Genomic DNA, 55,556 nt, shown 5'->3' with positions numbered 1-55,556 from the left:
TGACGGAGACGGTGTGATGGCAACCGTCCTGCGCAATGCCCGCATTCTTGCCGGCGATGAGTTCCGCGATGATCTTGCGGTGGTGATCGAAGACGGCCACATCAGCGCGCTGCTGCCCGACGCGGCGCCGCAGCTGGGTACGGCCGACGAGCAGGTGGATCTGGGCGGTGGATGGCTGCTGCCCGGCTTCATCGATGTACAGGTCAATGGCGGTGGCGGCGCGCTGTTCAACAACACGCCCGACGTCGAGTCGCTGCGCACGATTGCCCGTGCGCATCGTCGTTTCGGCACCACGGCGATGCTGCCGACCCTGATCAGTGACGATGTGGTCGTGATGCGCGAGGCGATCGGCGCGATGCGCCAGGCCATCGCGCAGGGCGTGCCGGGCGTGATCGGCATCCACCTGGAAGGCCCGTACATCGCACCGGCGCGCAAGGGCACGCACGATGCCAGCAAGTTCCGCGTGCCGGACGAGCAGGAAATCGAATTGGCGTCGTCGCTGGACAACGGCGTGACCCTGCTGACCCTGGCGCCCGAGCGCGTGCCGCTGGAGACCATCCGCGCGCTGGTCGAGCGTGGTGTGATCGTCGCCGCTGGCCACACAGCCGGTACCTATGAAGAGATCCGTGCCGGCCTTGATGCCGGCATTCGTGGCTTCACCCATCTGTACAACGCGATGTCGCCGCTGCAGGGCCGCGAGCCCGGCGCGGTCGGCGCGGCGCTGGAAGATCGCGACAGCTGGATCGGCATCATCGTCGATGGCGTGCACGTGCATCCGGCCAGCCTGCGGGTAGCGCTGGCGGCCAAGCCGCGTGGCCGCCTGCTGCTGGTGACCGATGCGATGCCGCCGGTCGGTGCCGACGATCCGAGCTACGTGCTGTATGGCGAAACCATCACTGCCATCGACGGCGTGGTGCGCAACGCGGCCGGCTCGCTGGCCGGTTCGGCGCTGGACATGGCCACTGCCGTGCGCAACACCGTGCAGTTGCTGCGCCAGCCGCTGGCCGAAGCCGCGCGCATGGCCTCGACCTATCCGGCGCAGTTCCTCAATGTCGATGATCGCCTGGGTTACATCGCCGAGGGCTACCAGGCCGACCTGGTGCTGCTGGACGACGCGCTGCAGGTGCGTGGTACGTGGATCGCCGGCCAGTACGAGGCGGCCTGACGATGAGCAGCGCGCCGCCACGCCGGTTGGGTTCGATCGACGCCCTGCGCGGCATGACCGTGGCGGCGATGCTGCTGGTCAACAACCCAGGTGACTGGAGCGCGGTGTTCGCACCGCTGCGTCATTCCGAATGGCACGGCTGCACGCCGACCGACCTGGTGTTCCCGTTCTTCCTGTTCGTGGTAGGCGTGTCGATGGCCTTCAGCGTTGCACCGCGCGCGCTGGATGCGGCCGCACGGCCAGCACTTGCACGTGGCGTGCTGGAACGCGCACTGCGCATCGCCGTTGCCGGTGTGCTGCTGCACCTGCTGGTGTGGTGGGCACTGCACACGCACCATTTCCGCATCTGGGGCGTGCTGCAGCGCATTGCGCTGTGCGCGGCCGTGGTGGGCGTGCTGGCGGTGTATGCGCGCCCGCGCGTGCAGGCGGCCGCGCTGGTGGCGCTGCTGGTGGGCTACACCGCGCTGCTGCTGGGCGTGGGTGACCTGGTGCCGTGGACCAACCCGGCCAGTCGCCTGGATACCACCTTGTTCGCGCCATGGATCTACCAATGGCAGGCCGATACCGGTCTGGGCCATGACCCGGAAGGATTGCTGAGCAGTCTCGGCGCATTGGCCAGCACCGTGCTGGGCCTGCTGGCCGGCGGTCTGCTGCGCAGTGGCCGCGCCGGTGCATTGGCCGCGCTGGGTGCGGTCACCGCCGTGCTCGGCCTGCTGCTGGCAACCGTACTGCCACTCAACAAGCAGCTGTGGACGCCCAGCTACGTGCTGTGGACCGGTGGCCTGGCCGCGCTGGCATTGTGGCTGGGCCACCTGCTGATCGACCGCAAGGGATGGCCGGCACTGGGCCGGCGCTTTGGCGTCAATGCGATCACCGCCTATCTGGGTGCCTCGGTGATGTCAGTGATCCTGCTGGCGACCGGCGCCTGGGGGTGGGTCTGGCAGCAACTGGCTGCGGCGATGCCGCAGGCGCTGGAGCTGGCCTCGATGCTGCAGGCGTTGGTGTTCGTTGCGCTGTGGTGGGGCGTAGCCTGGTGGCTGGACCGACGTCGCATTTATCTGAAGATCTGAGCGCGGCAGAGATGGTGGAGAACGGCCCATCCACGCATGGCGTGGATCTACTGTGCTGGTGGGTTGCGGGGTCATCCACGCATGGCGTGGATCTACTGGGCCAGGATTGCAGTAGATCCACGCCATGCGTGGATGCTCTTGGCAGGCTGACGAAGGTGAACTGGTTCATCGACATGCGGACCGCGTGAGCGCTTCCCGGTTTCACATCGAAAACGTGACCGCTTGCCTGCAATTTCACCTATCGAAACCATTCATGGCAGGGCAGACTGCATCAGCAGTGTCGTACAGACCATCCGCAGTTCCTGATCCCCGACCCAGGAGTGCTGTATGTCCCATGTCGTCCCGCGCGGGTTCCGCCAACGCCGTCTGACCGTTTCCCTTCTGCAGATCCTGGCGATGCCCTCGTTGCTCGCCTTGTCCGCCCCTGCCGCCTGGGCCGGGTGCGATGCGACGGCTCCCGTCGCCGGGCAGACCGTCACCTGCAGCAGCACCGCCCCCAATCCCGAGACAGCAGCCATCAGCGCCAGTGGCGCTGCAGGCATCACCGTGAATGTTGGCAATGGCGCGCAGCTGCAGCAGGCCGGAGCGGGCAGCGCCATCTCCCTGCTCGGCGCTGGCGGGCACGTGCTCACCAATCTCGGCGCCATCAGCTCGGCGAGCGGTACTGCGGTACAGCTTGGCGGTGGCAGCCGCGTCGACAACACCGGCAGCATCAGTTCCGGCAGCGGTATCGCACTGCAGTTCAGCGGTGCCGGCGACAGCGAGCTGGTCAACCGCGGCACCATCAGTGGCAGCAGTGGCGTGCAGTTCGGTGCCGGCAACGATCGTCTGCAGATGCTGGCCGGCAGCATCAGCGGCGGCGTGCAGCAGGGCGATGGCAACGATGTGCTGCTGCTCAGCGGCGGCACCATCGACAGCCTCGACCAGGGCAATGGCGATGACCAGCTGACCATCAACGCCGGCACCATCACCGGGCTGGTGACGCAGGGCAGTGGCCGCGATGATTTCGTCATGACCGGCGGCACCATCGGCGCCCTGCAGCAGGGCGACAACATCGACACCTTCCGCATGAGCGGTGGCCGCATCGTCGGCGCGTTCGAAGATGGCGACCAGGCGTGGATGACCGACGGCCGCATCGGACGCGTCAACATGAAGCTGGACAAGAACCTGTGGGACATGTCCGGCGGCACCGTCGACGGCAACGTGGTCACCGGCTTCGACACCGACACCATCATCATCTCCAACGACGCCTACATCGGCGGCAACATCAGCGTCAGTGGCGGCGCCGACAGCGTCACCATCACCGGTGGCACCGTGCGTGGCCAGGTGCTGCTGAGCACCGGCAACGACACCTTCAACTGGAACGGCGGCGGCATCGTGTACGGCGCCATCGACGCAGGCCCCGACGACGACGTGGCCACGCTGAGCAACCTCAACCAGGGCAACATCGGCGCGGTACCGCTGTTTGACGGCGGCAGTGGCAATGATCGTCTCAGCTTCAGCAACGTCAAAGGCAGCGGCGTCGGGCGCTTCCAGAACTGGGAAGCGATCAGCCTGGCCAGCAGCACCGAGCTCACCTTCGATGGCGATCTGGTGCTCGGTGACAGTGTCAGCGGTACCGGTTCGCTCATCCTGGATGACACCAGCACGATCTATGCAGGCAGCGGGGCGCATGCAGTGCGTCCCTTCAGCGGCAGCGCGTTGGTCAATGTGGTCAACGCCGGGCGCATCGATCTGACCGGCTCTGCGCCGGGCGATGTATTTACCGTGCGCGGCAATTATCGCGGCGATGGTGGCGGACTGTACCTGCGTACCGTGCTGGCGGCGGACAACGCCACCAGCGACCGACTGGTGATCGACGGCGGCACGGCCACCGGCAGCACCGGCATTGGCATCCTCAACGCGGGCGGCAGCGGAGCAGCCACGCTGGTCGACGGCATCCTGGTGGTCCAGGCGCTGAACGGTGCCACCACCGCACCCAGTGCCTTCTCGTTGTTCGCGCCGGTCTCGGCCGGTGCCTACGAGTACTTCCTGTTCAAGGGCGGCGTCAGTGCGGGTACCGGTGAAAACTGGTACCTGCGATCGACAGTTGCGGTCGGGCCGGGCCCCGCGCCGAACGGTGGTGGCGAAGTGGTTCCACCGCCACCGCCGACACCGCCCGTCGCGCCGCCGCCTCCGATTCCCCCGGCACCCCCACCGCCACCGGAGGGCGCAGTCGATCCGGACCTGACCGCAGGCGAAGCCGCACCGCCGCCACCGCCGCCGGAACCTGCGCCCGTAGCGCCGCCCAGCGATCCACCCGTGCCGGACGTGCCGGTGGCCGGTGGCAGCCTGCCCGGTACCGGTTCGCCGCCGCCCACTGCGGGGGCAAGACCTGCCGCACCGGACGAGAACGGCCTGGTGCCGCTGTACCGCCTGGAGACCGCGGCCTACGCCGTGGTATCACCGCTGCTGCGCGAGACCTCGCTGGCCAGCTTGGGGACCTTCCATGAGCGCCAGGGCGAACAGCGACTGCTGTACAACCAGGGCGCCTTCCGCACGGCATGGGGACGGCTGGTCGGGCAGAGCAGCGAGATCCACTGGAAAGGCGATGCACGGCCCGGCTTCGATGGTGACGTGATGGGTGTGCAGGCAGGCCTGGATGTGTGGGCTGCCAGCGGTGACAGCCACCGCAACCAGATCGGCGTGTTCGTCGGCCGCACTCGCGCCGATGGCAGGATCACCGGCCTGGCCGTGGGCTGGGACAACGTTCTGGTGGGCCAGAGCCGGTTGGACGACAAGCACGTGGGCCTGTACTGGACGTTGACCGACAGCAGCGGCGGCTACATCGACGCAGTGGCGATGCAGAGCCGCTACGACGGCCGCACGCGCTCCTCGCGCGGGCTGGGCATCGACCTCAAGGGCGATGGCACCACGCTCTCGCTGGAAGCGGGCAAGCCACTGCTGCAGTTCGGGTAGTCATCGTGGTGGCTGGAGCCGCAGCTGCAGGTGATCTGGCAGCGCAGTTCACTGGATGACCAGCGTGATCTGGTGTCCACCGTTTCCTTCGATAACGACAACGCCTGGACCGGCCGCGTCGGCCTGCGCCTGGCGGGCGATTACCAGTTGGCCGACAACGGCTGGCAGCCGTACTTCAAGTTGAATTACTGGCATGGCCGTTCGGGAGAGGACCGCATCCTGTTCGACAGCGACGCGATCATCAATTCGCAGCGCTCGCGCGCACTGGAAGCCGGTGTCGGCGTGGTCGGACGTTTCAACCGCGCGATCAGTGCGTATGCCGTGGCCGACTATACCCGCGAGGTTGGTGGCAGCGACAACGGCAAGCGCCGCATCATCGAAGGCAACATCGGCCTGCGCGCGGATTGGTAGCGCCCTTCGCTTTGGCCGCTTTGGTGGGTGCCGACCCTGGTCGGCACGAATCCAACCGACGCCATGAACCGCTCTGGTAGGTGTCGACCTCGGTCGACACGCCCTTCCACCAGTCAAGCAATCCCAATGCCGCCACATCACAACGGCGAACGCCCCAGCAACGCGCCCGCGTGTTCGGCCAGCAGCTGTACCGCATGCAGCAGCCCTTCCTCGGTCTGTGGCGGGCACTGCGCCTCCGCGTCGTCCAGTTCACGCGCCGCCTGCGTCGCCAGCAGCACACCCCCCAGCGCCGACAACGCCAGCAGGCAACGCGTGGTGCAGGCCAGATCGCGCGCACGCGCCGGCGTGATGCGCAGCTCCGTCCACGGCTCGCCGTCAGCGGCGTGGCAGCGCGTGACCTCGCGCAGCCGCTTGAAGAAGGCGGGCGTGGGAGCAGCTTCATCGGCTTCGGTCAGTGCGTCTTCCAACGCTTCGGCAGTGGCATTGGGCAGCTGCAGGTCGGGCAGGGCATCGCCCAGCAATGTGTGCAGGCGGGGATAGGTGGGGTAGAGCGTAGTCATGGCAGCAACCTCACAGGGCAAGGCCACCTGCGGGATGCAAGGTGGCGGGCGGTGCGGGTTGGCGTGCCGGTCAAAATCCAAGCGAAAAAGCCGACGGATCGCGAGGATCCCCACGCACCGCCCGCCATGGGCGAGCAGGTGCATTGTCGTGATTGCCGCTGAATCGGCAATCTGATCGCTTGAATGTTTGATTCGGGACGCCAATCCCGGCCAGCGCAGGTGGCGCTGGCACAGCGACCTTCGCGCTTTTGCGGTCGCGCTGACATGGGCAAAGTTGCAAATCGATACGACGCGCCCTGCCAAGCCAAACACGACAGGGTGCGCGATGGAACACACCGCTCCGGCACCGTTATGCTTCGCCTTCATCCAACGACAGGGAGATGTCGATGCGAAACAGCAAGGGACTGCCGGCACGAGCCGCCTTGATCGCCACGCTGCTGGCAGCGACCGCTGCCACTGCGGCCGACACCATCGAGATCCCCTCACCCGCCGCGCAGGCACAGCTGCTGGACATGCTCGAACGCGAGGCGCTGTACCGAAGCAGGGTCGACTGGCCAGTCACGCGCACGCGGTTGAAGGACGCGCAGGGCGATCCGGCCAAGGTCCGGACCGTCCTGGCCGAGGCCATCGGTCGCAGTTCAGGCGGTCACGGCAGCTGGATGACCCCGCAACGACAGCAGCAACGCGTGGAGCGTTTCGCCCGCGAAAACGCCACCGCTGCTGCCCGCAGCGAAAGCGACGCCACTCGCGCACGTGACCCGCGTATCGGCCAGGTGCTGATCGAGGGCTATGCGGCAGACCCCGGTGCGCCGCCGCAGCAGCTGCAGCAACAGAACATCCAGCGTGCGGTGAGTTGGCAGAACATCATCCGTGAAAAGGACAGCACGCCTCGCTGTGGCTGGATCGTCGACCTGCGCGACAACACCGGCGGCAACATGTGGCCGATGCTGCTGGGCGTTGCGCCGCTGCTGCGCACCTCGGCAATGGGCGTCGAGGACGTGGGATCATTCGAGACCGCCGACGGTCCGGTACGGTGGCAGACCACCGGCAGTGGTGTGCGCATGGGGGAGGCGACGCGTCTGGATTTCGGCCAGCCCGGCTATCTACCCAGCCTTGTTGGCGCTCCGGTGGCAGTGTTGACCGGCCCGCGCACCGCCAGTTCCGGCGAGGCGACCGTTCTGGCGTTCCGCGGCCGCGCGCAGACCCGCAGTTTCGGCCAGCCCACGGCGGGTGTATCGACTGCCAACGTGGTGCGCCGACTGGTGGACGGCAGCGCGTTGGTGCTGACCACCAGCGTCATGCGCGATCGCAACGGAAATGGCGACGGGCGGAAGATCGTGCCGGACCAGGCCACCGCTGGCGATGACGCCACGGTGGCGGCGGCCGAAGCCTGGTTGCTGGCCCAGCCCGCCTGTAAAGAGGGCTGAGCCATGCTGCTGATCGGCCAACACGAACGGGTGCTGATTGTCGGCCCCACCGAATCGCACCACTGCCTGCGCTGCCAGACCGAAACCGAATTTGCCCCCCAACTGCGCTACAAGATGGCGCGCATCGACCTGCTGTTCGGCTTCGTCTACCAGCGTCGTTACGAGCTGGCCTGCACCGGCTGCGAACACGGCTGGGTGCTGGATACCGAAAGCATGGATCAGCAGCTGGGCGGGGTGCCGATCCCGTGGCGACACCGCTTCGGCCTGCCGGTGATGCTGGTGGTGGTGGCCGGGCTGGCAGTGGCGGGGTGGATGTGGCGGCAAGGGCACGGTGGTTGAGGACGCGGCCTGCTAAAGTTGCAGCCAGCAATCACGTACCGGAACCGACCATGGACCACGAAACGCCGTTCGAACCCGCCAACGACCTGGAAGTGCGCCTGTTGCAGGCCCAGGACGGAACCCTCACGGCCTCGCAGTTCCTCGATGGCCTGCTGACCGCGCCGGTGTTCGTGCTGCTGGACAAGGCCATCGGTGAAGACGGTGCCTGGGACGAGAGCATTTCGCCGCTGGTGCTGACCAGCGAAGGCGGGGAGCCGATGTTCGCGGTGTTCACTGCGCCCGAGCGCGCGGAAATCTGGCACGAGCAGCTGCCGCAGTTCGCCCATGCCATGCCCATCGCGGTGCATGCGCTGCTGTCGGGCATCGGCGAGGGCGTTGGCCTGGTGCTGAACCCGGGCCTGGACGTGGGCATGGAGATGATTCCCGACGCGGTGGCGCAGCTGAAGGAACGTGCTGCGGCGATTACACGTGGGATGGCGCACTGATAAAAGCTGTGGTTGCCGGCCAGCGGCCGGCACTACCAGATGCTTCAGCGCGCGGCGGCAATGGCCTTCACCCGCGCCTTGGCCAGCGCTTCGCCAATGGCTGGACCCTTCAAATGGGTGGTATCCAGATCACGTGCCTGCACTGACAGCGCCGCCTGGTGCAGGCGCTTCAGCGTTTCGCCCTGCGGGTAGTCGCTGTCCTCGAAACCGAGCCGGCCGCGCTTGTCGGCCTCGCAGCACAGCGCGATGCGCGCCACCCGTTCCGGCCGGCGCAGTGCATCGCAGCGGCCCAGCAGTTCCAGCACGGTGGCATCGCGCAGTTCGTCGATGCGATGCACGTTCAGATGCTCGCGACAAACGGCCTCGGCCAACTGCTGGTGCTCGGCCGGAATCTTCAGGCGCGCGCACAGTGCTTTCAGCGGCGTGATGCCGCGCTGTTCATGCATGATGTGGCGCGGCCATTCCTCGGGCGGAGTCAGGCCCTTGCCGAGGTCGTGGGTCAGTGCGGCGAAGCCGACCAGGTCATCACCGGGCGCCAGCTTCGCGGCCATGTCGCTGACCATTTCCTGGTGGACGCCGGTATCGACTTCCGGATGGAATTCCGCGCGCTGCGGCACGCCGTACAACGCTTCCAGCTCCGGCAATATCGGGCCCAGCGCGTGCGCGTCGTGCAGGGTGCGCAGGAACGCGGACGGGCGTTCGCACACCAGTGCCTTGCGCAGTTCCTGCCATACACGTTCCGGCACCAGTGCGTCGAGCTCGCCACTGGCGGCAATCTCGCGCATCAGTTCCATGGTTTCCGGCGCGACGGTGAAACCGAGCGAGGCGAAGCGGGCCATGAAGCGCGCCGCGCGCAGCACGCGCAGCGGGTCTTCTACGAAGGCGGGACCGACATGGCGCAGCACGCGCTGCTCGATGTCGCGCGCGCCGCCATAGGGGTCGACCAGCGCGCCGCTGTCTTCATCGCAGGCGATGGCGTTGATGGTGAAGTCGCGGCGCTGCAGGTCTTCTTCCAGCGTCACCGCCGGATCGGCATCGACCACGAAGCCGCGGTAGCCACGGCCGGATTTGCGTTCGGTGCGCGCCAGCGCGTATTCCTCGCCGGTCTTCGGGTGCAGGAAGACGGGGAAGTCGCGGCCTACGGCGGTAAAGCCCTGCGCTTCCATCTGCGCAGGCGTGGCGCCGACGACGACCCAGTCACGGTCGCCGGCAGGGCGCTGCAGCAGGCGGTCGCGCACGGCGCCGCCGACAAGATAGATCTTCATGCGGGGGATGATCGCATGCTGGGCATGGATGTACCGGTAGTGCAGGCCGCTGGCCGGCTACCCTGGACAATAACGGATGCCGGCCAGCGGCCGGCACTACCGGATGTCGATCAATCCCCGCCCTGGTCCGCGTCGGCGGCGCAGGTGAAGCTCTTGCGCTTGTCCACCAGGCGGCCCATCAGGCGGTCGCTCAGCGGCAGTGCGTCGCCGTTGAGTCGCCAGTCGTAGATCACGCTGAAGGCCAGCACGCGGGCCACGTACTCGCGCGTTTCCTTGTAGCTGATGGTCTCGATCCACAGGTCCGGATCGAAGCCCGGGCGCTGGGTCTGCCAGCGTGCGGTCGGCGTTGGGCCCGCGTTGTAGGCGGCGATGGTCACGTAGGGCAGGCCGTCGTACTTGTTCATCAACTGACGCAGGTACGCGCTGCCGATGGCGATGTTGGTGTCCGGGTCATACAGGCTGTCAGCGCCGCCGTAGCCGGTCAGGCCGATGGACTTGGCCACACCAGCGCCGGTCGCCGGCAGCACCTGCATCAGGCCCATGGCGTTGGCAGGCGAACGCGCGCGCGGGCTGAACACGCTTTCCGCACGGATTTCAGCGGCCACCCAGGCAGGATCCAGCGCATTGCGCGCCGACTCGCGACGGATCGTAGCGTCGTGGTGCAGCGGGAAGCGCAGGTCGTACAGGCGCTGCTCCTGCTTCTGCTTGCCGAGCGAGAACACCGCGCGGTCGAACCAGCCGTTGTCCTGCGCCACGCGGACCGCGAGACGACGCTGGGTGTCATCGAAGCGCGACAGTGCGTTGTTCCATTCGGCCACCGCCCAACCGGCGCGGTCGATCTGGTACAGCGCCATCGCGCGCTGGATGGCCGGATCGCGCGCCACCGCGGCCTGCGCCTGCGCGCTGTCGTTGGGCTTCCACGGGCACAGCGTGTAGGGCTGCTGCAGCTTGTCCGCAGCGAGGAAGCCATGGAAGGTCGGTGCGCGCGCAGCTTCGCGGAACAGCGGCTGCGCCTGCTGTGCCTGGCCGGTCTTTTCCAGCATGCGGCCTTCGAAATAGCGCCAGCGTGAATCGTTGCGCTGGGTCGGGCCCATCTTGCGGATCGCTGCCAGCGTGGCCGGCCAATCGCCGCGCGACATCGCTTCGCGTGCGCGCCATTCGTGCAGGCGTTCGTCATAGGCCGCATCGGGTACGGCATTCAAGCGGCGGGCAGAGTCGGGCAGGTAGGACGCCACCGTCCACAGCGCGATCTGGTAACGCACCTGGCCCTGCTGTTCGGCGCTCAGGCCCAACGCCTGCGCGTACTGCGGCAGCTGCTGTTCGGTGGCATCCGGGTCGGCCTTGGCCAGCTTGGCCAGGCCATCGGTGGCGATGCGCCGGCTGCGCTCGTTGCGCGGCCAGTTCAGGGCACTGGCATTGGGTTTGTCGACGAACGCGGCGTAGATAGTGGCCTGTGCAAGGTCACCGGCCGGCAGGCCGCGGGCGGCCGTACGCATCACCGCCGGCTGCTGTGCATCGGCAGCGGCATCGATACGCTCCCAGCGCAGCACATCGCTCATGCCACCTTGCGCCTGCAGCACGGCGAACACGGCGTCGCAGGCATCAGGCAGCGACTTGCCGTTCTTGCGCCACAGATCCTGGGCTTCGCCGATCCACTGCGGGTCCACCTTGCCGGTGGCCTGGCGCGCCGTCAGCTGCGCACAACGCAGGCCGATATTTTCGGTCGGAACCCAGTTGGCCAGCAGTGTCGGCCAGTCCTGCCGGCGCGCTACAGACGGCAGCCAGGCGCTGCGGAAGCTGTTGGCCACGGCCTGGCCCTGGTAGCGCTTGAGGAAGGCCTGCGCCTGCGCCGTATCGACGGTGTCGATGTTGCGCCGCAGGTTGGCGAACTCCAGCCAGCCATACGCTGGATGGCGGCTGAGCGCGGCGGCCTGGCCGGCATCGTACTGGCCCCGTTCGGCGGCGGCGATGGCGGCCTTCAACTGGGCGTTCTGGGCATCGAGGGACTGGGCACTCGCGCAGCCGATCAGCAGCGTGGTGGCCAGCGGGAGCAGGGACAGGGCGGTCGAAGATCGTCGGGTCATAGCGACCAGCATAGCGGGCGGTGGCTGAATTCAGTTTCGCATTGCGTACACGGTGGCTGCCCTGTTGCAAACGGCCTGCTTTGGCGGTGGGTCAGGCGGGATGCTCGGGCCGGTCCAGGGCGGAATTCGGTGAGCGTGGTCGCATAAAGCCCGCTTTGAAGGCGTTTCACTCAGTTGACGCTTTTGCCAATTGAAGCGGTCGCAGTACGCGTGCCTGCTGCAGTCAAACAGGAGCAGCCGCTCCGTCCCTGCAGAGGCCCATCGCATGTCAGTCCAGCCCACGCCATTCAGTCCTGTCTCGGTTGCCGTCATCCAGTTCGATCCACAATGCGGGTCGGAAAACGTTTCGGCCAACATCGAGCGGGCGCGGCTGCTTGCTGCACAGGCCGTGGAGCGGGGCGCGCACCTGGTCGTGCTGCCGGAGCTCTGCTCCACCGGCTATTCATTCGACAGCCGGGCAGAAGCGTTTGCGATGGCTGAATCCGTGCCTGATGGAACGACGGCGCAATACTGGGAGGCCTTCGCGCGCGAGGCGGGCATCCATCTGGCCGTGGGCATTGCTGAACGCGATGGTGCCCGTCTTTACAACACCGCCGTGTTGTTCGGTCCGGGCGGCTATATCGGGCGCTATCGCAAGACCCATCTATGGTGCCGTGAGAAGCTCTACTTCTGTGCCGGCGACCTCGGCTATCCGGTGTTCGAGACGAGCGTTGGCCGGATCGGCCTGATGATCTGCTGGGATGTCTGGTTCCCGGAGGTGCCACGCCTGCTTGCGTTGCAGGGGGCCGACATCATCCTCAGCCTCAACTGCTGGGTGTGGACGCCGCCGCCATTGTTCGATGAAAGCGGGCGCTGCATGGCCAGCTACCTGACGATGACCGCCGCACACGTCAACAACGTGTTCATCGCAGCGGCCAACCGCGTCGGTACAGATCGCGGGGAACGCTTCCTGGGGTGCTCGTTGATTGTCGGTACCAACGGATGGCCGCTGGCCCCGATCGCAGCGCCTGAAGGCGAGGCAGTGGTGATGGCCGAGGTGGACCTGTCCACGGCACGCAGCGCGCCGATCTGGAATTCCCTGAACGATCTCTGCCGCGACAGGCGTACCGATCTCTTCGATCCGATGCTGGGCTATCGCCAGCATCCCATGCTGCCGCGCTGAGGCTCCCGCATGGCGCGCCCCCCCTTGCCGGCCCAGTCGCCAGCCGCCCGCAGCCACTGGGGCTGGGCACTGTTCTCAGCGACGTTTGCGCTGGCGATCATCGTGACGATGGTAGCCGGTTGGCGCACGATGTCCCCCGGCCAGCTCTGGCCAGATCACAGCCAGTTGATGGGCAGCCTCGCAACATGGGCGGGCCGCTGGCGATGGTGGGTTGGCGATGCCAGTGAAGTGACCTTCTACAAGCACGAGTTCGCCTCGCTCGGTCTGATCGGCGGTGCTGCACTGGCCCATTGGGCGCACCGGCGAGGAAAGCGATGGCAGGGATTTCCGGTCTGCTATGGCACTGGCCGCTGGCCCTGGGTCGCGGTGGCTTCGATCGGCGGACTGGTGCTTGCCAACATGGTATTTGCCAGCGCGGTGCAGGACGGGCGCTGGCAACCCACGTTTGTTGCTGCGGTATCGCTGCCGGCGGCGATGGTGCTGCTGTTCGGCGGCGGATGGAAGATTACGGGAATCGCCGCTGCATCTGGCGCATTGCTGGTCACGCCCATGGCACTGCTGCTGGTCAACCACGTCTGCGCGCCGTTGGGACTACCTGCCGTCGTTGGAAATGTCGCCGCGATGGCACTGGCAAGCGCGGTCGCCTTTGCCGCCGCACACCGGTTGGGCTAGCGGCCGGCGCCTGCAGCGCCCGCGCCAGCACCCGCCACACCTGTGGTGCGGCATGGCTGGCAATGGGGTATGCGCCGGGTGCTGGCGGATTTCAGTGAAGCGCCGTTCCTGGGTAACGAGCTGGCCAGTGCCGGGCTGATCGGCGGTGTGCTGCTGGCCGCCCTGCTGCAGCCGGCCGGGCCCTTCTATGGCACCGGCGGGTTGATGGCGCTGCTATGCGGGCAGGCGCTCGCATCGGCGGTAGGTGTCTGGGTGTGGCGGGAGCGCTGGATCCAGCGTGGCTGGTACCCCACGTATATCCCGATCGTCTCCGTGGTTCCTGCCTGCATTCTCATCCACGGTGCCAACGCTGCGGTGGTGGTGTTGTCCGCATTGCTGGCTGCACTGCTGACACCACCGATGGCCGCGGCGTTTTCGGCGCGACTACCTGCGCACGTGCATCCGTACATCGGTAATCTGCTGTCGATGCTGGCAGGCGTGCTGGTGATAGTGCCTGCCGTGGGCTGGATACTGAAGGGGGCTCCATGAAGCGGTTGGCGTTGGGCTCGCTCGGCGGTACCCTCAGCATGCGAGGAGATGCGGCGGAGGTGGGTATCGTGCCGAAGGTTTCCGCACAGATGCTGGTGGACGCAGTTCCTGGACTGGCCACGTTGGCATCCGTGCAGGCGCACACGCTCGGTCTGTCCCCTAGCGCATCGATGTCTTGGGTTGACGTGCTTGCCGCACGGGACTGGGCCGACACGATGGTGGGCGACGGCGCTGACGGCGTTGTCATCACCCAAGGCACCGACACGCTCGAGGAGTCGGCTTACCTGCTGGATCTGCTATGGCCGCATCCACAGCCGCTGGTCTTGACCGGTGCCATGCGCGGCGCAGATGCAGCCGGTGCTGATGGCCCCGGCAATGTGCTGGCCGCAGCGGTTGCGGCACTGGATCCGCGTACAAGCAGGCGCGGCGTCGTGGTCGCCATGCTGGACCGCCTGTACGCTGCGGATCAGGTACGCAAGGTGCACAGCCTCGACCTCGACGCCTTCCAATCACCGGGTCATGGCTGCATCGGCTCGGTGCAGGAAGGGAAGTGCAGGTATGCAGGTCCGGCTCCGGAACGTCCTGTTGCACTCGCCCCCACGCGGGTGCAACAGCGGGTGGCGCTGCTGGAGGCAACGCTGGGTGAAGGTCCGGAGCTGTTGCATTCAGTGCTCGAAAGCGGATGCGAGGGGGTGGTAGTAGCGGCGATGGGTGCCGGTCATGTCCCTTCGGGCTGGGTTGAACCATTGGCGCGTGCCGCAGTGCATCGTCCCATCATCATCGCGTCGCGCACCGGCGCCGGCGCGACGGCACGTCACACCTACGGCTTTGCCGGTGGGGAAATCCACCTTCAGCGCCGGGGCCTGTTGATGGCGGGATCACTGTGCCCCCGTAAATGTCGCCTGTTGTTGTGGGCGCTCATCGGCTCGGACACACTCGACTCTCTGCAGGAGCGCCTGCAAGGCTATGGCGGAGGCATGAGCAACGACAGCTGAATGCCCCGCCTTCGAGCACTGCCACGCGTGGTCGTCGGCGACGTACTGTCGAGCTGGGGCAACCGGCCCTGCTGCAGGGAGCGGCACATGGCATTCAGTAGCGCAGGAAGAAGCGGCCCGCTGGCGGACATCAACGTCACGCCACTGGTGGATGTGATGCTGGTGTTGTTGATCATCTTCATCGTGACCGCGCCGATGTTGTCGCGGCCGATCAACGTGCAGTTGCCGCAGGCCACCGATCGCGTGGTTGATCGCCCCGAGCCACCACCGCCGATCGAGTTGCGCCTGGATGCGTCCAGCCAGTTGAGCTGGGACGGGCAACCGATGGCCATCGGCGATCTGCAGTCGCGCCTGCAGGCGCAGGCCAGTGAGCATGCCGGCAACCTGCCGGAACTGCGCATCAGCACCGATCCGTCGGCCGAGTACGACGGCATGGCCAAGATTCTGGCCGCCGCCGAAGCCACCGGCATGGAACGCATCGCGTTCGTGCAGTGATGCTTCCCCTGTGCGGCCTTCCTGAGGGAGGGCCGCATTTGGGTAACAGGCGCTCAGAAGGGTGCCGATGTAGATCGCCGCCTTCGGTGAATACGTAGCTAATTGACGTTATCTGCTTTCAGAATCGTCAAATTCGCGTGAAAGAGTGTCGGGCATCACGCCGCGATTTTTACCGCTTGTTTACAAAGGAGACGCTGCCGCCATGCAGGGGGGAGCGCGGCAGTCCATGTCCCGACATTCCTTTGGAGAGAGAGCGAATGAATTACCTGCACCACCGCCCCTTGGCGGTCGCCGTCGCGCTGTGCGTGACCGCCTTGGCACCGATGGGTGCTGCTGCCCAATCGGCCACCACCAATCTGGACGCGATCGAAGTCACCGGCACCCGCATCAAGCGTGCTGAAGTGGAGGGCCAGGTGCCTGTCCAGACGCTCAATCGCGCCGACATCGAACGCACTGGTCTGACTTCGATCGGTGAAGTGCTGCAACAGCTCACCGGTTCGGGCTCGGCGCTCAATGCCAAGTTCAATTCGTCGGGCAACTTCGGTTTCCCGCCTGACGGCAGTGGCGTCGGCGCCGGTTCGGCGCAGGTGGATCTGCGCCATCTGGGTGCCAAGCGAGTGCTGGTGTTGGTCGATGGCATCCGCTGGGTCAACGAATCCTCGGCCTCGGGCGTGGGCTCGGCCACCGACCTCAACACCATTCCGCTGGCCATCGTTGAACGCATCGAAGTGCTGGAGGACGGCGCGTCGTCGCTGTATGGCTCCGATGCCATCGCCGGTGTGGTCAACATCATCACCCGCCGCGATTTCGATGGCGGCCAGGTGACGTTGAACTATGGCCAGTACGGCAAGGGCGATGGCACGCAGAAGGGCGTGGACCTGGCCTGGGGCAAGAGCGGCGACCGTTACAGCCTGTTCCTGGGTGCCAGCTGGACCAAGCAGGACCCGGTGTATGCGAAGGACCGCGAGCAGTCGCGCTTCCCGATTCCCGGCACCGGCCTGGCCTTCGGCAGCGGCGGCATTCCACAGGGCCGCTTCGCCTTCGTCGATCCCAATACCGGTGCCGAACAGGACATCGTGCCCAACACCGGCGTGAGCAGCCCGCGTTACGACGGCAGCGCCGGGTGCAACCGCACCGACGACTACCACTGCTTCACCAGCGCCGACCGCTTCAACTTCGCCGAATACAACATGGTGCTGACGCCGTCGGAGCGTAAGGGCCTGTTCGGCCAGTTCCGTTTCGACATCACCGACAACGTGCAGTGGTACGTCAAGGCACTGGGCAACCGCCGCGAGTCGACCAACCAGGCCGGCCCGGAGCCGCTGTTCTTCGGTCCCGATGGCGCCACCGGCAATCCGCTGGCCGACAACATCGTGGTCTCGGCACTGAACCCGTACAACCCGTTCGGCTTCGACCTGGTGTCGTCGGGCAACATGAGCCTGATCGGTCGCCGCCCGGTGGAAGGCGGCGCGCGCGTGTTCGAGCAGCAGGTGGACACCACGTACTTCGCCACCGGCCTGGTCGGCAACTTCCAGGCGGCCGACCGCAGCTGGTACTGGGACGTCAACGGCATGTACAGCAAGAACAAGGCCGAGCAGACCAACTACGGCAGCTACAACATCTACAACGTCAACATGGCGCTGGGTGATCCGGCGGTGTGCGCGGCCACGCCAGGCTGCGTGCCGCTGAACATCTTCGGTGGTGCAGGTTCGATCACCCCGGACATGCTGCGCTGGATCCAGCCGGTGGTGCGCGACCGCAGCCAGAACGAGTTGAGCCTGTTCACCGCCAACCTGTCCAGCGATCTGTTCACCCTGCCGGCTGGCCCGGTGTCCTTCGCCACCGGCCTCGAACACCGCAAATACAAAGGCTCGTACCAGCCTGACCCGCTGACGGTGATCGGCCACTACAACGGTGTACCGTCGCAGCCGACGTCCGGTTCCTACGACGTCAATGAAGCGTACCTGGAGCTGAGCGTGCCGATCTTCGCCGACTCGGCACTGGGCAAGAAGCTGGACCTGAGCCTGGCCGGTCGCTACTCGGATTACTCGACCTTCGGTGGCGAGTTCACGCCCAAGTACGGCCTGCGCTGGCAGGTGACCGATGACTTCGTGCTGCGTACCACCTATGCCGAGGGCTTCCGCGCACCGTCGATCGGCGAGCTGTACGGTTCGGCTGCGCGCGCCGACCTGCAGTTGTTCGATCCCTGCTCGATCGGTCTGGGCGGCACACCGCCCCGTGGCAGCGCGGCCAACTGTGCCTCGCTGGGCGTGCCGGCGGGCTTCCAGCAGGCCAACTCGCAGATCTCGGTGACTACCGGCGGCAACCGTGAGCTGGAGCCGGAGCGCTCGCGCAGCTTCAGTGCCGGCTTCGTGTGGAGCCCCTGGTTCGGCAACGATGCATCGTGGTCGGAGCGCTTCGACGTGGAAGTGACCTTCTACCGCCACAACATCGATGGCGCGATCCAGGCGATCAACGCGCAGACCCAGCTGGACCTGTGCGTGGACACCCTGGACCCGATCTACTGCGATGGCATCACCCGTGCCAGCACTGGTGCGGTCAGCAGCTTCAACAACCGCCTGACCAACCTGGGTTCGATCAAGACCGACGGCTGGGATGTGGACCTGTTCTGGACCCTGCCGCAGAGCTCGATCGGCCAGTTCAAGCTGGGCTGGAAGAACACCTTTGTGGGCCGTTACGAAGCCACCGGCGCGGCCGGCCAGCGGCAGCCGCAGAAGCCCGGCGTTGAAGTGGCTGACAGTTCGATTCCGGAATGGACCAGCAACGCCAGCATCGGTTGGACGCTGGACAACTGGAGTGCCAACTGGACGGTACGCCACATTTCCGAACTGACCGAAGACTGCGGTGACGCCGTGGCGTTCCCGGTGTGCAGCAACCAGGCCGCCGGCACCAACACACTGTCGGCCACCACCTTCCATGACGCGCAGGTGGGCTACAAGATCGACTGGATGAAGGGGCTGCAGCTGACGGCCGGCCTGAACAACGTGTTCGACAAGGATCCGCCGATCTGCCTGTCATGCTCGTTGAACGGCTATGACGCCTCGACCTACGACATTCCGCGTGGCCGTTACTGGTACCTGCGCGCGGACCTGCGTTTCTGATGTGAGGACGGCGGCGCCGGAGTGATTCCGGCGCCGCTGTTGCTGTGGCAGCGCCGGGCCATGCCCGGCGTCATCGAGGCTGCGCCTGCGTGGTTCGGTGCCTGGCGCCTGTTCCAGGGAAACTGACAACGAGTGATGTGCCGCCCTCGGCCGGTGCATAGTGGACCGCCGCGGCGATGGTTCTGTCGCAGCCCTTGAACGACCAGCGCTCCTCGATACGGCGCTGCGAGCCGCTGCCACCATCGCTGACCACTTCGGTCTGGATGCTCTGCAGTGCGGTGCAGTCGAGCAGGATGGCCGCACCGGAAGAGGCCTGCTTGAAGATGTCGGCGCGCAGCACGGGGCTGGTCAACGTCGGCCCCTGCATCTCGAGTGGCACATTGAAGCGGATGCCGTTGAGTGCCTGCTGGCAGGCTGTTTGTGGATCAGCGGCCAGCTCCGCTTCCGTCTGTTTGGCGGACTGCTCGCGAACGCGGCTGCGCTGGGTGGCGATGTCTTCGCCCAGTTGCGGGTAGAGTTTCAGTGCGGCGTCGCTGCCGCGCTGGGTGGCGGCGGCGTTGTCGTGGCGCCATTGCTGTGCAGCCGATTGCATCTGCCTGCCCAGCTCAGGCGAATGCTGCAGGCATTGCCCGGTCATGTAGTCGATTTGTTCGGACTGGAAGAAGGTCTTCAGGTCCTGCCGGTGGGGAGCGACTGCGGCGGCATCCACCGCATGAGCGGAAAAACCGCTCATGCCCGCCATTGTCATCGCCACTGAAACATAAATGCGCAGTTTCATCGTGCAGATCTCCTGTTGAACGTCAGTGTCGGCCAGGCCCAGGTGCGCGCAGCGCTGGCTCAGGGTAGTCAGTCCAGACGCTGGTCGATGGCGCTGCCGAGCTGGCGGATGTAACTGTCCAGCTTTTCCTTTTCGAGGGCCTGGCTGGTCGAGGCCGAAATGGCAATGGCGCTGCCGCCGGTCTCGGTGGCATAGACAACGACGAACAGTTCCGCGCCCCAGCTGAAGGCGCTGGTGGGTGTCTTTGCCTGCAGATAGGCGGTGGGCTTCAGGCCGGCCTGAGCGGACTTGCTCCAGGCAAGCTGGTCGTCGGTTTCGCCACCGAGGTGGTTGTTGCTCTGGAAGCCGTGGTCGCCTTTCGGCCTTTCCGTGCCGCTGTAAAGCAGCTTCCACTTCTGTTCGGCAATGGCTGCCTTCGCGGCTGCCGCGGCGCTGTCCGGGCCGGACTGGAACTCCAGTCGCGATGCCGCGCCCGTTTCAGCCGATGACACGGTCCTGGGCTTCAGGGTTTCACAGCCACTCACTGTCAGTACGGCAACGATCAGAATCCACTTCTTCATCGCTCACTCCCTGCCTGGTCGGGTTCGACTTCCCTGGGGCCGGCGCGATCCTGCAGCCGGCTGGCGGCAAGCTTAGGAGCTTCGGTGTTGCCGCGATAGTGCCCGTCCGCGCAAACGGGGAGGGGCAAGGGAAGGACCGGCCAGTGCCGGTCCTTCCCTTGCCCTCAGCGGGTCGTCAGAACGACCAGGTAAAGGTCAGCGAACCATTGCGGCCATCGCCATACGCGCCGTAGCCGTTGATCTGCGACAGGTACTTCTTGTCCAGCAGGTTGTTGAGGTTGGCCTGCACGCTGAACTCCGGCGAGATGCGGTAGCGCACGAAGGCGCTGACCAGCGCATAGCCGCTCTGCTCGATGCGGCCGTAGGCCGGTACCGGGTAGTAGATGCGGTTCTGCCAGTTGGCTCCGCCACCGACGGTCAGTTCCTGCAGCGACTGCGGGGTGTAGCTGGTGAACAGCTTCAGCGCGGTCTGTGGCAGGTTGGTGTTGATATCGGCGCCGTTGATGTCCTTGGCCACATAGCGCGAGGCACCGAAGGTGGCATTCCAGCCCGTTGCCAGCTCGCCATTCAGTTCGAACTCGAAGCCACGGCTGACCGTGCCACGTGCGGCGCGATAGGCGAACTCATTCTGGCTGCCCTGCACGGGTTCACCGGTGGCCTGGCCGACGTTGTCCTGTTCGATGCGGAACACGGCCAGCGAGGCGTTCAGGCGGTTGTCGAACCATGCGCCCTTGATGCCCACTTCGTAGCTTTTGCCATCGACCGGATCGAGGTAGCTGCCGTTGCGCTCCTTCAGCGTCTGCGGCTGGAAGATTTCGGTGTAGCTGGTATACGCCGAGTAGGTGTCGTTGATGTCGAACACCAGGCCGGCATACGGCGTGGTGACCTTGTGTGCGCGGTCGGCGCCTTCGCCTTCGCTCTTCCAGTCGGTGTAGCGGGCGCCAATGATCAGCTTCAGCGGGTCAGCCAGCGACAGGCGTGCAGCGGCATAGCCGGCCTTCTGGGTGATGGTGCCTTCGCTGGCCAGCGCCAGCGGGTTCCAGTTCGGCTCGCTGATGTTGCCGGTCCAGTTCAGGTAGCTGGTGAACGGGTTCCAGGTCTGGCCGGCGCCGCCGACCTGGTAGTCGCCGTAATTGGCGTACTCGCGCTTGTTGTAGCTCAGGCCGGCCATGAACTGGTGCTCGCGGCCGAACAGCTGGAACGGACCGTCAACGTAGCCATCAACGCCGGTGACCTTGCGCTCGGTGTTGTAGAAGCCCGCTGACGGCGAGATGCCGGCGCCGGTGGTCTTGTCGAAGTTAGACGCGCCGGTGGTCCAGTCGTTGTAGGCCGGGTAGAACAGCTTGTCGTCGGCCCGGGTCTCATCGTGGGTGGCACCGACCTTGAACTTCCAGCCGTTGCTGAAGGCGTGCTGCAGGGTGGCGAAGGCGCGCTTGCTGGTGGTGTCCCAGTAGGTCCACTTCGGGCTCGCGTTGAACGATTCGTCGTAGCCGGTGGGCGAGCCATCGGAATACAGCATCGGGAAGCCGCCCCAGGTAGCGCCGTTGGCGCGCTTCTGCTGGTAGTCGTAGCCCACGCTGAGCTGGGTGTCCGGCGTCAGGTCGGCATCGATGACCGCATAGCCCAGCGTCTTGCGCTGGTTGTAGCGATCCATCTGGCCGTCGGTGTCCAGGTAGCTGCCGATCACACGGCCGCGCACGGTGCCGCTGGCGTTGAGCGCGCTGCCCACGTCCACGGTGGTGCGGGTGCGGCCCCAGCTGCCGACGTTCACCGACACGCTGCCGGTCAACTCAGCGCTATCGGCGTGCTTGCGGATCAGGTTCACCGATGCCGAGGGGTTGCCGGCGCCACTGAGCAGGCCGGTGGCGCCGCGCACCACTTCCACGCGGTCGTACAGGGCCAGGTCCAGGCCGGAGTCGCCGTAGCTCCAGTTTTGCACCATCTGCGTGGGCAGGCCATCGAACTGGTAGCTGTCGATGTAGAAGCCGCGCGCGTAGAACTCGGTGCGCTCGCTGTCCGACTGCGTGCTGGTCACGCCGGTGGTGTTGCCCAGCACGTCGATGATGTCGTCCAGCTTCTGATCTTCGATGCGCTGGTGGCTGATGATGCTGACCGACTGCGGGATTTCGCGCGGCGCCAGGTCGAAGCGGGTACCGGCCGAGGTGCGGCGCACCGAATAGCCTTCGGCACGCTCGCCCTTCACCACGACCTTGTCGAGGGTGGTCGGGTCGGTGGCGGTTTCGGCGAAGGCGGTGGGTGCGACGGCGCAGAGCGCGACGAGCACGGCAACGGACAGCCGCTGCGGCTGCGGGGTACGGAAGGCGGGACGGATCATGCGGATTCCTGCAACGGGCACGCGCGTTCGGCCGTCATCCAGGAGTCGAGGCGCTACGGGTAGGGGAAGGGCGGGCAGGCCGTCCTGGCACCACCGTAAACGAAAGAAATGGTAATACGAACTATTCCCATTTACAAATCATGAACAAACGCGTGCGGCCTCAAGGCTCGGCTCGGTTGCCGTCAGCGGGTGCCCTGCGGTTGCAGCAGCGGCAGCGGGTCCCGCGCACCATCGGCGCCGTAGATGCCCCAATGCAGATGGGGCGGCGTGCCCTTGGCGTTCCCGCTGTCGCCGACATGGCCGAGCAGGTCGCCGGGTTGCACTACCTGTCCGCGCCCCAGGCCATCGGCCCAGTCTTCCAGGTGCGCGTAGTAATAGCGCTCGCGTCCCGGGCCGATGACCCAGACCTGGCGGCCACCGAGGCCGCTTTCGCGGATGTCGGCGATGACGCCGGGGGTGGCGCTGCGCACCGGCGTACCGCGCTTGCCGAAGATGTCGATGCCAGCATGCGTGCGGTCACGCCCGCGCGGCGCACCGAAGGTATCGGCGATCTGGCGCGGGCGAACGCCTTCCACCGGCACCGGCAGCTGCGTGGCCGGCGGCATGCGCGAGAGCGTCCACAGCATCTTAGGTGCGGCGGCCCACGGGCTGTTCCAGAAGGCCATCGCCGCGATGGCCAGGATCAGCAGGATGGCGCCACGCAGCAACCAGCGGCGCAGGCGTCTGGCATTGGAAGGGGAAGCGGTGTTCATGCGTTGGCAGTGTAGGAGCAGGACACGCTCGACTGCATCTGCGTCATGTCAGCGGCACGTCGAAACCACGCTTCAACGTGCCCAGCGCTACCGACGTGCGGAAGCGCTCGATGTTGTCATCACCACCGAACAAGCGCTCGGTGATCGCCTCGTATTCCTCCATCGATGTCGCCGAGAGCAGCAGCAGGAAATCGCCGTCGCCGGTGATCGAGTAACACTGCTGCACGGCAGGGTCGTCCTGCACGCGGCGGCGGAACGGGGCGACCTTCTCGCGCTGTTCGCTGACCACGCGCACCTCGACGATGATGGTCAGCGGCCGGCCGATCTTCGCGGCGTCGATCACCGCCACATTGGCGGCGATCACGCCGCTGTCCTGCAGGCGCTTGATCCGCCGCTGCACCGCCGGCGTGGACAGGTGCACGGCTTCGGCGATCTGCCGCTGCGGCAGGGTGTTGTCCTGCTGCAGGAGGGCGAGGATGGCGCGGTCGAAGCTGTCCAGCACGGGGGCGGTGGCCATGGTGAGCAGAAGTTGCACGGACGGGCCGTCAATTGAGCCAAGTGCTCGCCGCCGGCGCAATAGACTGGCGGCATGCAGACTTCTCGAATCGCGCCGATGTTGCCGGCGCTGGCGGTGCTCGGCTCGGTCACCGCACTGGCCATCGGTACCTCCTACGCCAAGCAGCTGTTTCCGTTGATCGGCGCGCAGGGCACCAGCGCGCTACGCGTGGGCTTCTCGGCGCTGTTGCTGCTGCTGTTCTGGCGGCCATGGCGCTGGAAGACCAGCCGCGTGGATGCGGTCACCATCCTGCGCTATGGCCTCACCCTGGGCTTGATGAACCTGTTGTTCTACATGGCCTTGCGCACGATCCCGTTCGGCATCGCGGTGGCCATCGAATTCACCGGCCCGTTGACGGTGGCGATGCTGTCGTCGCGGCGTCCGATCGATTTCCTGTGGGTGGGTTGCGCGGCGGTCGGGCTGCTGTTGCTGCTGCCGATCGGCGGCGGCCCGGCACTGGATCCGGTGGGCGTGCTGTACGCCATGGGGGCAGCAGCGTGCTGGGGCCTGTACATCGTGTTCGGCAAGCGCGCCGGCCACCTGCATGCTGGGCATTCGGTGTCGCTGGGGCTCCTTGCCGCGTCGCTGGTGGTGGTGCCAGTGGGCGTGGTGCATGCCGGCGCGGCGTTGCTGGAGCCGAAGATCCTGCTGGCCGGGCTGGTGGTGGCGCTGGTGTCCAGCGCGATCCCGATGTCACTGGAAATGATGGCGCTCAAGCGCCTGCCCAAAGAGACCTTCGGCATCCTGATCAGCATGGAACCGGCGGTGGCCGCACTGTGGGCGATGCTGCTGCTGCACGAGCACCTGCATGGTCTGCAGTGGCTGGCCATCGGCTGCACGGTGCTGGCCTCGGTGGGCAGCACGATGACCGCACGGCGGTTGAAGGTGCCGGTGGCGCAGGCGGGGTAGTGCCGGGGCATTCCCGGCGGAGAGCGTGCGGACCAACGGTCCGCACCCACAGGAGCAACGGTCCGCACCCACAGGAGCAACGGTCCGCATCCACCAGATCAGCGTGCCAACCGAGGTTGGCACCTACCAGAAGCGTCAGCGCAGGGCGTCGGCGGGGACGTCGATCGCCATTGCGAGGGCCAGATGGTCGGAGAACGCCGCCGGCACCGCTTCCACGGTGCGGGTCTGCAGGCCGCTGCTGACCAGGATGTGGTCGATGGCGCGGTCGGGGCGCCAGCTGGGGAAGGTCGGCACGATGCAGCCGGGCGGCTGCAGGCGGGTCTTCTGGTACAGCACCTGCATTTCCGGACGTTCGGCCAGGCAGTTGAAGTCGCCCATCAGCACCGCATTGGGGTGGTCGGACAACAGCTCGGCAATGAAGCCGAGCTGGGCCATCCGCGAACCGGCGCCCAGCGACAGATGCGCTACCGCAACAGCCAGGCCATCGCGACCATCGCCGAACTTGGCCAGCAGCACGCCGCGCCCGCCGATACGGCCGGGCAGGGCATGGTCCTGCACTTCCACCGGTTCCAGCTTGCTCAGCAGACCGTTGGCGCTGGAGGCGACGCCGCCCATGCGCCGGTTCGGTTGATGGCTCCAGTAATTGAAGCCGGCGCGCTGGGCCAGGTAATGGGTCTGGTTGGTGAAGCCCGAGCGCAGGCTGCCCGGGTCGGCCTCCTGCAGGCCGACGATGTCATGACCGCGCGCCAAAGTGGCAATCGCGTCAAGGCTGCTGCGCTTGCGACCCGCCGGCAGCGCATGTGACCAGCTGCGGGTCACATAGTCGCTGTAGCGGCGGGTACTCGAGCCGGCCTGGATGTTGGCCGTCAGCAAGCGCAGGGTCCGTGTTGTGGGGGAAGTCACGGCCGGGAAAACGTCTCTTTGATCAGTGAGCCTGGGCCGCACCGCGTTCGCGGGCGATCAGGTGGTCGGCAATGCGCAGCATGTCCGGGAAGCTCTTGCCCTTCACCAGGTACTTGCCGTTGACGATGATCGACGGGGTGCCGCTGATCTGGCTGCGCTGGGCGAACTGCTTGGCCGAGTTGGTCTTGGCATTGACCGCGAAGCTGCCCATGGTGGCGGCGAACTGCTTCGGATCCACGCCGTAGGCACCATAGAACTTGGCGATGTCATCGACCGAATCGGCACCGCGCTCGCCCTTCAGGGTCTTCTGCGAGTGGATGGCCGAGTACAGCGCTTCGTGGGTCTTCTCCTGCACGCCCAGGGTCTGTGCGGCGTAGAAGGCACGGGCGTAGTTGTCCCAGGTGCCGCCGAACATGGCCGGCACGTAGACGAAGTTCACATCGCTCGGCAGGCCGGCCTTCCACGGGCTGACCAGCGGCTGGAACGCCGCGCAGGCCGGGCAGACGTAACCGAAGATCTCGACCACTTCGACCTTGCCGGCGGCCGGCTGGAACGGCTGGCCGTTCGGGATCAGCTGGTAGTCGGCGCCTTCCACCGGGGCCGGGCCGGTCAGCGCGGCGGTGGTCGGGGCCGGCGCGGCGCTGGCAGCGGTCTTGTCACCTTCGGCAACCGGGGCAGCGGCTTCGCTGCCTGCGGCCGGCGCTGCCGGTTCGGTGGTGGCCGGGGTCGCCGCCGGTTCTGCCGGGGCGGAGGTGTTGGCGGTGCCATCGTCGGCCTTGCAGGCCGCCAGGAGCGGCAGCAGCGCTGCGAGGGCGAGGGCGGCGAAACGGGTCTTCATGGAAACGTCTCCAGCATCTGGAAAGGTGGGGCCGGCGACAGGCGCCGGCCAGAGGGAAATGATGACATGCGGCGGCGACAGCGCCGTGTCGATGGTGTGTGTTGGTTCAGCGGCCGCGGGCGGCGCGGGCCTGGGCGATCAGCGCCGAGGCGATGCGCAGCTGGTCGTCGAAGCTCTTGCCACGGACCAGGTACTGGCCATTGATGATGATGGCCGGGGTGCCAGGCACCTGGGTGCGCTGGGCGAAGGCACGGGCGGCATCGACCTTCTTCTGTACCGCCTCACCGCGCAGGGCCTGCGTGTAGCGCTCCGGTGTCACACCGTAGGCCTTGTAGAAGCTGGCGAGCTCATCGGCCGAGACGTTCTGCATCGGCAGCGTGCCGTCATCGTGCAGGGCCTTGAACACAGCGGCGTGACTGCGCTTGGCCACGCCCACTTCGTCGGCGGCGTAGTAGGCCAGCGCCCAGGCATCCCAGGCACCGCCGAAGGCGGCCGGGACCGGGGTGAAGCGCACGTCGGCCGGCAGCTTGGCGGCCCAGGCGGCCAGCTGCGGTTCGAAATGGGCGCAGTGCGGGCAGGTGTAGCCGAACACCTCGACCACCTCGATCTTGCCGGCCAGCGGCTGGAACGGGCCAGGCTGGGCGATGCGCTCGTAGTCTTTGCCTTCGACCAGCGGGGCGTTGGCGGGGGTGGCGGCGCAGGCCGCCAACGGCAGCAGCACCAGCAGGGACAGCAGAAGGCGGGGAATCAACCTCATCGACACGCATCTCCGTTGAAAATGACAACGCCGGCGCAGCCGCCGGCGTGAAGGAAACATACCGCAGCGACGGGCCGTCGTGGCGACCGGCGCCGACCAGTGGCGGTCAGGGGGCGGCAGCCGGTCGCGTCGAAGCGCCCTCGGCGGCGAGATCGTCGGCCTTGTTGTGCAGGCCCTGCAGGTAGCTGGAAAGGGCCTGCACCTCCTGCTCGGTCAGCTTCTGCGCCACCGTGGCCATGATCTGGAAGTGCGCCTTGTCGGTCTCGTTGGTCTGCCCGGCCTGGTACTCCTGCAGGCGCCGGGCGACATAGCTGGCGTGCTGGCCACCGATGTGCGGGTAGGCCGGGCCGGGGTTGCCGGCGCCGCTGGGGCCGTGACAGGCCATGCAGGCCGGCAGCCCGCGCTGGGCGTCGCCGCCGCGGTAAAGCTGCTGGCCGATCTGGTAGAACTTCATGCCCTTGTACGGGCCCTCGGCCACCGGCGTGTCGTCGGCGATGCCGGCGTTGGCCTTCTGGGTAGCGAAGAACGCGCCGATATCGCGCATGTCCTGCGGGGTGAGGTTCTGCACGAAGGGCACCATCGCCACGGCGGCGCCGGAACTGCGCTGGCCATTGGCGATCAGGGCCATCTGCTGGGCGACGTAGCGCTCGCTCTGGCCGGCGATGCTGGGATACATCTCCACCGTGGAATTGCCATCGGCACCATGGCAGGCGGCACACGCGGTGGCCTTGGTCTGGCCGGCCTTGGCGTCGCCCCAGGTGGTCTTGCTGAAATCCACCTCGAGCGAGGCGGTCTTGATCGGGCCGTTGTCGGGCAGCGGGGTCAGCGTGGTCTGCGCAAAGGCAGCAGCGGCAACAACGGCAGTAGCAAGGGCGGATACGGCAAGAACGCGAGCGTGGCGCATGCTGAAGCTCCGTATGGACCGGCCGGGCGGCGGCGGCCGGCATCGCCCGGATTATCAACGCCGTTTCCTTGCACGGTCAACGCAGCAGTGCAGCATTTTCCGGCTGGAAGGCCCCGGGCCGGGCGCGCGGCGCCGCAACATGCGATCCTATGCGCATGTCATTGCTCATCGAACGCGCCCAATACCACCTCTCTGCCCACAACATGGGGCAGCTGCCGCCCGATGAAGGTTCTGAAGTGGCCTTTGCAGGTCGCTCCAACGCCGGCAAGTCCAGCGCGCTCAATGCGCTGACCCGCCAGAACAGCCTGGCCCGGGTCTCCAAGACGCCTGGCCGGACCCAGCAGCTGGTGTTCTTCCAGGTTACCCCGGACGCCCATCTGGTCGATCTGCCCGGTTACGGCTACGCCAAGGTGCCGTTGGACCTGCAGGCGCACTGGCAGGCCTTCATCGACCGCTACTTCCGCACCCGCGAGGCCTTGAAGGGCCTGGTGGTGGTGATGGATATCCGCCATCCGCTGAAGGACTACGACCGGCAGATGCTGGCCTATGCCGTGCAGCGTGGCCTGCCGGCGCATGCGCTGCTGACCAAGGCCGACAAGCTCAGCCGCAGCCAGCAGATGCAGACCCTGCAGAAGGTACGCAAGGAACTGCATTCGTCGTTCGGCGATACGGTGAGTGTGCAGGTGTTCTCCGGCTCGGCCCGTACCGGCGTGGATGAAGCCCGCGGCATCATCGGCGGCTGGCTGGGGCTGGAATAGGCCCCGCCGCCCGGCTCGCAGCCGGGCGTTGTCAGGTAGTGCCGGCCGCTGGCCGGCAACCTCGCTCACTCACTCCTTCGGCAACGGCGAGAACTCCGCCGGTACCCACGCATAGGCCTGGCCTTCGCTGCGCACGTGCCCCAGCCCGGGGAAGGGCAGGTGCGCGCCGGCAACCCACCAGCCCTTGGCGGTGGCTTCCTGCAACAGGCTGCGACGGCTGGCCGTAGCCGCCTTGCGATCCGAATCCGCCTCGAATGCCGCTTCCGGGTGTGCGAACTGCACTGCATGGAAATGCAGCACATCGCCCCACACCAGCAGTGACTGGCCCTGGCTGTCGAAACGGTAGGACACGTGCCCCGGCGTGTGGCCGTGGGTATCCATCGCCACCGCGTGCCCCGGCAGGGCGTCCCCAGGCTGGAAGGTGTGCAGGCGACCGGCGGCCTGGTACGGCGCGATCGCGTTGCGTGCCAGCGCGAAGGCAAAGCGCACGCCCTGCGCTGCCGTGGCTTCGCTGGCCGGGTCGAGCCAGTAGCGGGCATCGGCCTTGGACAGCCACACCGTCGCATTCGGATAGGCCGGCTTGCCCTGTGCATCGAGGATCCCGCACAGATGATCGGGATGGGCATGGGTCAGCAGCACCTCATCGATCTCGGCCGGGTCCACGCCTGCCGCACGCAGGTTGCCCAGCACCTGGCCCTGGTCAGGGCCAAAGCACTGCGCGGTGCCGGCATCGACCAGGGTCAGGTGCTTGCCCTGGCGCACCAGGAAGGCGTTGATCGCGGTCTGCAGGCCTTTCTTGTCTTCAGGCACGTAGCGGCCTTCGAGCAGGCGGCTGACCAGCGTTGGTGGCACGCCGACCACTTCCTGCCGGCCGAGCGCGACCACGCCGTCGAACAGGGCAGTGACCTGCAGCGCACCGATGCGCTGGTGTTGCACGCCCGGCACCTGCTGGGTGGTAGCGGGCGAGGTGGCCTCGGCCAGCGCAGCCAGCGGCAGGGAGGACAGGGCCAGCAGCAGGGCGGCGCGCAGCGGCAGGGGGCGCAGGGTCATGGCGGTTCTTCTCGATGAGTGATGGGCAGGCCCGGTGCGCACAGCGTGCCGCGTTACGCGTGCGTGCGGCGCTCAAACCACTGCGCGGAATGCTCAAGGGGGTTATCGGCAGGGCTGCGCCCTGCACCCGCAGAGGCAACGGCCGAAGCAACAGCAACGGCCGAAGCAACAGCAGAAGCGGGCTTTCTGTGGGGAGGCGGGGTGGGTCCGGTTGCGGGGGACGCTGCAAGTACGTCCCTGTAAGCTCGGTCGCGCCATCCATGGCGCTCACGCCCCCGCAACCGGACCCACCCCGCCTTCGACAGGTTTCTGCGATCTGTTGGGATGGCATGACCTGCTCTTGGTGGGTGTCGACCTTGGTCGACACGTAGATCCACGCTATGCGTGGATGCTCTTCGAATTCAATTCGGAATCATCGAAATGAATCGAATGGACGGGGAGGAAATCATCCACGCATGGCGTGGATCTACTGGCCACCGGGAAACTGTCGGGGGTGGGGCGGTGTGGGTGTGCAGGACCGTTGGCGCCATGGATGGCGCCATCGAGCCCCCATGGATGGGTTTACGGCGTGTCCTGCACACCCACACCGCCCCACCATCCCACGGAATGCCCGCTGTTGCGGTTGTGGTTGCCGTTGCTTGAAGAGCCTCTGCGGGTGCAGGGCGCAGCCCTGCCGAACAACCCTAGATGTCGGTAGGAGCGAGCCCGTACTGCTCGGCGAAGCGCTTGCTGAAACTCGCTGCGGAACGATATCCCGCGCGTGCTGCCACGGTCTTCAACGGCAGATCGGTGGTGTACAGCAGCTGCATGCCATGGGCCAGGCGCGCTTCGGTCAGCAGCTGGCGCAGGCTGGTGGCTTCGGCGGCCAACCGCCGCCGCAGGGTCGCACCGCTCAGCGCGAAGTGCGCCTCAACGTCGCGCGACTGCCAGTCGCGGGCCGGCTCGGCGGCGATACGGTCGCGGATCTGCTCGCCCAGCGTCGGTGCGTGCGGCAACAGCAGGTTGCCGTGGCCCTGCCGACACCACGCCAGCACCAGCGTGGCCAGCGCCAACCGCGCTTCGCTGTAGTGGCCGTCCTGCAACGACTGCCGCCAGCTGCGCAGTACCGTGGCGTGGTCGCCCAGCGCCTGCCGGGCCAGTGCCGCGCCGGCCGTTGGCAAGGCCTCGCTCCACAGCGTGCGCGCCGCCGCCAGGACTTCCGTGCACAGCGGCACGATCGCGCTGAGGTAGCGGCCGGTCTGCGGGTCCGGTGTGTTGACCACGTCGATGCGGCAACGCTGGGTGATCAGCAGGATGTCGCCGGGCACGAAGGTCAGCGACTGGTGGGCGGTACGTACCTGCTTGCGGCCTTCCAGCAGGATGGCGAACTGTGGCTGGGGAATCTCCACCGAACTGGCACCGTGCTCGCGGCGGGCGGTGATGCAGGCATAGCCTTCAGCGCGTTGGCAGCCGGCCAGGCTGGCCATCTCCGCCAGTAGTGCCATGGCGGTGGGGGGTATGCCGGTCATATGACGTGCGCGCCCAGCAGGCGACCGACCGCGGCCGCGGCGGCCATCGCCAGTGCACCCCAGAACATCACGCGCAGGGCGCCGCGCGTGGGTGATGCGCCGCCGGCGCGTGCCGCCATCGCGCCGGTCAGGCACAGGCCGGCCAGCGTGCTGACCGTGGTGGCCGTGGCGACGTTCTGTACCGGCGTCAGCAGTGCGGTCAGCACCGGCAGCGCGGCGCCACAGGTGAAGGCGGCAGCCGACGCCAATGCGGCCTGCAACGGCCGCGCGCGCAGTTCCTCGGTGATGCCCAGTTCGTCGCGCGCGTGGGCACCCAGCGCGTCGTGGGCGGTCAGCTGTTCGGCAACCTGGCGCGCCAACGCCGGCTCCAGCCCGCGATGGCGGTAGATCGCGGTCAACTCGTCCAGTTCGCTGTGCGGGTCTTCGTGCAGCTCGCGCTTCTCCATTGCCAGATCGGCATTTTCGGTATCGGCCTGGGTCTGTACCGACACATACTCGCCGGCGGCCATCGACATCGCGCCGGCCACGGTGCCGGCCACGCCGGTGGCCAGGATCGTGCTGGCCGAGGCGCCGCTGGCGGCCACGCCGACCACCAGGCCGGCGACCGAGACAATGCCATCGTTGGCGCCCAGTACGGCGGCCCGCAGCCAGCCGACGCGATCAGCACGGTGCAGCTCGGGATGTCGTGAATGGCGGCTCATGGCCCTGAGTGTACGAGGGTCAAGAGGGTGTCGGTAGGATGCTGAAACCCGTCACCGTCGCATGACGTAACGAGCCGCCACGCTATAGTGCGCCCTTGCGATGCAAGGCTCCCAGCCCCACATCCCCTGCCACCGTCCAGCGAGCCACCCCCTTGTCGAGCCCCAGCCACGTCGCCGATACGCCCATTACCGACCGCTCGCAACTGGTGGCGGAGATCGCCTCCGGCGAGAAGCCCCGTTCGCAGTGGCGCATCGGTACCGAGCACGAGAAGTTCGGGTTCCGCCTGGATGACCTGCGTCCGCCGACCTTCGATGGCGAGCGCGGCATCGAGGCCCTGCTCAACGGCCTGGTCCGCTTCGGCTGGACGCCGGTGCAGGAGAACGGCAACACCATCGCCCTGCTGCGTGATGGCGCCTCGGTGACCCTGGAGCCGGCGGGCCAGCTGGAGCTGTCCGGTGCGGCGCTGGAAACCATTCACCAGACCTGCGTGGAAACCGGCACCCACCTCAATGAAGTGGCGCAGGTGGCCGGCGAACTGCAGCTGGGTTTCCTCGGCATGGGCTTCCAGCCGAAGTGGACGCGCGATGAAATGCCGTGGATGCCCAAGGGCCGCTACAAGATCATGCGCTCGTACATGCCCAAGGTCGGTTCGCTCGGCCTGGACATGATGACCCGCACCTGCACCGTGCAGGTGAACCTGGATTACGCCAGCGAAGCGGACATGGTGAAGAAGTTCCGTGTGTCGTTGGCGCTGCAGCCGATCGCCACCGCACTGTTCGCCGACTCGCCGTTCACCGAAGGCAAGCCGAACGGCTACCTCAGCTACCGCTCGCACATCTGGACCGATACCGATGCCGACCGTACCGGCATGCTCGACTTCGTGTTCGAGGACGGCTTCGGTTACGAGCGCTATGTCGACTACCTGCTCGATGTGCCGATGTATTTCTCCTACCGCGATGGCATCTACCACGATGCCAGCGGGCAGAGCTTCCGCGACTTCATGCAGGGCAAGCTGCCGGTGCTGCCGGGCCAGCTGCCGACGCTGCGCGACTGGTCGGACCACACCACCACCGCGTTCCCGGAAGTGCGGCTGAAGAAGTACCTGGAAATGCGCGGTGCCGATGGTGGCCCGTGGAGCCGCCTGTGTGCGCTGCCGGCATTCTGGGTGGGCCTGCTGTACGACGACACCGCACTGGGTGCGGCGTGGGATCTGGTGCGCGACTTCAGCCTCGTTGAACGCCATGCGCTGCGTGATGGGGTGCCCAAGCATGCGATGAACCTGCCGTTCCGCAATGGCACCGTGCGCGACCTGGCGCGCGAAGCGGTGAAGATTTCCGTGGAAGGCCTGAAGCGCCGTGCGGCGCGCAATGCCGATGGCCAGGATGAAAGCAAGTTCCTGGACGTGTTGCAGGAAATCGTCGAGTCCGGCCTGACCCCGGCCGAGCGCAAGCTGGCGCTGTTCCATGGCCGTTGGCACGGCGACGTGGATCCGGTGTTCCGCGAGTTCGCTTACTGACCACTTTGCGGTAGTGCCGGCCGCTGGCCGGCAGATGTACGGGGTTGCCGGCCAGCGGCCGGCACTACCAAAAAACCCCGGCATTGCCGGGGTTTTTCGTTTTCACAACCGCCTTGGATCAGGCCGCGTTCTTGATCGTCGCCATGTCGATCACGAAGCGGTAGCGCACATCGTTCTTCGCCATGCGCTCCCAGGCTTCGTTGACGTTCTTGATGTCGATCATCTCTACGTCGCTGACGATGCCGTGCTCGGCGCAGAAGTCCATCATCTCCTGGGTTTCGGCCATGCCGCCGATCGCCGAGCCGGTCAGGTTTCTGCGACCGAAGATCACGCTGCCACCGGTCAACGGCGGGTCCAGTTCGGTCAGCACACCGACCAGGCACATGGTCGCTTCGCGCTTGAGCAGGCCCATGTACGGGTTGGTGTCATGGCCGACCGGGATGGTGTTGAGCAGGAAGTCGAAGCTGCCGGCATGCGCCTTCATCTGCTCGGCATCGCGCGAGACCAGCACTTCGTCAGCGCCCAGGCGCTTGGCATCGGCGCCCTTTTCCGGGGTGGTGGTGATCATCACCACGTGCGCGCCGAGCGCCTTGGCGAACTTCACGCCCATGTGGCCGAGGCCACCCAGACCGATCACGCCGACCTTCTGGCCCGGGCCGACCTTCCAGTGACGCAGCGGCGACCAGGTGGTGATGCCGGCGCACAGCAGCGGCGCGGCTGCCTTCAGGTCCAGCGTTTCGGAGACCTTGACCACGAAACGCTGCTCGACCACCACGTGGTCGGAATAGCCGCCGTAGGTCGGTGCGCCGCTTTCACGCTCGCGGCCGTTGTAGGTCCAGGTCGCACCTTCGGCGCAGTACTGCTCCAGGTCGTGCTGGCAGGCATCGCAATGGCGGCAGGAATCGACCATGCAGCCGACACCGGCGTGGTCGCCGACCTTGAAGCGGGTGACCTCGCTGCCGACTTCGGTGACCCGGCCGATGATCTCGTGGCCCGGCACCATCGGATAGATCGAGCCACCCCAGTCGTCGCGGGCCTGGTGCAGGTCGGAATGGCAGATGCCGCTGTACAGGATCTCGATGCGCACATCGTTCGGGCCAACCGCGCGGCGCTCGAATTCGAAGGGCACCAGCGGGTCGGTATGGGTGTGGGCGGCGTAACCACGGGCGAGGGACATGGGGAATCCTTGGCAGGGTTTGTCGAAAGGCGTTTTACAATACGCTCCGTACCTCAGGGTAAGAAGCGTATATATCGGCATGATTCATCAAGGCAGACTGCACAATCATGGCCACTGACAACCTGACCCACCTGGCCGCCTTCGCTGCGGTCGCCCGCCACCGCAGTTTCCGCCGCGCCGGTGCCGAACTGGCCCTGTCGACCTCGGCGGTGAGCTATGCGATCCGCGCGCTGGAGGAACGGCTGGGGGTGGGCCTGTTCCACCGTACCACCCGCAGCGTGGCCCTGACCGAGGCCGGGCAGCGCCTGCTGGAGCGCCTGCAGCCGGCGCTGGGGCAGGTGCATGACGCGCTGGAGGAAATGAACCACTTCCGCGCGGTGCCGGCCGGCCTGCTGCGGATCAATGCGACGCGGGCGGCGGTGGCGACCCAGTTGGGGCCGCGGCTGGCGCGGTTCCTGCACGCGCATCCGGACGTACGGGTGGAGCTGACCGAGAACGATGGCCTGGTCGATATCGTTGCCGAGGGTTACGACGCGGGCGTGCGCCTGCACGAGTTCGTGCCCGAAGACATGGTGGCGGTGCCGATGGGGCCGCCGCTGCGCGGCTTGATCGTCGGCTCGCCCGAGTACCTTCGGCGCCGGCCGGCACCGCAGCATCCGCGCGACCTGGCCGCGCATGAGTGCGTGCGCTTCCGCTTCGCCAGCGGCCATCTGTACAAGTGGCAGTTCGAGCGCGAGGGCCAGACACTGGAGATCGACGTACCGGGTCGGCTGACGTTGTGCGAGCAGGGCACCGTGGTTGGCGCGGTGCTCGATGGCATCGGCCTGGCCTATGTGCTGGAAGACACCGCGCGACCGTATCTGGACGACGGCCGACTGGTGGCGGTGCTGGAAGATTGGAGCGAGCCCTTCGCCGGGTTTGCGCTGTACTACCCGAAACAGCGGCAGATGCCCGGTGCGCTGCGTGCGTTCGTGGATATGTTGCGCGAATGAATCGCGGTGGATCGCATCCACGCGTGGCGTGGATCTACTGACCATCGCCGCACGCCCGTTTTGATCCACGCGCTGCATGGATGCCGTTGCACCCAGTAGATCCACGCCATGCGTGGATGCCGTTGCACAGTAGATCCACGCCATGCGTGGATGGCGCCAGGCTACGCAGCCCGCAGCATCGGCTCCATCAGGTGCAGGCAATCACGCAGGTGTGCATCCACCGATGCGTCTTCGGCAACCACACCAATGGCGCGTTCGCGCAGGGGTTCGGCCACGGCCATGGACAGCACCAGACGCGCCATCCGTTCTGGATCACCGGCGCGCAGCAGGCCACGCTGCTGCTGCCGCCGCAGCCAGTCCGCCAGCAGCGCACGGCCGCGACCGATGCCATTGTCCAGATAGGCCCGCAGCAGCGCTTCCTTGCCCGGGAAGTCGGTCGTCAACAGGCGGAACACCCGCACCGCCTGCGCTGACAATGCCTGCGCGCACACCGCCTGCAGTATGTCGTGCAGCAGCGGCAGCACGTCATCGGCGTGGCGGGCATCACGTTGCAGCTGCGGTGCGAAGCCATCGGTCCACTCGCGCACCGCCAGGCCTACCAGCTCATCACGGTTGCCGGCATGCCGGTACACCGTCTTCTTGGCCACGCCGGCATGCACGGCGACGGCTTCGATGGTGGTCGCTTCGTAGCCCTGCGCCAGCAGCAGATCCAGCGTCGCCTGCAGCACGGCATGGCGGACGTCGGCCTCTGGCCGTGCTGGACGCCCGCGGCGACGGGGTGGTGCGATCGGATCGGGAGGCGCAGTAGCGGTCATCGCGCACATTCTAGCGCATTTCGATAATTGCGAAACGAAGTGCGTTTCCGTATTGTCCGGACTTCACCTCCCCAAGGATTCACCATGGACACCGTCGCCAACGCTCACGCCTGGCTGGACCACCACGATCTGCTCCACCCCTCACCGATGCACCTGGAAACCGGCATCCAGCGCCGCGAAGACGGCACTCTGTTGGTGGCGGTGCGCACCGATCTGCATGGCTGCAAGGGCCGCATGCTGGACTGGTGGTTCACCTTCTTCGAGACCACCCAGCACATCCGCTGGTGGCACCCGATGGACCATGTCGAGCATCGTGGCTGGGACGCGGCCTGGCAGCGCGGGCGCAGCTACCATGGCGCGAGCATCCAGGCCGTCGAGTCGCTGGCCGACATCCCGCCGGTGGCAGCGCGCCTGAAGTTCCACGATCCGCGCACGTTGCTGACGTCTGAGCGTCTGCAGGCGGCGCAGGAGGCGGGCGATGTCTCGGCGGTGATTGCCGCGCGCATCGGTTTTGGTGAGCACGTTCGGCTGGATGCGCACGGTGATCCCTGCGACGGGCAGATGCTGCACGTCGCCCGCGATACGCCGTTCGGCTGCGTGCTGCGCAGCCGCTTCGTGCTGGGCCTGGACAGTGAAGATCCGCAGCGCGATGCCAACGATGCGATTGGCCTGGGCCTGCTCAAGCACTGTTATACCGAGTTCAGTTTCCTGTCGCGGCTGCTGCCGTCGCTGTACTACGGCGAGCGCGCCAATGGTGAGGCGGTGCCGTTACCGTGGTGAACTCGCGTGCTACGCCAGTAGGGCGTCATAGCCTGCATCGCTGAACTGGATCAGGCAGAAGCCATGGCCGAAGGGATCGGCCAGCACGGCGATCCTTCCCCAGCTGTGTTCGCGCACGGCCTGTTCAAGGATGGCGCCGGCCGCGATCGCGCGGGCAAGCGCAGCGTCGATGTCGGTGACTACCCAGTCCAGATGCACGGGCGTCCAATGACGCTCGTAGTCGCGTACATCGCCGTGCTCGGTCGCTGCGCTGCCGGCATCGCTTTGCAGCAGGTATAGCGGCGTGGGACCACCGAGCAGTTCCAGCGCGCCCGGGCCGAGTCGGCGGCCGAGCCGCAGGCTGAAGGCTTCGGTGTAGAACGCTTCGGCCGCTGCAAGATCGGGGACGTCGAGGTTGACGATGAAGGACATGGTGACGGAGTTCATGGGGACTTTCGTCATGTTGTTGGACGCGGATGTGACGTCTAGGATCGAACTGTAGTTCCAGACCGGGTGCCTCGTCGTTCCGACCGGTGGCCCCGTTGCCAGGGAGGATTCCATGCGGAACCTGGAAGTGGAAGCGCGAGTACGCAAGCTGGAGCAACGGGCAGGCCGATGGCGCTGGCTGCTGGTGGCAGCACCCGTGCTGATGATGTCGATCATGCTGGCCGGTCGTGGTTCTGCCCGGCCGGAGGCCGGCATTGCTGCGGAGATCCGCACCCATCGCCTGATCGTGCTTGACCACCAGGGCCGCAAGCGCGTGGAGATCGGTGAGGACGCGCCGGACCTGGACATCAAGCGCAATGCGCGGGTGGCGGGGCTGATCATCTTCGATGGCAATGAACAGGAACGCGGAGGCATGGTGACTGCCGACGATGGCAGTGCCACGGTTGCTCTCGATGCGCCGCGCGGCGTTGGCTATCGCGTGTCGGATCGGGCCGGGATGAAGGTGGGAGCGGACGGTTCGGCGTTCATCGGTGTCCTGTCCAACGCCGGTGGCTTTGCTGCCAGGCTGGTCGCGCAGGGGGCGGAAGGACAGCTGGAGCTGAACCGGGTGGCTTCTGCTGAAGGCGGAGCCTCCAACCGTGTGATCCACGTGGAAGCCGAGAGCAGGTGACGGACCCATCACAGAGCCAACCAGGGAGTGCAACATGCATGAGCAGGATATGACCGTACGCTTGGAACGACTGGAGCACAGGCTACGGCGCAGGAATCTGCTGGCAGTCTCGATGTTCGTACTGGGCGCATCGTTGGCTCTGGTCGGGACCAGTGTAGCCACGCCCGATGCCGGCGTGGTGCCGGAGATCCGTACCTACAAGCTGACCGTGCTCGACAGTGAAGGGCGCACGCGCGTGCAGATTGCCGAGGATGTGGATGATGTCGCGCGCAACTCGCGCGCAACGGGAATGACGATCTACGATGCGAAAGGCGATGAGCGCGGTGGCATCGGCACCATGGCCAATGGCAGCGCGGTGATGGCGCTGGATGCGCCCGTTGGCGTGGGTTACAAAGTGCGCGACCGGGCGGGTATGAGGGTCGCGGCCGATGGCACGGCCGTGATCACCACGCTGTCCAATGAAGGCAGCTTTGCTGCCAGCCTGGTTGCGCAGGGCAACCAGGGACGGCTTGAACTGAGTCGCAGAGATTCAGCCAAGGGGGAGATCACCACCCGCGTACTGACCCACGACTCGGACGCGACCAAGGTGGAGAAGGCTCCATGACGCTCAAGATGGCACGGCGTGCACCGCATCCACGCGTGGCTGTGCCAGCGGGTAGTCGAGGTAGCCCTCGGTGCCGCCGCCGTAATAGGTGCTGCGATCGGGCACGGCCAGCGGCACATCGCGCTGCAGACGCTCGACCAGATCCGGGTTGGCGATGAACGGCTGGCCAAACGCGGCCAGGTCGATGATGCCGTCCTCGACCAGGCGCAGAGCACGCTCACGGGTGAGGCCACCGGCGAGGATCACGGTGCCGCCGTAGCTCTGCTTGAAGGTCTTCAGGAACGCCTCGCCGATGACGGGCTCGCCGCGCAGGTAGTTGTCGTTCAGATGCACATACGCCAACCCGCGCTTGCCAAGCTCTTCGGCCAGATAAAGATAGCTGGCTTCGTTCTCGGCATAGGCCGGCATGTCGAAGGTCTGGCTGTTCGGCGCCAGGCGCACGCCGACACGATGCGCGCCGATGCGCGAAACCATCGCATCCACGGTGTCCAGGATCAGCCGTGCGCGGTTGCGCAGTGAACCGCCGTACAGATCCTGCCGATCATTGGTGATCGGGTTGAGGAACTGCTCGAACAGGTAGCCGTTGGCGGCATGCAGTTCGATGCCATCGAAGCCGGCGGCGATGGCATTTTCCGCGCCGCGAACGAAGTCGCTGACGATACCCGGCACTTCGTCGGTGCGCAGTGCGCGCGGCGGCGTCGGATCGGCATGACCACGGCTGCCGTCGTCCAGATACACGAACGAGGTGTTCTTCGGATCGCTCGCCACCGGCCGTGTGCCGGCGCTCACCGGCTGGCCGCCGTCGGGCTGCAGCGAGCTGTGTGACATACGGCCGACGTGCCACAGCTGGGCGAAGATCGCGCCCTGTGCAGCGTGTACGGCGTCGGTGACGAGCTTCCAGCCGGCGACCTGTTCGGCGGACCAGATGCCGGGCACGTCGATATAGCCCTGGCCCTGCGCCGACACCGGCGTGCCTTCGCTGATGATCAGGCCGGCGCTGGCGCGCTGCCGGTAGTACTGCGCGGTCAGTGCGTTGGCGACGGCGCCGGGGTTGCGGGCGCGGGTCATCGGCGCCATCGCGATGCGGTTGTGCAGGGGTAGTCCAGCCAGGTCGAAGGGGCGGAACAGGGTGGCGGTCATGTCAGTCATCTCGATACGGGGAGGGCGCCAACGGCGCGACAGCACCATGATGGAGTTGACATGCAGGCGCATAAAGACGGTAAATTTCCCGTCAAGCGGGACTATCTGTCCCCAATAAGCGAGTCCGCCGATGCTTCCCGTCGAATCCCTGAATGGCCTGGCGACCTTCGTCACCACGGCGCGCTCGGCCACCTTCACCGAGGCTGCCGATGCATTGGGCATCTCGCGCTCGGCGGTCGGCAAGGCCATCGCCCGGCTGGAAGCGCGGCTGGGGGTGCGCCTGTTTCATCGCACCACCCGGCGCATCGCGCTGACCACCGATGGCGAGGCGTACTACGCCTCGTGCGCGGCGGCGCTGGATGAAATCGCGGCAGCTGAAGCGTGCCTGGGTTCGGCTGCGCATCTGCCGAGCGGCCGCCTGCGCATCGACATGCCGTCCTCGTTCGGTCGGCTGGTGGTGCTGCCGGTGCTGCTGCGCATGTGCAATGAACACCCCGACCTGCAGTTGACGATGACCTTCACCGATCACTTCGTCGATCCGCTGGAGGAAGGCATCGACCTGCTGATCCGTTTCGGCGGCCTGCACCATGCCGAGCACCTGGTTGCACGCAAGTTGGCCAGCCAGCGGCTGGTGACCTGCGCGTCACCGGCCTACCTGCAGGCCTTTGGTGTGCCGCAGACGCTGGACGAGCTGCGCGACCATCGCAGCGTGGTCGGCTTCCGTCATGGCCAGTCGGTGGCGTGGCGGATCGGCAGCGAGGGCACCAACGGCAGCTTCATTCCCAGTGCCACCCATCAGCTCAATGATGGCGATGCCGTGATCGAGGGCGCCATCGCCGGGTTGGGAATCTGCCAGATGCCGATGTCACTGGTGCGTCATCATCTGGAGTCGGGTGCGTTGCAGTCGGTGATGGATCACTGCACGCAACACCATGTGGACATCCACGCGCTGTGGCCGCAGACCCGGCATCTGCGGCCGAAGGTGCGCTATGTGGTGGAGGAGCTGACCCGGTTGGCCGCAGACGGGGCCTTCGATTGAGCTCCGGATCGGCTTCTGTATACTATCCCCCAGTATAGTTCCGAGGCCGGCCTGCCATGCCGCACTCCCCCGAAGAAAAAAAGAAGGTTCTCGCCCGCGTGCGCCGCATCCGCGGCCAGTGCGATGCGCTGGACCGTGCGCTGGAAGCCGGCGCCGACTGCGGGCCGGTGCTGCAGCAGATCGCCGCCATCCGCGGGGCGGTCAACGGCCTGATGTCCGAAGTGATGGAAGCGCACCTGCGCGAGGAGTTTGGCCAGCCCGCCGCCTCCGATGAACAACGCGCAGAACGCGTGCGCGACATGAGCGCGTTGATCCGCTCGTACCTGAAATGAACGACGGCGCGACACAGCGCCGCGCATCCTGTTTTCCGCAAGCCATTTTTGGAGAGTGCCATCATGAAATCCCGTGCCGCCGTCGCCTTTGGTCCCGGCCAGCCGCTGCAGATCGTCGAGATCGACGTCGCCCCGCCGAAGGCCGGCGAAGTGCTGGTCAAGATCACCCACACCGGTGTCTGCCACACCGATGCGTTCACCCTGTCCGGCGATGATCCGGAAGGCCTGTTCCCGGTGGTGCTGGGCCATGAAGGCGCCGGCATCGTGGTGGAAGTGGGCGAGGGCGTGACCAGCGTCAAGCCGGGCGACCACGTGATTCCGCTGTACACCGCCGAGTGCGGCGAGTGCCTGTTCTGCAAGAGCGGCAAGACCAACCTGTGCGTGTCGGTGCGTGCCACCCAGGGCAAGGGCGTGATGCCCGACGGCACCAGCCGCTTCAGCTACAACGGCGAGCCGATCTACCACTACATGGGCTGCTCGACCTTCAGCGAATACACCGTCGTTGCCGAGGTGTCGCTGGCCAAGATCAACCCGGACGCGAACCCGGAGCACGTCTGCCTGCTCGGTTGCGGCGTCACCACCGGCATCGGCGCGGTGCACAACACCGCCAAGGTGCAGGAAGGCGACAGCGTGGCGGTGTTCGGGCTGGGCGGCATCGGCCTGGCGGTGATCCAGGGCGCGCGCCAGGCCAAGGCCGGGCGCATCATCGCAGTGGACACCAATCCGTCCAAGTTCGAGCTGGCCCGCGAATTCGGTGCCACCGACTGCATCAACCCGAAGGATCATGACAAGCCGATCCAACAGGTCATCGTTGAAATGACCACCTGGGGCGTGGACCACAGCTTCGAGTGCATCGGCAACGTCAACGTGATGCGTGCGGCGCTGGAATGCGCGCACCGCGGCTGGGGCCAGAGCGTGGTGATCGGCGTAGCGGGTTCGGGCCAGGAGATCTCCACCCGTCCGTTCCAGCTGGTCACCGGCCGCAAGTGGATGGGCACCGCGTTTGGTGGCGTGAAGGGCCGCAGCCAGCTGCCGGGCATGGTCGAAGACGCGATGAAGGGCGATATCGAGCTGGCCCCGTTCGTCACCCACACCATGGACCTGGACAAGATCAACGAAGCCTTCGACCTGATGCATGAAGGCAAGTCGATCCGTTCGGTCGTCCATTACTGAGGCGCGTCATGGGCTGGCTGGATGCCCTGCGCCGGCCACGTGCGGAAGACCCGCGCGCGGCCCTGGTCGCCCCGATCGAGCAGGGGCTGCGTGCGCTGGGCTGGGTAGTGGGCGAAGTGGGGCCACCGCGTGCGGTGACCTCGGCCTTCGGCAGCGACGATGGCATGCCATTCGAGCAGTGGCTGGGGCTGGTATTCCTGCCGCGTCTGCATGAGGCCCGGGCTGACGGCCAATGGCCGCCGCGCAGCGATGTGGCCGTGGCGGCCTATCGCAATCTTGATGGCCAGCCTGGCGTCGAACCGTTGCTGCGCCTGCTGGCGCAGCTGGATGAACTGATAAACAAAGGCATCCACGCCGTGCGTGGATAAGCCGACCAAGGTCGGCATCTACCAGAAGCACGCGTGCGCTGACGCACCGCGCAGGAGAACATCATGGAACGCATCGAACACCGCGCCTGTGCCGGCGGCTGGCAGGACGTCTATCGCCATCACTCCACCACGCTGGGCTGCGACATGCAGTTCGCCGTGTACCTGCCGCCGCAGGCCGCCAGCCAGAAGCTGCCGGTACTGTATTGGCTGAGCGGACTGACCTGCACCGAGCAGAATTTCATTACCAAGGCCGGTGCGCAGCGCTATGCGGCGGAGCACGGCGTGATCATCGTCGCCCCGGATACCAGTCCGCGCGGCGATGACGTGGCCGATGCCGAGGGCTATGACCTGGGCAAGGGCGCGGGCTTCTATCTCAACGCTACCCGTGCGCCGTGGGCGAAGCACTACCGCATGCATGACTACGTGGTGCAGGAACTGCCGGCGCTGATCGAGGCAAATTTCCCGGTGAACGACGCACGCGCGATCAGCGGCCATTCGATGGGGGGGCACGGTGCACTGGTGATCGCGCTGCGCAACCCGGGACGCTACCGCAGCGTGTCGGCGTTCTCGCCGATCGTTGCGCCCAGCCAGGTGCCGTGGGGACAGAAGGCGTTCACGGCCTACCTCGGTGACAACCCGGCCGACTGGGCGCAGTGGGACGCCACCGCGCTGATCGCCAACGCCAGCGAGCGACTGCCGCTGCTGGTCGACCAGGGTGAGGGGGATGAGTTCCTGCAGACCCAGCTGCAGCCTCAGCGCCTGCAGCAGGCCTGCCAAGCGGCCGGCCATCCGCTGAGCCTGCGCCTGCAGCCGGGCTACGACCACAGCTACTACTTCATCGCCAGCTTCATCGGCGAGCACATCGCCCACCACGCGCGCGCACTGAAGGCCTGACCCTGTAGCCGAGCCCACGCTCGGCTGCTCTGGCTTGTCCGTAGCGTCGAGCCGCCACGCATGGCGTGGCGCTTATACGTCGTCGTCTTCTTCCGCCGCTTCACGGCCCTGCTGGCGGATCAGGGCTTCTTCGCGCGCATCGTTGATGGCGTGGCGCACGCTGTCGAGGTCGACGGTAGATTCATCGTGCACAAAGGTGCCGGTGAGCTCGCTGTCCGGCAGCAGGCTGCCAGCCTCGAACAGCGCCCACATTTCCTCGCCATACCAGCTGTCCAGCAGTTCAGGGGCGAAACGGCCCAAGTAGGCGGTGAGGTTGTTGACGTCCCGCAGCAGCATGCTGCGCGCGGCGTTGTTGCCGCCTGCACTGACCACCTGGGGGAAATCGATCACCACCGGGCCATCGGGACCGACCAGCACGTTGTACGGCGAGAGATCGCCATGGATCAGGCCGCAGCACAGCATGCGCACCACCTGGCGGACCAGGGTCTGGTGGAACTGGCGGGCCTGTTCGGGCTCCAGTTCCACTTCGCCCAGGCGGGCGGCGGAGAAACCGTCGGCATCGGTGACCAGCTCCATCACCAGCACACCGTGGAAGTAGCCGTATGGCTCGGGCACGCGCACGCCGGCATCACGCAGCAGGTACAGCGAGTCCACCTCGGTGTTCTTCCAGGCCGTTTCCTGCTGCTTGCGGCCGTACTTGCTGGCCTTGCCCACCGCACGCGCCTCACGGCTGCCGCGCACCTTGCGGCCTTCCTGGTACTGCACGCGCTGCTGGAAGCTGCGCTGGGCCATGTCCTTGTAGACCTTCGCGCAGCGCACCTCGTTGCCGCTGCGTACCACGTACACGGCCGCTTCCTTGCCGCTCTTGAGCGGCCGTAGCACTTCATCGATCACGCCGTCGTCGATCAGGGCGCGCAGTCCTTCGGGGGTTTTCACGGGATATCTGGGGTGGCCGGCGCGGAGGCGCTCGCCAGGATGGGGAGGGATTTTCGCATTTTACAGGTCGCGGCTGTCGGGCGGCTTCCCGGCTGGCCCGCGAGCGTCGCCGGGCAACCATTTCGCGAGACGGCTGCCACTGTCGCGTATCCGTCTTTTCCAACGCGGATCACGCCGCTGTGGCGTGGCGGCGCGCTATCGTGCCGCCATACGGCCTTGCGCATGGGGGATGCATGCTGGTTGTGCTGGCGCTGATGTTCGTGATCTGCCATGGCGTGGTCGTGGCGTTCTGGCCGGGTACGGCGGGTGGGGGATCGTTCGTGTTCCTGACCGCGGCGCCTCTGCTGGCCGCCGCGGCCTGCCTGTGGCGTGGCCAGCGTGACCGCGCTGCACTGGGCTGGCGGGCCACGGCAATGGCGCTGCTGCTCTGGGCCGGTGGCATGGCCTTCAACATGGCCGACGCACTGGGGGCCGGACGGTCCGACATCACCCCGCGCGCCAGCCTGCTGTTGTATGTGCTGTACGGCGTGCCGCTGGTGTTCATCCTGGCCCGCGCCCGTCGCGAACGCCGGATGATCAGCCTGATCGACGGCGTGATGGCTGCGCTGCTGGGTGTCCTGTTCTTCGTGCATACCCAGTCATTTGCCGACCGCATCGACATCGATGACCAGGCGATGGCCCACATGCAGCGCATGTTCGACATCCAGAACCTGTGCATCGCCGGCTTCGCGGTGGTGCGCTGGGTCGCCGGCGATGCGCCAGAACGGCGCAGCTTCTACCGCGCGCTGGCGCTGTACGCACTGAGCTATCTGCTGCTGGCGTTCTACATCAATCACTACACCTCCGAACAGTCGTTCGGCGCCTACAACGATCTGTTGATCGACCTGCCGTTCCTGCTGCTGGCGGTACTGGCACTGCGCCAGGCACCTGCTCCGGGCTTCGTGTTGCATCCGCGCCTGCTGCGATTGGTGCAGGCGGGCGGCCCGATCATCCTGCCCTTGCTGCTGCTGGTAGTCGGCACCCTGGTGGTCGACCACGCGCGGCCGTTGGCGGTGACCGGCTTCGTGGTGGCGACGCTGGGCTTCGGCCTGCGCAGCACCCTGCTGCAGATCGACCTGCTGGAACGGCAGGCGGGTCTTGATCAGCTGGCGCGGCAGGATGGCCTGACCGGCGTAGCCAATCGCCGTGAGTTCGATACGCTGCTGCTGGCCGAATGGAACCGCGCGCGCCGCAGCGGCACCGAACTGGGCCTGTTGCTGGTGGACATCGACCATTTCAAGGCATTCAACGACGAGCACGGTCATCCCGCTGGCGACCGCTGCCTGCAGGCGGTGGCTGCGGTGCTGCAGTCCACTGCCGGGCGCGCGGCCGACAGTGTGGCGCGCTATGGCGGTGAGGAGTTCGCAGTGATCGTGCCCGGCAGCCCGCTGTCGGGTGTGCTGGCGCTGGCCGAACGCCTGCGCGAGGCGGTGGAAGCGCTGCCGCTGCCGGAGGGTCCGGTCAGCATCAGCGTGGGTGTGGGCTACCTGCACCCACCGGCGCTGGCCAGCGCCGAACAGTTGCTGGCCGATGCCGATGCCGGCCTGTACGCGGCCAAGCGTGCAGGCCGCAACCGGGTGATCCTGCACGCGCACGTGCTGGACGACCACGGGGGCGCGCACGACACGCTGGACTGTTGAGCACGCCTGGGCCACGGCCGCGGCAGGAAGGTGCGCGGCCGATCAGCGCTGGCGCAGCCATCCGGCCGGATCCAGCAGGCGCAGGCCTACGGGTGACAGCGACCGTTGCCGCAACGTCAACGGCGTGGCGCGCACCGCCGTCGCACAACATGCCAGTTGGCGACGCAGCGGCGCCAGCACCTCGTCCTCGCGTGGGCGTGCGTGCCGCCATTGCGCAATGCGCAGCAGACAGACCAGCAGGTCCAGTTCGCTGGCGGAAATGAACGGCGACCCGGCCGGCAGCAGCTCGATCGGCGCATGCGGCGTGGCCAGCAATGGCAGCAGTTCACGGAAGGCGTCGCGTCCTTCGGCATCCAGGCCCAGGGCGGCCAGTTGCAGCAGGCCCTCGGCCTGCAGCGCAGGGTCGCCCAGTTGCCGCAGCGCAGCCAGCAGGGCCTGTTCGCCGCGACTGAACTGACGGCCGAAAGCGCGATAACTCACGCGGGTGGGAAATACAGGGGAACGCGAGGCCATGCCGGGAATACCTACGGATCGCGCGTTTCCACCAGCACCGGGCAGGGCGCGTGGTCGATGGTCCATTGCCCGACCGAGGGCTCGAACAGACGCTGCAGACGTGACAGATGGCGGTGGCCGATGACGATCAGGTCGCACTGCAGGCGACGCGCCTGCGCGCTGATCACTTCGCCTGGGTCGCCGGAGGGCAGCTGTGCGATGGCGTCCACGCCGCGTTCGCGCAGCTCGGCCAGGGCGTCGGCCAGCACGGCTTCGGCATGCGCCTGCTGCCGGGCGGCGGCGGGATATTCGCGGCGGTCGGCATCGCTGGCATCTGCTGCCAGTGCGAATTCGGGGTCGAGCACGCACAGCAGGTGCAGGCGGCTGCGGGGGCCAGCCATGGCGGCGGCGAGGTCCAGCACGCGGTCGTGCTGGGGGCCGCCATCAAGCGCGACCAGCAGGGTGTTGAACATGAAAAGCTCCTTTGCAGGGCGGTGATGGTCGCTCATGTCGTCGCGCGCACCCATGCCGTGCGCCGCAGTCAATGCGTGCGCAGGACGCAACTCTGGTCGGTTTGGATTGCAGTAGAGTCATCGCATTTACGGGAGACTGCCATGCCCCTGCCTGACCTCAACCTGTTGCTGGCACTGGATGTGCTGATCGACGAATGCAGCGTGGCCGCCGCCGCGCGGCGGATGAACCTCAGTGCGCCGGCGATGAGCCGTGCCCTGGGCCGGGTACGGGTAGCCCTGGGTGATCCGGTGCTGGTGCGCGCCGGCCGTGGGCTCGCCCCCACGCCACGCGCGCTGGAACTGCGTGAGCAGGTGCGCGATGTGATCGAGCAGGCACACCGCGTGTTCAATGCGGGCCGCGAGGTCGACATGGCCACGCTGGAACGAACGTTCAGCGTGCGCGCCAACGATGTGTTCATCGGCAGCTATGGCGGCCGCCTGCGTGATGTCTTCCGCCAGCAGGCACCGCGCTGCATGCTGCGCTTCGTGCCCGAAGGCGATACCGATGACGATGCGATGGTGCAGGGGCGGATCGACCTGTACATCAGCACGGCCGGCAAGCACAGCCCGGAAACCAAGGTGCAGCACCTGTTCACCACCTCGCTGCTGGGCGCGGCACGCGAGGATCATCCGTTGTTCGACGGCGACATCAGTGTCGAGCGCTTCGCCGCGTGCGACCACATCGCCGTGTCCCGGCGCGGGCTTGCGCATGGCCCGATCGACGAAGAGCTGGCAGCGCTTGGCCTGCAACGGCGGGTGGCGGTGGTCATCCCTACCTTCCACGGCGCGATCTTTGCTGCCGCCGATTCGGACCTGGTGCTGCCGCAGATGCCAAGCGTGATGCTCGACCGCATCACCCGCATGGGCCTGCCGCTGCGGATGTTCCCGCTGCCGGTGCCGGTGCGGACCGTAGCGCTGGTGCAGGCCTGGCACCCACGCATGGACAACGACCCGGCCCACCAGTGGCTGCGGCGGGCGATCAAGGGCATGTGCGATTCGGTCGAGGCGGCCCGCCACTGATCGCCGGCGGGCGTGCGTTGTACGCACGCCTGCGATGCCGGGCACGCCATTTTTCGCAGGCAACGGCCTTTCTAGACTGCGCTCCCGATAGTTTCACTGAGCGCAATCCAATGACTCCTCATATGCCGTGCACTGCACGGATCGGCAGCTGGCAGTGAGCACGCCCGCCGCCGTACTGCCGGCGCCGACAGCGCCCCGGCCCGTCGCTGCACCCGGGCTCGATCGGCGCATCCTGGTAGGGCTGTGCGGTGTACTGCTGGCGGTGCTGGTGTCGGGCTTCAACGAGAACGTCACCAAGGTCGCGCTGGCCGACATCCGCGGTGCGATGGGTTTCAGCGTCGATGACGGCAGCTGGATCGTGGCGCTGTACAGCGCGATGTCGGTCAGCGCGATGGCGTTCGCACCATGGTGCGCCGCCACCTTCTCGCTGCGCCGTTTTGCGTTGGCGATGATCGGCGGGTTCATGGTGCTGGGCGTGCTGTGCCCGCTGGCCCCCAACCTGCAGACGTTCCTGGTGCTGCGCGCGTTGCAGGGCCTGTGTGGTGGCGCGTTGCCGCCGCTGCTGATGAGCGTGGCGCTGCGCTTCCTGCCGCCGGGCATCAAGCTGTACGGCCTGGCCGCCTACGCACTGACCGCCACCTTCGGGCCGAGCATGGGCACTCCGCTGGCCGCATTCTGGGTGGAGCAGGTGGGCTGGCACTGGGCGTTCTGGCAGATCGTGCCCTATTGCCTGGTGGCGATGGCGATGGTCGGCTGGGGCCTGCCACAGGATCCCCTGCGGCTGGAGCGCTTCGCACAGTTCGACGGCGTCGGCCTGATGCTCGGCCTGCCGGCGCTGGTGCTGCTGGTACTGGGTTTGGTGCAGGGCCCGCGCTTGAACTGGTTCGACTCGTCGTTGATCACGCTGATGCTGGGTGGTGGTGCGGGTCTGCTGGTGTTGTTCTTCATCAACGAGTGGTTCCATCCACTGCCGTTCTTCAAGCTGCAGCTGCTGGCCAACCGCAACCTCAGCTATTCGCTGATCACCCTCGGTGGCGTGCTGTTCGTGCTGCTGGCGGTGATCTCCATTCCGTCCGGTTTCCTCGCCAGCGTGCAGGGCTATCGGCCGCAGCAGACTGCGCCGATGCTGCTGTGGGTGGCATTGCCGCAGGTCATCGCGCTGCCGTTGGTCGCCGCATTGCTGAACATCCGCGCGATCGATTGCCGTTGGGTGCAGGCCACCGGCCTGGCGATGCTGGCGCTGGCCTGCTGGCTGGGCGCACATCTGGACGTCAGCTGGATACGCGACAACTTCCTGTGGGTCCAGCTGCTGCAGGTGTTTGCGCAGCCGATGGCGGTGCTGCCGCTGCTGATGCTGGCCACCGGCGGCTTGGCGCCACAGGACGGCCCCTTCGCCTCGGCGTGGTTCAACACGGTGAAGGGCTTTGCCGCGGTACTGGCCAGCGGCGTGCTTGAAGCGGTCGCCCAGGGACGCCGCCATTTCCACTCCACCGTGCTGGTCGAGCGACTTGGCGAACAGCCGTGGCTGGCCGAAGGGCCGCAGCTTGGCGCGCGCCTGCATGCGCAGGTGCAGGCGTTGACCTCGGCCGATCTCTACCTGCTGGTCGCGTTGGTCGCGCTGGCCTTCATTCCGCTCATTGCCTGGATGCCCACCCGCATCCATCCGCCACGTGCCGTGGCCTGATCCCCTTCGCAGGAATCCCCTCATGACAATCAATCGAACGTATCTCAACGCCGGCCTCGGCCTGGGCGTGCTGCTTCTGGCCGGTGGTGCTTGGTTGCTGCTGCGCGATGGCCGCCACCAGACCACCAACAACGCCTATGTGGTCGCCGACTACACCGTGGTCGCACCGAAGATCGCTGGCTTCGTCAGCGCGGTGGAAGTGCAGGACAACCAAGCGGTGAAGGCAGGTGACGTGCTGGCCCGCATCGATGACCGTGACTACCAGGTCGCGTTGCTGGCTGCCCGCGCCGACCTGGCCAATGCGCGTGCGCAGCTCAGCAACGCTCAAGCAGCGCTGGCACAGCAGGGCTCGCTGATCGAACAGGCCAGGGCGAGTGTGGATGTCAGCCGTTCCGAGCTGACCCTGGCCAGCGCCGACCAGCAGCGTTACCGGGAGCTGGCCCGCGACGGTGCCGGTACCGTGCAGAACGCACAGCAGGCGCAGTCGAAGCAGGCCGTGGCCAGTGCGCACCTGCAACAGGGGCAGGCCGCATTGTCGACCGCGCGCCAACGCACCGACATCCTCACTGCCGGCGTGCAGGCCGCGCAGGCAGCGGTGCAGCGTGCTGAAGCCGCGCAGGCACGCGCCGAGCTGGATCTGTCGCACACCGAGCTGCGCGCACCGATCGACGGCATGGTTGGGCGCCGCGCAGTGCGCGTCGGTGCCTACCTGACCCCGGGCACGCCGGTGGCCGCGGTCGTGCCACTGCAGCGCGCCTTCGTGGTCGCCAACTTCCAGGAAACGCAGATGACCCGCATGCAGCCCGGGCAACAGGTTGAGCTGACGGTGGACGTGTTCCCCGGCACGCCGCTGCGTGGCCATATCGACAGCATCGCACCAGCCACCGGCGTGACGTTCGCCGCGATTGCACCGGAGAACGCTACCGGTAACTTCACCAAGGTAGTGCAGCGCATTCCGGTGAAGATCGTGCTGGAGCCCGGGCAGGCGTTGCTGGGCCAGCTGCGTGCCGGCATGTCGGTGGAAGCCAGCGTGGATCTGCAGAGTTCGCAGCGGGTACAGAGCGCGCAGCGCGAGCAGCACCGCAAGGGCGGGGAGGGCGCATGATCCGCGTACTCCCACGTGTACTGGCTGCAGCGGCACTGTGCACGGCGCTGACCGCCTGCACGCTGGGCCCGGACTTCGTGCGCCCGCAGGCCGAACTGCCCACGCAGTGGCAGGGCGAAGCGGTGGCGTCAGCTGCGCTGGATGACGACGCCCGCTGGTGGTCCGGTTTCGATGACCCGCTGCTGGGGCAATTGGCGACGCAGGTGCTGCAGGCCAATCTCGACCTGCAGCTGGCCGCCAACCGCGTGCAGCAGAGCCGCGCCGCGCGTGGCGTCACCGCTGCCGATCGCCTGCCCAGCGTCAGTGCCACCGCCAGCGGCGTGCGCGCGCGCAACAGCGAGGTAGGCCTGAACGATCCGTCCGGTAATGGTGGTCGTGATGACTATGGGCTGTTCCAGACCGGCATCGGCATGAGCTGGGAACTGGATCTGTGGGGCCGCGTACGCCGCCAGGTGGAAGCCGCCGACGCACGCGTGCAGATGGCCGAGGAAGATGCACACGCGGTGCGTATCGCGCTGCTGGCGGAGACCGCGCGCGATTACCTGCAGTTGCGCGCAACACGCCAGCTGCTGGCCATTACCGAGGACAACCTCAGCATCGCCCACGACATCAAGCGGCTGACCGAAGCGCGCCAACGCCAGGGCGTGGCCAGCACGTTGCAGGTGTCCAGTGCGGCGGCACAGGTGGCATCGTTGCAGGCGCGCATCGCGCCGTTGCGGCATCGCGAATCACAATTGCGCAATGCGTTGGCGTTCCTGCTGGCGCAGCCGCCACAGGCGTTGGACGCGCAGTTGCAGAGCGCGCGCCGCGACTGGCCTGCGTTGCCGACCGTCGCCGTGGGCGTGCCCAGTGAACTGGCCGAGCGTCGCCCCGATGTCCGCCGTGCCGAGGCTGCGTTGCATGCAGCCACGGCTGGTATCGGCGTGGCCAAGGCCAGCTTCCTGCCGCGCATCACCTTGAATGGCGATGCCGGTTTCCAAGCCAAGCAGTTGGATGACCTGGATGGCTGGAACGCCCACCGCTTCAGCATCGGGCCGTCTATCAGCCTGCCGATCTTCCAGGGCGGACGCCTGAAGGCCAACCTGGCGTTGAGCAGGCTGCAGCAGCAACAGTCGGCGCTGCAGTTCCGCCGTACCGTGCTGCAGGCTTGGCATGAAGTGGACGACGCCATCGACGGCTATGCCGCCGAGCAGCAACGTACCGCTCAGCTGCATGTGGCGGTAGATGAGAGCGAGACGGCGCTGGGCGCAGCGCGCCGGCAGTACCAGGCCGGCGTGGTCGACATGCTGGATGTGTTGAGCACGCAGCGCATCGCGCTGGACAACCAGGCCGCGCTGGCCAACAGCCAGGCGACGGCCGCGATTGCACGCGTAGAGCTGTATCGCGCGCTGCGGGATGCATGGGTTGCCGGCCAGCGGCCGGCACTACCCTGGTCGTCAGTCCGACGGTTTCTCGCGCTTGCGGAACAGCAGATAAGGCCAGATGCCGATCAACACCGCTGCGATGACCGTGCCGTAGACCAGCGCGAACACCGACTTGCCAGGCTCGGTCCAGACCATGCCCAGCAGAAGCAGGCCGAGCACGATGGTCGGCCCGCCCAGCAGGATCATCGCGAAGGTCTTTATCCGTCCACTGGTGGGCGCGTTGGCGAGCTCGCCGACCATGTCGGTGCCACCGAAATGCACCTGCAGTGCATCGTTGGTGGAACGGGCGGGTTGCGGTTTTGCGGGTTCCGGCGGCGCTACCGGCTGCTGCAGATCCATTTCCTTGGGCGCCGACGGCAGCAGGTCCGACAGGTTGGTCTGCTCGATGAGGGCTTTCAGCTTGGGGTCCATGTGCAATCCGTGCAGTCGCCGTTGGCGGCGGCACGATAGCAGCAGATCCGGGTGCTCGGTAGTGCCAGCCACGAGGAACTGGTAGATGCCAACCTTGGTTGGCATCCTTTTTGGAAAGCGCCAACCAGGGTTGGCGTCTACCAGGGCAGATCCAGTCGCTACCATCAACGTTGGTCGGTTACCTCGCCGAAGAACCAGTATTCCTGTTCCAGTCCGTCATCGTGATCGGTGCGAGGAATGCTGATCTGCACACCTCGCTCCCCAATGCCCTTGGGCAGGACGAGCCCCCATTCGGTGGCAAGGCTGCGCGAGTTGATCGCGGTGACCTGTCCATCCGCCGTCGCCGCGACATGGCCTTGGAAGTACTCTTCGTCCAGGTAAAGGCATATCTCGCTGGAGAACATCCCGGGCTGAGCGATACAGCAGGTTACCCGCACGTCTGCTTGTGAGGCTGGCCGTGACTGGATCAGGTTTGCGCAGGCGCTGATGAGCGATTGGGCGCAAGCACGCTGGATCCTCAGCGTGGTGGCAGGGCCTTCGATCAGACCTGCGCGGGTGGGAACCTTGTAGTTCCAGTAACGAGCCCGGCCCTCCAGCTCCTCTGAGGGAAAGGCACCTTTGAAGCAGTCAGCCCAATGTCGCAGGTAGCGAAGTCGGCGTGGAGCATCGTGAAGCTTCTTCTCGCCGCGCGTGCCAGGGCGGGTGATGTCATCTTTGTTTCTCATCCGACCAGTGTGCCAGCCATATGAGCGGTGCGCTGCAGAGTGCCAACCAAGGTTGGCGTCTACCAGAACATGCGCCATCGGCGGCGGGCTATTCGCGACAAATTGGCGAGATGGAGCTGCCTGGCGACTCGGTAGCTGCCAACCTTGGTTGGCAGCACTCTTCCAGAAGCGCCAACCAAGGTTGGCATCTACCAGAGCCGGATCTCAACGCACGTCGCGCAGTTCCCAGTGGTGCCCGGCCAGCAGGCGCAGGCGCTGCTTGAACACGTCACTGTCGATGCGGGTGGTGGCCACCAGGTTGATGCGAAGATCCTTCTGCTCACCGGTCACGGTGGCCTCCGGATCGGTCACGCCCCACTGCGGCTCCACCGCATCCGGGTCCGGCTGCTTGTCGCGCCAGCGCTCGAACAGGCTGCCATTGCGCAGCGCGTTCTGCAGTTCTTCGGCGAAGCCGGCAGCGCCCTGCGAATGGAAAGACAGGTCGGGGTCGTTGCCGCGGGCCTTGGACGGTTCGGGCAGGCTGATGTGGTACTGCGCAGGCATGTTGATCTCCTTGAGGTGCGGCTAGGCTGGCATAGGCGCGGTGGAATCGATGTGCAGATTCCAGAGTGCGGTTGGCCTTCATTCAAACCGATGGGGCCCATCGGCGAAGCCCACGGTGACCGCGCCCTTGCCGACGTTGACCATGCCGGTCAGGCTCATCACCGATTCGTACACGGTCACGCCATGGCCGGCGCAGACCTCCTTCATCTGCGCATAGCCGGGCAGGGCGCGCAGCTCGTCCAGTTCGCCGCCGTAGCTGACGCACACGGTCGGCGTCATCAGGCCGGCGCGTACGCGCTGGCCGACCACGCCGAACAGCTTCAGCACGGCGTTGTCGAAACCCTTGATCTTCGCCACCGGCCCGGTCTCGCCGCGATAGCCATGCAGCACTGGCTTGATGTCCAGCGCACTGCCCAGTGCTGCGCTGAGCAGCCCAACGCTGCGGTCGCCCTTGTGCCGGGCGCGGGCACGCATGTAGTACAGGTCGCGGGTGACCATGTAGCCGTGCACGTTGCCGGCCAGTTCTTCCAGACGCTCGCGTATCTGCTGCACGCTGGCATCACTGGCGCGCAGGCGCACTGCTTCCACCGCCGTCACCGCCTGTGCGGCGAACAGGTTCTGGGTATCCAGCACGCGCAGCGCGAACGGCGAGTTGAAGCCTGCCGCCTGCCGCACCGGCTTGTAGTCGTTGAGGATGGCGAAGCTGGCCTGCAGCGCGTTGTCGTGGATCGGGCTGCGGGTCTTGGTGATGGTCATGCAGAACACGTGGTCGTAGTCGATCACCAGCCGCTGCAGGAACAGGTCGCGGATCTGGTTGACGCTGAAGGGGATGGTCTCCGCTTCGGCGCCGTGCTCGGCGACGTGCGCGTGCAGGAAGCTGAGCGTTGCCTGCTCGTCGCGATGATCGGCGAGTACGGCCTCGCCGATCCGCACGGTGATCGGCAGCAGCACGATGTTGTGCTCGGCAATGAAGTCCTGCGGTAGGTCGCAGGCAGAGTCGACGACGATTCCGATGCGCATCCGCGGCTCCCCCTCCAGGGCGGTTGTAGGT

General features: G+C 66.6%; 55 protein-coding genes and 1 pseudogene (1 of these 56 cut by a window edge). 31 read left to right on the top strand and 25 right to left on the bottom strand.

Annotation, left to right across the window (positions count from 1 at the left end; genetic code table 11):
• From AC1DKR_RS16825 to AC1DKR_RS16805, 5 genes are all read left to right on the top strand, one after another.
• Positions 1-17: the 3' end of an SIS domain-containing protein gene (locus AC1DKR_RS16825; RefSeq protein WP_317220827.1), read on the top strand. The gene continues 1,012 nt to the left of window position 1, outside the view; only the last 17 of its 1,029 coding nucleotides appear in the window; its start codon lies off the left edge, out of view; it ends in the stop codon at positions 15-17.
• Complete coding sequence (gene nagA / locus AC1DKR_RS16820; RefSeq protein ID WP_088100949.1) at positions 17-1,165, top strand: N-acetylglucosamine-6-phosphate deacetylase; 1,149 nt, start codon at positions 17-19, stop codon at positions 1,163-1,165. Before AC1DKR_RS16825 ends, nagA begins: the two co-directional genes overlap by 1 nt.
• Before the next feature lie 2 nt (positions 1,166-1,167).
• The gene (locus AC1DKR_RS16815) at positions 1,168-2,235 is read left to right on the top strand and encodes an acyltransferase family protein (RefSeq protein WP_478033810.1); all 1,068 of its coding nucleotides are present in this window, start codon (positions 1,168-1,170) and stop codon (positions 2,233-2,235) included.
• Positions 2,236-2,562: 327 nt separating this feature from the next.
• Positions 2,563-5,193 (top strand): autotransporter outer membrane beta-barrel domain-containing protein, encoded by a 2,631-nt coding sequence (locus AC1DKR_RS16810; protein ID WP_478033806.1) that lies wholly within the window; start codon positions 2,563-2,565, stop codon positions 5,191-5,193.
• Positions 5,194-5,205: 12 nt separating this feature from the next.
• Positions 5,206-5,604 (top strand): autotransporter domain-containing protein, encoded by a 399-nt coding sequence (locus AC1DKR_RS16805; protein ID WP_478034038.1) that lies wholly within the window; start codon positions 5,206-5,208, stop codon positions 5,602-5,604.
• Positions 5,605-5,741: 137 nt separating this feature from the next.
• On the opposite strand, the gene AC1DKR_RS16800 is transcribed toward AC1DKR_RS16805, so the two are convergent.
• A complete protein-coding gene (locus tag AC1DKR_RS16800; RefSeq protein WP_312785995.1) occupies positions 5,742-6,164 on the bottom strand; it encodes a hypothetical protein in 423 nt (140 codons plus the stop codon).
• 386 nt (positions 6,165-6,550) lie between these two features.
• Here AC1DKR_RS16800 and AC1DKR_RS16795 point away from each other — a divergent pair, with 386 nt between their 5' ends.
• Genes AC1DKR_RS16795 through AC1DKR_RS16785 form a run of 3 tightly spaced genes read left to right on the top strand, consistent with a single transcriptional unit; the run spans position 6,551 to position 8,415 of the window.
• A complete protein-coding gene (locus AC1DKR_RS16795) occupies positions 6,551-7,591 on the top strand; it encodes a S41 family peptidase (RefSeq protein ID WP_312785994.1) in 1,041 nt (346 codons plus the stop codon).
• A gap of 3 nt (positions 7,592-7,594) precedes the next feature.
• A complete protein-coding gene (locus tag AC1DKR_RS16790) occupies positions 7,595-7,930 on the top strand; it encodes a hypothetical protein (protein ID WP_312785993.1) in 336 nt (111 codons plus the stop codon).
• 50 nt (positions 7,931-7,980) lie between these two features.
• Positions 7,981-8,415: an SseB family protein gene (locus AC1DKR_RS16785; protein ID WP_049467432.1), complete on the top strand. Its 435-nt coding sequence runs from the start codon at positions 7,981-7,983 to the stop codon at positions 8,413-8,415.
• Between the two features lie 44 nt (positions 8,416-8,459).
• Here AC1DKR_RS16785 and AC1DKR_RS16780 read toward each other — a convergent pair whose 3' ends face one another.
• Entirely contained in the window at positions 8,460-9,680 is a 1,221-nt protein-coding gene (locus tag AC1DKR_RS16780; protein WP_230111290.1) for a multifunctional CCA addition/repair protein, read from the bottom strand.
• A 110-nt stretch (positions 9,681-9,790) separates the two neighbouring features.
• Positions 9,791-11,776, bottom strand: coding sequence for a transglycosylase SLT domain-containing protein (locus AC1DKR_RS16775; RefSeq protein WP_312785992.1), 1,986 nt, complete (start codon positions 11,774-11,776; stop codon positions 9,791-9,793).
• Between the two features lie 253 nt (positions 11,777-12,029).
• On the opposite strand from AC1DKR_RS16775, the gene AC1DKR_RS16770 reads away from it, so the two are divergent.
• From AC1DKR_RS16770 to AC1DKR_RS16745, 6 genes are all read left to right on the top strand, one after another.
• Positions 12,030-12,926, top strand: a complete 897-nt coding sequence (locus AC1DKR_RS16770; RefSeq protein WP_312785991.1) for a nitrilase family protein — start codon at positions 12,030-12,032, stop codon at positions 12,924-12,926.
• Positions 12,927-12,935: 9 nt separating this feature from the next.
• Positions 12,936-13,598, top strand: a complete 663-nt coding sequence (locus tag AC1DKR_RS16765; RefSeq protein ID WP_478033788.1) for a hypothetical protein — start codon at positions 12,936-12,938, stop codon at positions 13,596-13,598.
• A 69-nt stretch (positions 13,599-13,667) separates the two neighbouring features.
• On the top strand, positions 13,668-14,126 hold the full coding sequence (locus AC1DKR_RS16760; protein ID WP_478033786.1) for a hypothetical protein: 459 nt from the start codon (positions 13,668-13,670) through the stop codon (positions 14,124-14,126).
• Positions 14,123-15,121, top strand: a complete 999-nt coding sequence (locus AC1DKR_RS16755) for an asparaginase (RefSeq protein WP_312785989.1) — start codon at positions 14,123-14,125, stop codon at positions 15,119-15,121. The genes AC1DKR_RS16760 and AC1DKR_RS16755 overlap by 4 nt, the downstream gene beginning before the upstream one ends.
• 87 nt (positions 15,122-15,208) lie before the next feature.
• Positions 15,209-15,616: an ExbD/TolR family protein gene (locus AC1DKR_RS16750; protein ID WP_099820943.1), complete on the top strand. Its 408-nt coding sequence runs from the start codon at positions 15,209-15,211 to the stop codon at positions 15,614-15,616.
• A gap of 257 nt (positions 15,617-15,873) precedes the next feature.
• A complete protein-coding gene (locus tag AC1DKR_RS16745; protein ID WP_478033779.1) occupies positions 15,874-18,738 on the top strand; it encodes a TonB-dependent receptor plug domain-containing protein in 2,865 nt (954 codons plus the stop codon).
• 70 nt (positions 18,739-18,808) lie between these two features.
• Here the strand turns inward: AC1DKR_RS16745 and AC1DKR_RS16740 are convergent, their stop codons facing one another.
• From AC1DKR_RS16740 to AC1DKR_RS16720, 5 genes are all read right to left on the bottom strand, one after another.
• On the bottom strand, positions 18,809-19,516 hold the full coding sequence (locus tag AC1DKR_RS16740) for a hypothetical protein (RefSeq protein ID WP_478033776.1): 708 nt from the start codon (positions 19,514-19,516) through the stop codon (positions 18,809-18,811).
• Positions 19,517-19,584: 68 nt separating this feature from the next.
• Positions 19,585-20,076 carry a hypothetical protein gene (locus AC1DKR_RS16735; protein WP_223496554.1) on the bottom strand — a complete coding sequence of 164 codons (492 nt, stop codon included), beginning with the start codon at positions 20,074-20,076 and terminating at the stop codon, positions 19,585-19,587.
• A gap of 175 nt (positions 20,077-20,251) precedes the next feature.
• A complete protein-coding gene (gene fhuE / locus AC1DKR_RS16730; RefSeq protein WP_478033774.1) occupies positions 20,252-22,411 on the bottom strand; it encodes a ferric-rhodotorulic acid/ferric-coprogen receptor FhuE in 2,160 nt (719 codons plus the stop codon).
• Between the two features lie 182 nt (positions 22,412-22,593).
• Positions 22,594-23,163, bottom strand: coding sequence for a M23 family metallopeptidase (locus AC1DKR_RS16725; protein ID WP_428703861.1), 570 nt, complete (start codon positions 23,161-23,163; stop codon positions 22,594-22,596).
• Positions 23,164-23,206: 43 nt separating this feature from the next.
• A complete protein-coding gene (locus tag AC1DKR_RS16720) occupies positions 23,207-23,680 on the bottom strand; it encodes an Lrp/AsnC family transcriptional regulator (RefSeq protein ID WP_478033771.1) in 474 nt (157 codons plus the stop codon).
• Between the two features lie 72 nt (positions 23,681-23,752).
• Between AC1DKR_RS16720 and AC1DKR_RS16715 the strand changes: the two genes are divergently transcribed.
• The gene (locus AC1DKR_RS16715) at positions 23,753-24,628 is read left to right on the top strand and encodes an EamA family transporter (protein WP_025878667.1); all 876 of its coding nucleotides are present in this window, start codon (positions 23,753-23,755) and stop codon (positions 24,626-24,628) included.
• Between the two features lie 135 nt (positions 24,629-24,763).
• Here the strand turns inward: AC1DKR_RS16715 and AC1DKR_RS16710 are convergent, their stop codons facing one another.
• The 4 genes from AC1DKR_RS16710 to AC1DKR_RS16695 all read right to left on the bottom strand — a co-directional run bounded on the left by AC1DKR_RS16710 (position 24,764) and on the right by AC1DKR_RS16695 (position 28,030).
• Positions 24,764-25,501 (bottom strand): endonuclease/exonuclease/phosphatase family protein, encoded by a 738-nt coding sequence (locus tag AC1DKR_RS16710; protein WP_025878666.1) that lies wholly within the window; start codon positions 25,499-25,501, stop codon positions 24,764-24,766.
• 52 nt (positions 25,502-25,553) lie between these two features.
• Positions 25,554-26,369 (bottom strand): thiol:disulfide interchange protein DsbA/DsbL, encoded by an 816-nt coding sequence (locus AC1DKR_RS16705; RefSeq protein WP_478033768.1) that lies wholly within the window; start codon positions 26,367-26,369, stop codon positions 25,554-25,556.
• 106 nt (positions 26,370-26,475) lie between these two features.
• Positions 26,476-27,126 carry a thiol:disulfide interchange protein DsbA/DsbL gene (locus tag AC1DKR_RS16700; protein ID WP_093818001.1) on the bottom strand — a complete coding sequence of 217 codons (651 nt, stop codon included), beginning with the start codon at positions 27,124-27,126 and terminating at the stop codon, positions 26,476-26,478.
• Between the two features lie 106 nt (positions 27,127-27,232).
• The gene (locus AC1DKR_RS16695) at positions 27,233-28,030 is read right to left on the bottom strand and encodes a c-type cytochrome (RefSeq protein WP_025878663.1); all 798 of its coding nucleotides are present in this window, start codon (positions 28,028-28,030) and stop codon (positions 27,233-27,235) included.
• Positions 28,031-28,185: 155 nt separating this feature from the next.
• Between AC1DKR_RS16695 and yihA the strand changes: the two genes are divergently transcribed.
• The gene (gene yihA / locus AC1DKR_RS16690; RefSeq protein ID WP_025878662.1) at positions 28,186-28,788 is read left to right on the top strand and encodes a ribosome biogenesis GTP-binding protein YihA/YsxC; all 603 of its coding nucleotides are present in this window, start codon (positions 28,186-28,188) and stop codon (positions 28,786-28,788) included.
• A 69-nt stretch (positions 28,789-28,857) separates the two neighbouring features.
• Here yihA and AC1DKR_RS16685 read toward each other — a convergent pair whose 3' ends face one another.
• From AC1DKR_RS16685 to AC1DKR_RS16675, 3 genes are all read right to left on the bottom strand, one after another.
• Positions 28,858-29,838, bottom strand: coding sequence for an MBL fold metallo-hydrolase (locus AC1DKR_RS16685; RefSeq protein WP_478033763.1), 981 nt, complete (start codon positions 29,836-29,838; stop codon positions 28,858-28,860).
• Positions 29,839-30,521: 683 nt separating this feature from the next.
• Positions 30,522-31,346, bottom strand: a complete 825-nt coding sequence (locus AC1DKR_RS16680; RefSeq protein ID WP_134833077.1) for a helix-turn-helix transcriptional regulator — start codon at positions 31,344-31,346, stop codon at positions 30,522-30,524.
• Positions 31,343-32,047 (bottom strand): VIT1/CCC1 transporter family protein, encoded by a 705-nt coding sequence (locus tag AC1DKR_RS16675; protein WP_033831997.1) that lies wholly within the window; start codon positions 32,045-32,047, stop codon positions 31,343-31,345. The genes AC1DKR_RS16680 and AC1DKR_RS16675 overlap by 4 nt, the downstream gene beginning before the upstream one ends.
• Before the next feature lie 152 nt (positions 32,048-32,199).
• Here AC1DKR_RS16675 and AC1DKR_RS16670 point away from each other — a divergent pair, with 152 nt between their 5' ends.
• Positions 32,200-33,564 (top strand): glutamate--cysteine ligase, encoded by a 1,365-nt coding sequence (locus AC1DKR_RS16670; RefSeq protein WP_478033759.1) that lies wholly within the window; start codon positions 32,200-32,202, stop codon positions 33,562-33,564.
• Positions 33,565-33,682: 118 nt separating this feature from the next.
• Here AC1DKR_RS16670 and AC1DKR_RS16665 read toward each other — a convergent pair whose 3' ends face one another.
• Complete coding sequence (locus AC1DKR_RS16665) at positions 33,683-34,741, bottom strand: NAD(P)-dependent alcohol dehydrogenase (protein ID WP_223496540.1); 1,059 nt, start codon at positions 34,739-34,741, stop codon at positions 33,683-33,685.
• 107 nt (positions 34,742-34,848) lie between these two features.
• Here AC1DKR_RS16665 and AC1DKR_RS16660 point away from each other — a divergent pair, with 107 nt between their 5' ends.
• The gene (locus tag AC1DKR_RS16660; protein WP_089236845.1) at positions 34,849-35,733 is read left to right on the top strand and encodes a LysR family transcriptional regulator; all 885 of its coding nucleotides are present in this window, start codon (positions 34,849-34,851) and stop codon (positions 35,731-35,733) included.
• A gap of 161 nt (positions 35,734-35,894) precedes the next feature.
• Here AC1DKR_RS16660 and AC1DKR_RS16655 read toward each other — a convergent pair whose 3' ends face one another.
• Positions 35,895-36,557, bottom strand: coding sequence for a TetR/AcrR family transcriptional regulator (locus AC1DKR_RS16655; RefSeq protein WP_478033751.1), 663 nt, complete (start codon positions 36,555-36,557; stop codon positions 35,895-35,897).
• A gap of 75 nt (positions 36,558-36,632) precedes the next feature.
• Between AC1DKR_RS16655 and AC1DKR_RS16650 the strand changes: the two genes are divergently transcribed.
• Entirely contained in the window at positions 36,633-37,328 is a 696-nt protein-coding gene (locus AC1DKR_RS16650; protein ID WP_312786409.1) for a DAPG hydrolase family protein, read from the top strand.
• Positions 37,329-37,337: 9 nt separating this feature from the next.
• On the opposite strand, the gene AC1DKR_RS16645 is transcribed toward AC1DKR_RS16650, so the two are convergent.
• On the bottom strand, positions 37,338-37,754 hold the full coding sequence (locus AC1DKR_RS16645) for a VOC family protein (protein WP_363731653.1): 417 nt from the start codon (positions 37,752-37,754) through the stop codon (positions 37,338-37,340).
• Positions 37,755-37,866: 112 nt separating this feature from the next.
• Here AC1DKR_RS16645 and AC1DKR_RS16640 point away from each other — a divergent pair, with 112 nt between their 5' ends.
• Both AC1DKR_RS16640 and AC1DKR_RS16635 read left to right on the top strand, forming a co-directional pair.
• Positions 37,867-38,424, top strand: a complete 558-nt coding sequence (locus AC1DKR_RS16640; protein WP_108265918.1) for a hypothetical protein — start codon at positions 37,867-37,869, stop codon at positions 38,422-38,424.
• A 49-nt stretch (positions 38,425-38,473) separates the two neighbouring features.
• Positions 38,474-39,028, top strand: coding sequence for a hypothetical protein (locus AC1DKR_RS16635; protein ID WP_394198331.1), 555 nt, complete (start codon positions 38,474-38,476; stop codon positions 39,026-39,028).
• 3 nt (positions 39,029-39,031) lie between these two features.
• Here the strand turns inward: AC1DKR_RS16635 and AC1DKR_RS16630 are convergent, their stop codons facing one another.
• Positions 39,032-40,168, bottom strand: coding sequence for an alkene reductase (locus tag AC1DKR_RS16630; protein ID WP_430766879.1), 1,137 nt, complete (start codon positions 40,166-40,168; stop codon positions 39,032-39,034).
• Positions 40,169-40,298: 130 nt separating this feature from the next.
• On the opposite strand from AC1DKR_RS16630, the gene AC1DKR_RS16625 reads away from it, so the two are divergent.
• From AC1DKR_RS16625 to fghA, 5 genes are all read left to right on the top strand, one after another.
• A complete protein-coding gene (locus tag AC1DKR_RS16625) occupies positions 40,299-41,207 on the top strand; it encodes a LysR family transcriptional regulator (RefSeq protein ID WP_230112676.1) in 909 nt (302 codons plus the stop codon).
• Between the two features lie 56 nt (positions 41,208-41,263).
• Positions 41,264-41,539 (top strand): formaldehyde-responsive transcriptional repressor FrmR, encoded by a 276-nt coding sequence (gene frmR / locus AC1DKR_RS16620; RefSeq protein WP_005411009.1) that lies wholly within the window; start codon positions 41,264-41,266, stop codon positions 41,537-41,539.
• A gap of 63 nt (positions 41,540-41,602) precedes the next feature.
• Positions 41,603-42,712, top strand: coding sequence for an S-(hydroxymethyl)glutathione dehydrogenase/class III alcohol dehydrogenase (locus AC1DKR_RS16615; protein ID WP_394198327.1), 1,110 nt, complete (start codon positions 41,603-41,605; stop codon positions 42,710-42,712).
• Between the two features lie 8 nt (positions 42,713-42,720).
• A complete protein-coding gene (locus AC1DKR_RS16610; protein ID WP_478033739.1) occupies positions 42,721-43,080 on the top strand; it encodes a YqcC family protein in 360 nt (119 codons plus the stop codon).
• A 63-nt stretch (positions 43,081-43,143) separates the two neighbouring features.
• On the top strand, positions 43,144-43,974 hold the full coding sequence (gene fghA / locus AC1DKR_RS16605; protein ID WP_230112679.1) for an S-formylglutathione hydrolase: 831 nt from the start codon (positions 43,144-43,146) through the stop codon (positions 43,972-43,974).
• Between the two features lie 72 nt (positions 43,975-44,046).
• Here the strand turns inward: fghA and AC1DKR_RS16600 are convergent, their stop codons facing one another.
• Positions 44,047-44,910: a PA4780 family RIO1-like protein kinase gene (locus AC1DKR_RS16600; RefSeq protein WP_099820969.1), complete on the bottom strand. Its 864-nt coding sequence runs from the start codon at positions 44,908-44,910 to the stop codon at positions 44,047-44,049.
• A gap of 233 nt (positions 44,911-45,143) precedes the next feature.
• Here AC1DKR_RS16600 and AC1DKR_RS16595 point away from each other — a divergent pair, with 233 nt between their 5' ends.
• On the top strand, positions 45,144-46,589 hold the full coding sequence (locus AC1DKR_RS16595; RefSeq protein WP_353099179.1) for a GGDEF domain-containing protein: 1,446 nt from the start codon (positions 45,144-45,146) through the stop codon (positions 46,587-46,589).
• Positions 46,590-46,631: 42 nt separating this feature from the next.
• Here the strand turns inward: AC1DKR_RS16595 and AC1DKR_RS16590 are convergent, their stop codons facing one another.
• Both AC1DKR_RS16590 and AC1DKR_RS16585 read right to left on the bottom strand, forming a co-directional pair.
• The gene (locus AC1DKR_RS16590) at positions 46,632-47,102 is read right to left on the bottom strand and encodes a hypothetical protein (RefSeq protein ID WP_353099178.1); all 471 of its coding nucleotides are present in this window, start codon (positions 47,100-47,102) and stop codon (positions 46,632-46,634) included.
• Positions 47,103-47,113: 11 nt separating this feature from the next.
• On the bottom strand, positions 47,114-47,554 hold the full coding sequence (locus AC1DKR_RS16585) for a universal stress protein (RefSeq protein WP_108265927.1): 441 nt from the start codon (positions 47,552-47,554) through the stop codon (positions 47,114-47,116).
• A 141-nt stretch (positions 47,555-47,695) separates the two neighbouring features.
• Between AC1DKR_RS16585 and AC1DKR_RS16580 the strand changes: the two genes are divergently transcribed.
• The 4 genes and pseudogenes from AC1DKR_RS16580 to AC1DKR_RS16565 form a co-directional block, all read left to right on the top strand.
• Entirely contained in the window at positions 47,696-48,613 is a 918-nt protein-coding gene (locus AC1DKR_RS16580) for a LysR family transcriptional regulator (protein ID WP_478033733.1), read from the top strand.
• Positions 48,614-48,767: 154 nt separating this feature from the next.
• Entirely contained in the window at positions 48,768-50,297 is a 1,530-nt protein-coding gene (locus AC1DKR_RS16575; protein WP_442244383.1) for an MFS transporter, read from the top strand.
• Between the two features lie 22 nt (positions 50,298-50,319).
• Positions 50,320-51,402 (top strand): HlyD family secretion protein, encoded by a 1,083-nt coding sequence (locus AC1DKR_RS16570; protein ID WP_478033730.1) that lies wholly within the window; start codon positions 50,320-50,322, stop codon positions 51,400-51,402.
• Positions 51,399-52,805: pseudogene (locus tag AC1DKR_RS16565) on the top strand (efflux transporter outer membrane subunit); the annotation flags it as partial. The gene AC1DKR_RS16570 and the pseudogene AC1DKR_RS16565, both read left to right, overlap by 4 nt.
• Positions 52,806-53,401: 596 nt before the next feature.
• Here AC1DKR_RS16565 and AC1DKR_RS16560 read toward each other — a convergent pair.
• The 3 genes from AC1DKR_RS16560 to AC1DKR_RS16550 form a co-directional block, all read right to left on the bottom strand.
• Positions 53,402-53,962, bottom strand: a complete 561-nt coding sequence (locus AC1DKR_RS16560) for a DUF3916 domain-containing protein (RefSeq protein ID WP_478033728.1) — start codon at positions 53,960-53,962, stop codon at positions 53,402-53,404.
• 204 nt (positions 53,963-54,166) lie between these two features.
• Positions 54,167-54,505 (bottom strand): hypothetical protein, encoded by a 339-nt coding sequence (locus tag AC1DKR_RS16555; protein WP_100553525.1) that lies wholly within the window; start codon positions 54,503-54,505, stop codon positions 54,167-54,169.
• A 78-nt stretch (positions 54,506-54,583) separates the two neighbouring features.
• Positions 54,584-55,525: a DegV family protein gene (locus AC1DKR_RS16550; RefSeq protein WP_223496515.1), complete on the bottom strand. Its 942-nt coding sequence runs from the start codon at positions 55,523-55,525 to the stop codon at positions 54,584-54,586.
• Positions 55,526-55,556: the final 31 nt, after the last annotated feature.

This window comes from Stenotrophomonas sp. 01N47 (assembly GCF_056399165.1).
Note: the sequence above shows the minus strand (reverse complement) of the source record. Positions and strands in the feature narration are given on the sequence as shown.

Coding starts and splice junctions, on each gene's coding strand:
- nagA (WP_088100949.1), top strand. CDS start 17: ATGGCAACCGTCCTGCGCAATGCCCGCATTCTTGCCGGCGATGAGTTC.
- AC1DKR_RS16815 (WP_478033810.1), top strand. CDS start 1,168: ATGAGCAGCGCGCCGCCACGCCGGTTGGGTTCGATCGACGCCCTGCGC.
- AC1DKR_RS16810 (WP_478033806.1), top strand. CDS start 2,563: ATGTCCCATGTCGTCCCGCGCGGGTTCCGCCAACGCCGTCTGACCGTT.
- AC1DKR_RS16800 (WP_312785995.1), bottom strand. CDS start 6,164: ATGACTACGCTCTACCCCACCTATCCCCGCCTGCACACATTGCTGGGC.
- AC1DKR_RS16795 (WP_312785994.1), top strand. CDS start 6,551: ATGCGAAACAGCAAGGGACTGCCGGCACGAGCCGCCTTGATCGCCACG.
- AC1DKR_RS16790 (WP_312785993.1), top strand. CDS start 7,595: ATGCTGCTGATCGGCCAACACGAACGGGTGCTGATTGTCGGCCCCACC.
- AC1DKR_RS16785 (WP_049467432.1), top strand. CDS start 7,981: ATGGACCACGAAACGCCGTTCGAACCCGCCAACGACCTGGAAGTGCGC.
- AC1DKR_RS16780 (WP_230111290.1), bottom strand. CDS start 9,680: ATGAAGATCTATCTTGTCGGCGGCGCCGTGCGCGACCGCCTGCTGCAG.
- AC1DKR_RS16775 (WP_312785992.1), bottom strand. CDS start 11,776: ATGCTGGTCGCTATGACCCGACGATCTTCGACCGCCCTGTCCCTGCTC.
- AC1DKR_RS16770 (WP_312785991.1), top strand. CDS start 12,030: ATGTCAGTCCAGCCCACGCCATTCAGTCCTGTCTCGGTTGCCGTCATC.
- AC1DKR_RS16765 (WP_478033788.1), top strand. CDS start 12,936: ATGGCGCGCCCCCCCTTGCCGGCCCAGTCGCCAGCCGCCCGCAGCCAC.
- AC1DKR_RS16760 (WP_478033786.1), top strand. CDS start 13,668: ATGCGCCGGGTGCTGGCGGATTTCAGTGAAGCGCCGTTCCTGGGTAAC.
- AC1DKR_RS16755 (WP_312785989.1), top strand. CDS start 14,123: ATGAAGCGGTTGGCGTTGGGCTCGCTCGGCGGTACCCTCAGCATGCGA.
- AC1DKR_RS16750 (WP_099820943.1), top strand. CDS start 15,209: ATGGCATTCAGTAGCGCAGGAAGAAGCGGCCCGCTGGCGGACATCAAC.
- AC1DKR_RS16745 (WP_478033779.1), top strand. CDS start 15,874: ATGAATTACCTGCACCACCGCCCCTTGGCGGTCGCCGTCGCGCTGTGC.
- AC1DKR_RS16740 (WP_478033776.1), bottom strand. CDS start 19,516: ATGAAACTGCGCATTTATGTTTCAGTGGCGATGACAATGGCGGGCATG.
- AC1DKR_RS16735 (WP_223496554.1), bottom strand. CDS start 20,076: ATGAAGAAGTGGATTCTGATCGTTGCCGTACTGACAGTGAGTGGCTGT.
- fhuE (WP_478033774.1), bottom strand. CDS start 22,411: ATGATCCGTCCCGCCTTCCGTACCCCGCAGCCGCAGCGGCTGTCCGTT.
- AC1DKR_RS16725 (WP_428703861.1), bottom strand. CDS start 23,163: ATGAACACCGCTTCCCCTTCCAATGCCAGACGCCTGCGCCGCTGGTTG.
- AC1DKR_RS16720 (WP_478033771.1), bottom strand. CDS start 23,680: ATGGCCACCGCCCCCGTGCTGGACAGCTTCGACCGCGCCATCCTCGCC.
- AC1DKR_RS16715 (WP_025878667.1), top strand. CDS start 23,753: ATGCAGACTTCTCGAATCGCGCCGATGTTGCCGGCGCTGGCGGTGCTC.
- AC1DKR_RS16705 (WP_478033768.1), bottom strand. CDS start 26,369: ATGAAGACCCGTTTCGCCGCCCTCGCCCTCGCAGCGCTGCTGCCGCTC.
- AC1DKR_RS16700 (WP_093818001.1), bottom strand. CDS start 27,126: ATGAGGTTGATTCCCCGCCTTCTGCTGTCCCTGCTGGTGCTGCTGCCG.
- AC1DKR_RS16695 (WP_025878663.1), bottom strand. CDS start 28,030: ATGCGCCACGCTCGCGTTCTTGCCGTATCCGCCCTTGCTACTGCCGTT.
- yihA (WP_025878662.1), top strand. CDS start 28,186: ATGTCATTGCTCATCGAACGCGCCCAATACCACCTCTCTGCCCACAAC.
- AC1DKR_RS16685 (WP_478033763.1), bottom strand. CDS start 29,838: ATGACCCTGCGCCCCCTGCCGCTGCGCGCCGCCCTGCTGCTGGCCCTG.
- AC1DKR_RS16680 (WP_134833077.1), bottom strand. CDS start 31,346: ATGACCGGCATACCCCCCACCGCCATGGCACTACTGGCGGAGATGGCC.
- AC1DKR_RS16675 (WP_033831997.1), bottom strand. CDS start 32,047: ATGAGCCGCCATTCACGACATCCCGAGCTGCACCGTGCTGATCGCGTC.
- AC1DKR_RS16665 (WP_223496540.1), bottom strand. CDS start 34,741: ATGTCCCTCGCCCGTGGTTACGCCGCCCACACCCATACCGACCCGCTG.
- AC1DKR_RS16660 (WP_089236845.1), top strand. CDS start 34,849: ATGGCCACTGACAACCTGACCCACCTGGCCGCCTTCGCTGCGGTCGCC.
- AC1DKR_RS16655 (WP_478033751.1), bottom strand. CDS start 36,557: ATGTGCGCGATGACCGCTACTGCGCCTCCCGATCCGATCGCACCACCC.
- AC1DKR_RS16650 (WP_312786409.1), top strand. CDS start 36,633: ATGGACACCGTCGCCAACGCTCACGCCTGGCTGGACCACCACGATCTG.
- AC1DKR_RS16645 (WP_363731653.1), bottom strand. CDS start 37,754: ATGAACTCCGTCACCATGTCCTTCATCGTCAACCTCGACGTCCCCGAT.
- AC1DKR_RS16640 (WP_108265918.1), top strand. CDS start 37,867: ATGCGGAACCTGGAAGTGGAAGCGCGAGTACGCAAGCTGGAGCAACGG.
- AC1DKR_RS16635 (WP_394198331.1), top strand. CDS start 38,474: ATGACCGTACGCTTGGAACGACTGGAGCACAGGCTACGGCGCAGGAAT.
- AC1DKR_RS16630 (WP_430766879.1), bottom strand. CDS start 40,168: ATGACCGCCACCCTGTTCCGCCCCTTCGACCTGGCTGGACTACCCCTG.
- AC1DKR_RS16625 (WP_230112676.1), top strand. CDS start 40,299: ATGCTTCCCGTCGAATCCCTGAATGGCCTGGCGACCTTCGTCACCACG.
- frmR (WP_005411009.1), top strand. CDS start 41,264: ATGCCGCACTCCCCCGAAGAAAAAAAGAAGGTTCTCGCCCGCGTGCGC.
- AC1DKR_RS16615 (WP_394198327.1), top strand. CDS start 41,603: ATGAAATCCCGTGCCGCCGTCGCCTTTGGTCCCGGCCAGCCGCTGCAG.
- AC1DKR_RS16610 (WP_478033739.1), top strand. CDS start 42,721: ATGGGCTGGCTGGATGCCCTGCGCCGGCCACGTGCGGAAGACCCGCGC.
- fghA (WP_230112679.1), top strand. CDS start 43,144: ATGGAACGCATCGAACACCGCGCCTGTGCCGGCGGCTGGCAGGACGTC.
- AC1DKR_RS16595 (WP_353099179.1), top strand. CDS start 45,144: ATGCTGGTTGTGCTGGCGCTGATGTTCGTGATCTGCCATGGCGTGGTC.
- AC1DKR_RS16590 (WP_353099178.1), bottom strand. CDS start 47,102: ATGGCCTCGCGTTCCCCTGTATTTCCCACCCGCGTGAGTTATCGCGCT.
- AC1DKR_RS16585 (WP_108265927.1), bottom strand. CDS start 47,554: ATGTTCAACACCCTGCTGGTCGCGCTTGATGGCGGCCCCCAGCACGAC.
- AC1DKR_RS16580 (WP_478033733.1), top strand. CDS start 47,696: ATGCCCCTGCCTGACCTCAACCTGTTGCTGGCACTGGATGTGCTGATC.
- AC1DKR_RS16570 (WP_478033730.1), top strand. CDS start 50,320: ATGACAATCAATCGAACGTATCTCAACGCCGGCCTCGGCCTGGGCGTG.
- AC1DKR_RS16560 (WP_478033728.1), bottom strand. CDS start 53,962: ATGAGAAACAAAGATGACATCACCCGCCCTGGCACGCGCGGCGAGAAG.
- AC1DKR_RS16555 (WP_100553525.1), bottom strand. CDS start 54,505: ATGCCTGCGCAGTACCACATCAGCCTGCCCGAACCGTCCAAGGCCCGC.
- AC1DKR_RS16550 (WP_223496515.1), bottom strand. CDS start 55,525: ATGCGCATCGGAATCGTCGTCGACTCTGCCTGCGACCTACCGCAGGAC.